Consider the following 53451-nt stretch of genomic DNA (forward strand, 5'->3'; position numbering starts at 1 on the left):
CGCCAGGCATGGATCAACGACCCCGCCAAACGACGCCAAACCGAACAACAGATTTCATAGCATCACATTCGTTTCATTTGACTTGACAGGCACCGGGCCGAACTCACGCGGCATCTCCCGCCACTGGCTGCTCGTGCGGAACCGCCAAATCACCCCCTCGAACTGCTCCCGAAGCCGCTCCGGGTACGGCCCGTACTCGCCTATCGGCAGGAACGGCTCGATCAACTTCCACTGCTCGTCGGTGAGTTGCCTGCGTGTCACAATCGCCTTCCTACCGGATCCCCCTTCCCGAGGAACCCGGATCGGCAAGATTGATCACGACACCACACAGGCCCTAGTTAAAGGTGGTTTCAGAAAGACGGATCATCGGCAAAGCCTTCAGCGTGTGCGCGGATGTCAGCGGGCGTGTGCCTGTACTGCTGGAAGGGCGTGATGTCCTCGCCCCAGCTGGCGAGTGTGTCGATCGCGCGCTGCCGGTAAGGGGCGCTGCCGGCGGCGAGAGCCCACACGTCATCACGCAGGCCTTCAGCTTCGTGGGCGAGCTCTGGTGAGGCAAGCAACGGAAGTACAGCAGCTAGGGCGGCATCGCGGATCTTTAGCTCGTCGTCTGTGAGGAAGGGCTGAATGACGTCATAGAGGGTCGGTCGAAGGGCGCGGAACGCTTCAATGTCAGCTTCGTACCCGTCAGGTGACTCTTCGTTGGCGTCCGGGCTACAAGGCCGCCCGGAACCGGCCCCTCACCCGTGGTCAGAAGCTGTCCAACAAGCCACTGGCCGCGGTGCGTGCCCCGGTCGAGCACAGCTTCGCACACCTGAAGAACTGGCGCGTCCTGGGCAAGGTCCGCACGGATCCCAGGTGGGCGACCGCGCTGGTGCGGGCCCTGCTGGTCCTCACGAACAAGGAAGTTGCCCGATGACCGACGATCTTGTCGCTGGACTACCGCCCCGGACCTGGCCGAGCATCCCTATGCCTATGCACAGCAGCCCGTCCGACCTGCACTTTTCACGATGCACACTGCTCATTGCGGCGATACACAATGGACGCTTCACTCGGTGATCGTACTTTCCGCACCCTTGAGAGAGTCGCGTCGTTGTGGCACGCAGCCGGTCCTGGCCCGGGCCCCAGCTGCACAAACGGGCACCCGCCGGTTCGACCAACTGACCGATCAAGCCCTCGTCCGGCACCGCCACGGAGGGATCGGCAGCCACCATCGGCTGGCCCGCGGCGTCCGCCGAGGGCATCACATTATTCTTCAAATGCACCTCCTGCAAAGGGAAGTTACGCCGAAGTCCGTACAACTCGTCAGCTGCTCTTGTCCTGGTGCCTGTCCAGGCGGGCGCGGACTGCGTCGGCGTCGCGGTGCTGAAGGTCGTCCAGGATGTCGAGGCTTGCCCTCCAGGAGCGGCGGGCTGCGAGGGTGTCGCCGAGCGCGAGATAGGTGTCGCCGATGTGGGTGTGGATCTCGGCCTGGAGGAAGTAGTCGCCGATCGCCTGACGCAGGTGTAGGGACTCGAGGTACGGGGGGAGCGCCTCGTGGTACTCGCCCAGGTGATGGTGGATGAAGCCGATGCTGTCCAGGGTGGACGACTGGGCGGGCAGGTTTCCGCAGGCGCGGGACAGTTCCAGCGCCCGGCGACAGTACGGGAGCGCTTTCCGGGGTTCACCGCGGAGGGTGAGGTACCAGCCGATGCTGTTGAGGGCGGTGGCTTGTCCGGAGGGGTCGTCGACAGCCTCGAACAGCTCCAGCGCCAAGCGTGCCTCGGCGATGGCCTCGGCGTAGGCGTGTTCCTCGCCGTAGGCGATGGCGATGTCAATCTGGGTCCTGCCCTGGCGCGTGCGGGCGCCGACCTGGCCGAAGAGGTCGAAGGCGCGCCGCAGTTCGATATGGGCTTCGGGCTGGCGGCCCTGGGAGCGGTGTACCTGGCCGAGCCAGCGGTGGGCATGCGCCTGCCGGTCGAGTTCCCCGGTTCGCTCGGCGGCGGCCAGCGCTAATTCGCTGACCTGCTGCCACTGCTGCCACAGTCCCGACTTGAGCAGGTAGGAGACCTGCGTTCCGGCGAGCTGCCAGGCGTGATCGTCGAACCCCTCCTGCCGGGCCCGGGCGACGGTCTGGTCGAGCACCGTCTGCTCGTCCCGGTACCACCTCAGGGCCTGCTGACGGTCGGTCAGGACCTCGGGCGTCACCCCGACGGCCCGTTCCGCGAGGTCCAAAGGCGGCCAGGAGGCTTCGTCCGCGTAGGCGAGGGAACCCGCCCGGTACGCGGTGTGGAGATAGTGGTCGAGCATCCGCAGCGTCGACTCCGTCTGCACGCCGGTGGAGTCGTGCGCGTCGACCTGCTCGATGGCGTACGCGCGCAGCAGGTCGTGGAAGCTGTACCGCTCACGGCCCTGCCTGGTGACCAGATGGGCGCGGTGGAGGTCGTCCAGGAGGGTGCGGGTCCGGGGCAGCGGCAGACCCGCGAGGCTAGCCGCCGCGGCGGCACTGATATCCGGCCCGGGGTGCAGACCGAGCAGCCGGAACAGCCGGGCGGCCTCCGGGGCCAGGGCGCGGTAGGACCAGGAGAGCACGGCCCGGACATCGGCGTAGCCGTCGCCGGCCGCGAGCAGGTCCAGACGGGCGCGGGTGTCGCGCAGCTCGTCCGCCCAGACGCTCAACGGGATGCCGGGGTGGTCGCCGGCGCGTGCGGCAGCGATGTTCAGGGCCAGCGGCAGCCGGGCGCACAGCTCGATCAGCTCGTCGGCCGCGTCCGGATGGCCCAGGACGGGCTCGGGGCCAAGCCGACGGCAGAGCAACTCGCCCGCCTCCTCACGGGAGAGCACGTCAAGGGGGAGCGGAACGGCGCCGTCCAGGGCGATCAGGCCGGAGAGCCGGTTTCTGCTGGTGACGAGCACCAGGCAGCGGTCCGAGCCCGGCAGCAGCGGGCGCACCTGCTCCGCCTCGCGGGCGTTGTCGAGAACGATCAGGGTACGGGTGCCGGCCAGTCGGCTGCGGTAGAGCGCGAGTTGTCCCTCCGAGTCGGGTGGGATGCGAGGGGCCGGTACGCCGAGGGCGTCCAGGAAGCCGCGCGCCACGCCGGCGGCGTCGACCGGGGCGGCAGCGGGGTCGAAGCCGCGCAGGTTAGCGAAGAGCTGGCCGTCGGGGAAGCGGTGGGCCACGCGGTGCGCGAAGTGCAGGGCCAACGAGGTCTTGCCCACCCCGGCGGTGCCGGCGATCGCCGAGATCACGACCGTGCCGCAACCGGGCATCTGATCGCCCAGCAGCGCGTCGAGCTCTTTGAGCTCGCGGGCGCGCCCGGTGAAGTGCCGTATCGCTGCAGGCAGTTGCTGCGGCACGGCCGACTCCGCAGGGACAGCCAGGTCGGGCACGCCGGCCGACGGCATAGCGCGCAACGCCTCGCGGGCCTGAGCGATGTGCTGCCACCGCGCCCGCCATTGCGCCTCCTCCGCCGGTGTCACGCCGCAGGCGCGGACGAGGGCGAGGCAGACCTCCAACCGCGGGAGTTCACGGCGACGCGGGTTGAGTGCGTCGGACAAAGTGCTGCGCGCGACGCCGCTGCGCCGCTGCAGTTCCTGCAGGGACGGCTGACCCGCCCGCACCTTCAGCGCCCGCAGGTCGTGAATGTAGCCGGCCACACTTTCCGCCGGCTCACACGCTCCTGGGCGTGGCTGTGCCTCCGTCATGCCGTTCCCCCTGTAAGACCCGCTGCCCAGCCGGGGCAACCGGATCCGTCCGGACCTGACCGAGAACATTGTCGCGCGGGTGTCAACATCCGCAGACTCATACAGACGAAGAGACCTCCGGCACAGCGCCGGAGACTGACGGGGAGGAAACGGACCTTGAAGATGAGCCACATAGCCCGCGCCGGCCTCGTCGCCGCCACGGTGCTCACTGGCATCGGGGTCGGCACCGGCACCGGCACCGGCACCAGCACCAGCACCAGCACCAGCACCAGCACCAGCACCAGCACGCAATGACGACCACCGAAGATTGTCACCGGCTGTCACAAGGCGGCCTGGGGAAATGGGGGATTCTGTGAAGAAGATCAGCCGGATAGCGCGCGCGGCCATGGTGGGGACGCTGGCGCTGGGCGGCGTCGTGGCAGGCACGAGCAACGCTTCGGCGGCGACCAGCAACTGGGGCTGCCGCTCCGAACACACCCAAGACGGCAGCTTCGCCTACGAGGGCTACGGTATCCACCTGGACTCATGCATCGAGGACCAGTTGGGCAACAACGGGAGTGGCTTCTACGCCCGCATTGCTGTCACGCTCGACCCTGGCAGCGGCCCCGACCACCCGGCCGTCTTCCCGTGCGCGCAGTTGTGGAAGTCGGACGGCCGCGGTGGCTGGTCCTATGTGCACGACTACCACTGCATGGGCTGGTACGGGCCTGGCACCAACGACGCCATCTGGATCAGCGACGACGGTCAGAACTACAACCCTGACACTGGCGGCGCGTACGTGGTGCGGGTGGGCTTCTGGGCCACTATCAACGGCAAGTACGGCTATTACGGCGACGTGGAGTCGCCGGTCGCCTCGGTGTGGTGACCGCGGAGGGCTTGTATCGGGATAGACGAGGGTTCCCTGGTATTCGCCCTGCCGGGAACCCTCGTGCGTCACGACGATCGCGGAAGGCGAGAAGCTACTGCGCAGCATGGGGACATTCCGGGCAGAGCAGATCGCAGCCCGGATCGCGCCGTACGCGCACACGGTCGCCGGCGTGGACCACGGCCCACCGGTTATCGCGCGGCCGACGCGCGGCCTGCTCGCAGACGGGCCGCTCGCGGGCGAGCTGAAGACGCTGCTGACCGGCGGCTGAATGGTGCCTCATCACCAGCTCGCTGGGCGCGGGGTTGCCCTCCAGCAGGTCGCCGCGCCCGGCCCGGGCGGCAACATCTCCTGCGCCAACCGTTGCGCCAACTCCTGCGTCATCTTCTGCGCGAGCCTCGCCGACGTCGCCGCATCTGTGCAGGTCACCCTCACCGTATGGGCGTGGTGGGACCCTTGACATCCCGGTTGCGGCGGGAGTCATACGCCTAATGACGCCGTAAGGGGGCGGTTCGTAATTTAATGTCCTTTTCTGTCTGAGGTGGGAGCAAGGCCGCTGGTGGAGGTTCCGTCGGCCATTGCTGGTTCGTAGTGGGCGCCGACGGAGAGCCGGGCCGCGCTGGCGCGGGCGTTGAGCATCTCCTTGGTGATGCTCAGGGTTGCGGGGTCTCGCCGGATGGCGGGTTTGACCCACTGGGTGACGGCCGCCTCCAGGTCGTGCCTGGGGACGACCTTGGGCAGGAGGGACATCTCCTGGGCCCGGTGGGCGTCGAAGGGTTCTGCTGTCAGCAGGGCTTCACGGACTGCGGCCTGGCCTGACTCTGCGTGGAGCCGGTCCAGGATCCCACCCCAGGCCGGCGGGACTCCCAGAACGTGCGGGTGCCGAAAACCCCATCCATGATCTGTGACCTGCAGATCCTCACGAACGGTCAGTGATCGTCGGATGGGTCGTGTCAGGCTGGTGGATCGTGCTGTTGCGACTGCCCTACCTCACCGTGTCAAGCGTGTTCGCCTTCATACGGCTGCTGCCGATGAGCGCTGCGGACAGGGACATCGAGATATCGACGCTGCGCCACCAGTTGGCTGTCCTGCAGAGGCAGATCAACAGGCCGCGCGTCACCCCGGCGGACCGCGCTTTCCTGGCCGCGCTTCTCCACCAGCTCCCCAGACCCAAACTGCGGCAGCTGCACCTGATCGTCTCCCCGGACACGGTCCTGCGGTGGCACCGTGACCTCACGCGCCGTCGTCACGCCGAAGCCTCTCGTCGCAAGCGGTCCGGCAGGCCGCCAGCCCGTCGCTCCATCCAGGCCCTTGTCCTGCGCTTGGCCCGCGAGAACAGCTCCTGGGGGTATCGGCGCATCCACGGCGAACTCGCCGTGCTCGGCATCAAGGTCGCACCATCCACGGTCTGGGAGATCCTGCGGGCGCACCGGATCGAGCCAGCGCCCGAACGCAACCGTCAGACCTGGGCCGCATTCCTGCGCGGCCAGGCCCACGCGATCCTGGCCTGCGACTTCTTCACCGCCACCACCCTCAACGGTGCGACGCTGTACGTCTTCGCCGTCATCGAGCACGCAAACCGCCCCATCCGCATCCTCGGCGCGACCGCCCACCCCACTGCGGACTGGGTCACCCAGACCGCAAGGAACGTGGTCATGGACCTCCAGGATGCCGGCGCCACCGTCCGATACCTGATCAGGGACCGCGACAGCAAGTTCACCGGCGCGTTCGATGCCGTCTTTGAGGCCGAGGGCATCGAGATCGTCACCACCGGCATCCGCGTTCCCCGCATGAACTCGATCATGGAGCGCTGGGTGCAGACCTGCCGGCACGAGCTCCTCGACCGCACCTTGATCTTGAACCAGGCCCACCTGCTCCACGCGCTCGGCGAGTTCGAGTCGATCTACAACCAGCATCGGCCTCACCGCACCCTGCACAGCGCAGCTCCCCTTCGGCCGCTCCGCGAACCGATCACCGAACCGGACCGGCTCGACCACCTCGACATCCGTCGACGCAACCGACTCGGCGGCCTCTTCCACGAGTACGCACACGCGGCCTGACCAGCTCGGACGTAATAATCGGCACCCGCAGGCGGTGTCGATCCACGCGCCGGAGAGACGACGACGTCCTCCAGGACGAGGCCGGCCGCGTCGGCGAGCGCGGCCAGGTCCACGGTGCGGCCGTCGACCAGCGGGCGCAGCACCGTCTCCGCCGCGGGGGCGAAGTCGTACACGGCGACGGCGGCGGACAGCGTCACCGCGTCCTCGCCGACGTCATCGCCCCTGGGCACGGCACTGCCCCGTCCGGGGCTCCCCACCACGCGTTGAGTCACGGATGGAACCGCCACCGGCCTTCGGAAATGACATCCACCTTGCCGTCCCTGACGCGAACGGCCGTCTCGTCGTCGATGAAGTAGATCGGGAAGTCCGCCCGCGCAGCGATGCGATCAGCCCAGGCGTCGTCCCGCTCGGGGAAATCCGGCGAGTACAGGTGGGGCTTGAGATACCAGTCGAAGAGGCCGAACGGCGGCTCCACGGTCGTCGCGCCGAGCACGTGGAGGTCCGTGGTGTCCCCGATGACGTCGGCGGAGTGTCCGGTGAGATTACGGCTGAAGATCATTGATCCGGCGCTGACCCCCACATAGACCCGGTTCTCCAGCGCCTCCAGGAAGCCGTCGGCCAGGCCGTTGCCGGTGATGCTGCGCGCGAGGTGGTAGTGGCTGCCGCCCTCGACATAGATGACGTCGGCGTGGAGCAGCCGGTCGAGCACCATCTGCCGGAGCAGGCCGTTCAGCTCCAGGACGTCGAACTCCCGCCAGCCGAGGCCGTGCAGCCGGTTCATGTCCGCGACGACCCACCCATGGTCCCCGGGCTCGGCGACGGACGCCGTGGGAACGAACACGACGTTCGCCGATCCGAACGGCTTACCCAGCATGTCCCGCAGCGCATCCCGCAGCGTCTCGTTGCGCAGGCCACTCGCCGTCAACAGAAAGTTCATCGGGCGAGCCAAGCACGGCTGACGGGCGCGCGCAACGAACCCAGGATCCACCAATACCGTCATGGCATGGCCGCATCAGGAACAGGCACTGAAGCCGTTATGCGCGACGCCGACCACCGGTGAGCCGGCGCAGGAGCGACGGGGGTTCAAGGCCACGTTCGACGGACAGCAGATAGGCGGCCGGGGACGCGGCAAGGAGGGCCTGGCGCTGTTGGTTGGCAGCGCGCCGCAGGCCAATGACGGCGAACGCTGCGCCGAGGGCCGCGCCGATCACGGGCTCACCGGCAAGAACGCCACCAGCGACAGTGCCAGCGGCGGCGGGGAGTTCGAACTTGAGGTTCGCCGCACTGAACGCAGTCTCGACGCCCAGCCCCTTCAAAGCTCTGCGGAGGTCTTCCAGCGGAAGAGCGAAGCGGCGGTCCACCTCCATCTAGACGTAGCCGTCGCGAGCCTCGGGCAGGATCACCTCGGCCAGCTCGGCCCGGAGGCTCGCGACCGTTTCAGTAATCGCCGCGCTGAAGGCCTCGAACTCCGATCGGTGCCGGCTGCGCAGCTCCACGATCTTTCGGACCGGTACATCCGTGAGGTCCGCAGGAACCATGATCCGGATGGCCAGCATGCCCACCGCACCGGCGGGATCCTGCGCTGGTTCTGGGGCCGGGTCGAGCAGGGCAGCCGCGATGCGGTCCCCGTCCCAGCCGTCCGATGCGAGACGAGCTGCCGGCTGGTCGGTGGTGGGGGCGAACCGTCCCTGCCGGGCCAGCTCTTCGACGAAGACGCACTTGTACACCCAGGCCGACTCGGTATGCATGGCCCGTACCGCTTCAGATTGGCTTCACAGCCTGTGAGCTGTGGCTTTGCCGGACGATCAGCTGGCTCGGTGGTACTCATTGATCAGTCCGACGACGGCTTGCCGGCGTTCGATCCGGGCTGGTGGCAGTGGGATGACGTTGGCATCGTCCAGCGGCGCGAGTTGGCCCCGGCCTTGATGCGGCAAGAAAATCAACGGCCGAAAGCGCCACCTGGTCGTCGACACCCGCGGCCTGCCCCTCATGGTCATGGTCACCCCCGCCGACCTGCATGACGCCGCCGCGGCAAAGGAGGTGCTGTTCCGTCTGCCCCTGATGCACCCCGAGATCACGATCGTGTGGGCCGACTCCGCTTACGCCGGGAAGCTCGTCGACTGGGCGAAACAGCACCTCAACCTCACGATCAAGCCGGTCAGCCGTCCCAAGGACGCCTCCGGCTTCGTCGTGCTGCCCCGCCGCTGGGTCGTCGAGGTCGCTCGCCTGGATGATGCACGCCCGCCGCCACGCGAGGGACTACGAACGGCTCATCCAACACTCCGAAACCTTAATCACCTGGGCGGCCATCACCCTCATGACCCGCCGTCTCGCGCGGAAAGGCGCCACCCCCAGCCGGCCGAGGAAACCGCCCGCTGTCGACGGCTGGCCGGCGAAGGTCAGCTGGACGAAAGAAGCCTCAGCCCATCCACTTGGGCAGGGCAACGTCAAGCCTGACCATGCGCCATCAGGGCTGCATGAGGCAACACGAGTACACCGCCCGGACCGGCAAACTCCGCGCACAACGCCTCAAAGTGGTTTTTGATCTCGGCAATGACCATCGGGGCCTGACTCGTCACGATCTGGCCGATCGTCGCCACTCCGGCGGCCGGTCCGCTCCACCACTCCTCAAGCGTCGTCTGGTGGTCCCAGGTCAAGGTGTCGCAGACGACGTCCGTCAGACCCGCCTCGCCGAGCAACGCGGCGAAGCCCTGTTCAGTACGGAGGAAGTCGTCTTCGGGAGCAAGAGCCGGCAGGTGAGCTGGACGGGTGACGCCTGCCGCCTGGACAGCCCTACCCAACAGGGCCCGCCCGGCGGCGTCGGGAACCGCCCAGATGGTGACGGCGATCCGCCCGCCCGGCCGCGTCACCCGTCGCAACTCCCTCAGGGCTGCCCGAGGCCGTCCGACATGATTGAGAACGAAGTTGCCGACCACGGCATCGAACTCGTCGTCGGCGAACGGCAGGCGCGGCAGAGCGGCAAGCCGCACGTCAGCTTCCGGAGCCGCCAGCGCGGCCCGGGCGACCATGCCGGGTTCGGCATCCACCGCCGTCACCTTCGCTCCCCGCTCACATGCAACTGCGGCGGCGCTGCCAGTGCCCGTCCCGACATCGAGGACCCGCACACCCTCCCTGGCACCGGCAGCGTCGAGGAGCCCAGGCACCGGATACGCACAGAGTTTGGCAAAACTCGCAGCATAGGCATCGGCCTGCCCCGCCCACGCCCGCCGCTCGGACTCATCAAACACCGTCTGCACTACTCGTCCCCTCCCCGGAACAACCACCGCCGCGATCACGACCCGGCGGACCTGACGCTAACCCATCGCTGATCAACTGCGACCGGGGTTCAGAAACACGCACTCAGTGCGAGTTCCAGGTTGAGGAGCCGGCCCGCGGCTCAACTCCGGTCTTCCTCGCCCTCGATGTGGGGACGGACGTCGGTCCAGAGCGTCCGCAGTACCGTCTTGGCCTGTGCGACGAGGCCAAGGACCGTCTCCTGACTCATGTTCCGTTCCCGGCCCCCCACGACCAACGCGGCGAGCAGTGTGGCGGCGTTCTCGACATGCCCCGGCCCCAGCGGACGTCCTTCCGACATGCAGTCCAGCCATTGCCGGAGCAGGTCGAGGTCATAGGAGATCCGGTCCAGCAGGTCCAGGATCTGGGTGACCCGGCCGGTGACGTCGTTCACGCTGGTGCGGTGCCGTACCGATCCGTTCGCGTGCATCTCTCGCTGGAGGGCCGCTTCGACCAGGATGCCGGCGAAAATCGGTGACGCTCCAGTCCGGGCCGATCTTCCAGCCGGGGGCTGGCGGTCTCCGCGGTCGCGGACCGTCACCTGGGCGAACAGGACCGCGCGTCCTGCGTCGAGGTCCAGGCCGTCCTCCACGGCGGTCAGCACAGCCTCGTCTGCGGACCGCAGCAGGGCATCGAGTTCGGCGTCGCTGTCGAAGCGGGTCATCGCCCGCCTCCGTCGTTCACGCTGGGCAGGATCGTCTTGAGCCGGCCGCGGCCGCGGCTCAGGTTCTGCCGTACGGCTTCGTGGGTCATGTCGGGGGCATCGCTGATCTCGCTGGTCGCGAATCCGTCCAAGTGCCAGGCGAGGAACGCGCGTTGCAGGGGCGGCAGGGCGGCGTGGGCGCGGGTCTCTTCCTCTTTGAGTTCCACTGAGCGCAGGGAGCAGACGCCGCCCGGCACCCCGCCCCGCCGCAGACCGATTTCCCTTGACGAACTGCATAGGGGCCCCAGCAAGCGGGCGTGGTCGCCCAGGACCCGGTGGAGGTCGCCGGCATCGGCCGTGACGAACTCGAATGGCATGCTCCGATCCTCGCAGACGCCGATGGCCACCGGGCCGCGCTGGTCAGCCCCTGCGGCGGCGGGCGAACAGCACCGCTCCGACGCCGAGCACGGCGAGGGCCCCGGCGGCCGCGGCGAGGGGGACGGTGGCGTTCGAGGTGCCGGTCTCGGCCATCTCCCCGTCGGTGTCCGACGGCGCGGCGGGCGGAGCGGACGTGGTGGCGGGCGGCGACGTCGGGGCGGCCGTTGCCAAGTCCGTCGGTGAAGGCGTCGAGGCCGGCGTGGTGGCGCTCGGCGTCGGCTTCGCGGTGGTGGGCTCCGGGGTCGGGCTGGTGGCTGTCCGCTGGATCCGGAAGGTGTCGTTGCCGTGGCTACGCCCGCGCAGGCGACTTCCTTGCCGGTGTCCGGGAAGCGGTAGACGTCCGCGAAGGCGCCCGTGAAGGCGAACTCGGAGCCCCCGAGCGTCTTCGGCACGTCCTTGACGACGCGCACGCGCAGCTCGTACGTCCTCGTCTCGCCGGGCTTCAACGGAGGCGCGTCGATCCTGCCGGAGCCGTCCAGCGGCTGCCACCCGCCGTCCGCGGTCCGTGCCTCCACCTTCACGAAGTCGCTCATGTCGGCCAGCTCCGGGTCCTCGGTCTGGAGCCAGGGGTAGGCACTCGCCACGACCGCCGGCAGGTCCCGCTTGCCGACGTTCGTCACGGAGCCCCGGGCCGGCTGCCAGTCGCCGCCCGCCATCAGCACGGTGGCTGCCACGTCGACCGAGACCGTCACCTCGTCTTGCTCGTAGTCGCCGTAGGCGGTCGACACGTCGGTGCAGTTGGGCAGGGACCCAGGGTCCTCCGCCGTCCGGGCTGCGGGCGAGCCGGCGAGCAGGGCGACGGAGGCGGCGGCCGCGATCACGGCCGGACGGAACTTCATGGCGCTTCTACTCCGAGCAGCTCGGTCTGGAGCCCGTCGATGAGCGGCCCGGCGGGCTGCTGTACCGGTGCGAAGGCGCGGACTTCGTCCTGTTCCAGTCGACGGGAGCCTCGCCCGGCACCTTCACGCAGATGGCCTTCGAGGTCGACGGCATCGAGACAGTCGTGTCGGAGCTCAAGCGGCGCGGCGTGGTGTTCGAGGAGGTCGACGTGCCCGGGTTCCGGACGAGGGAGGGGATCGCGGAGATCGACGGGAACTACCCGAGCAAGGGCGCACGGGGTGAACGCGGCGCCTGGTTCCGTGACAGCGCGGGGAACATGCTGGGCGTCGGCGAGCCGGTCGTCTGAGGAGAGCACCCGATCGGTGTCCGGGTCGCCCTCCACGACAAAGGGGGCGAAGAATCTCCCTGCTTCAGCAGGGAGAGCAGGTCAAAGCTTCACCTCGTCCGCCCCGCGCGAAGGATGGCGGCCGCTGCGCGGCCCGGACGCGGTCGAGCTGGACGGTGATGAGGGTGGTGGCGAGGATGTGTCGTTGTCGTCAGTCCGCCGGTCGTGTCTTCAGTGCCCCGTGCGGTCGGGGGTGGCGGCCTCGCGTACGGCCTCGGCGATGGCCGGGAAGTCCTTCTTGAGGATCGCACCGTGGTTGCTGGCGACCTTCGCGGCGATCTGGATGTTCGGGTTGTGGGCGGTGACCGCGTCGAGGCTGGTGCGTATCCGTTCCTGTTCATCACCGCGGCTTCCGAAGGACGTTCCCGAAGCGATCACATACCGCACCGGGACGGTGATGCTGTCCAGCACGGGGCCCAGCTCGCGCTCGCGGGAGAGCCTGCCGAGCTCGATGTTGCTGTCCGCCTGCTGTTCGGCGGTCATCCGCGGGGCCAGGCCCGTCGGTCGCAGCAGCGGCAGGAACCAGCTCATGCGCCTGAACAGCTTCCGGATCCGCTGCTCCATGGCCTCGTCGAGCCAGTCGTAGGGGAACGCGCCGTCGACCAGGACCGCGCCCAGGGCGCGCTCCGGATTCAGGCCGGCCCAGTGTGCCCCGACGGCCGCCCCGTAGGACCAGCCCACCACCAGCGCCCGGTCCACACTCCTGGCCGCGAGAACGGCATCGACGTCCCGGACGGCTGCCTCGAAGGAGTAGTCCGCCGAACGCTTCGATCTGCCGCGGGCCCGCTCGTCGTAGGTGATGTGCCGCCACCCCGGCCCCAGTTCGTCGATGACGCGCCGCCAGTACCCCTGAGTGGCGAACTGGCCATTGAGGTAGACCACAGGGATCCCGGGACCGCCGGTGTCGGTGACGGCCAGGGCCGTATCGTCGACCGGCACCATGCCGGTCCACTTCGAACTGGTCGAGGAAGTGCTGTTCTTCGTCATGTGTTCCCCCTGGTCGCGTGAGAGCGTCTTGTGTGCCTTCTCCAGGCCCTGGACGTGGATCGCGGGCCACTCAGGACGGACCGGCCGCGTCCTCGGCGACGACCGACAGGATGTCGATCGCGGTGGGCGCGGCCGGACGGTCCTGGTCCTGCTCCTTGCTCTGTTCCTTGCTCTGTTCCTTGCTGTGTTCCTTGCTGTGTTCCTTGCTCTGTTCCTTCAGAGGCTGCGGGCGGTGATGTCGCCGCGGGAGGTGGTGGCGCGGATGTCGAGTTCGGCGGTGCCATCGTTCTTGAGGGCGTTGCTGACCCGGCCGTGACCGGTGCCGGCGTCCAGGGCGGCCGAGACGCCGGCGGCGGCGCCGACCGAAATGTCGCCGGACTGGGTGCGGAGCACGACCGTGCCGCGCAGGGCCTCGGTGATCCGGATGTCGCCCCTTGCGGTGCTGATCTCCGCGGAGCCGCCCAGCCGGCCGATCTCGACGTCGCCGTCGATCGCGGTGAGGCGGACGCTCGAGGCCTCGTCGATCTTGATCTGGCGGTACGCGCCTTCGAAGGCGACGTCGCCGAGGCGTCCGACGCCGCGGAGCTCGGCACTGGCGGTCTTGGCCTCGATGCGGGAGCCGGCGGGCAGTTGGACGGTGACCTCCAGAGATCCGGAGGGGCCGAGAAGCCGGCTGTCGGGGGTCGAGGCCGTGATCCGCAGGACGCCGTCGGCGTAGGCGACGGTGGTCCGCTCAGCGGTCTTGGTGTCGCGGCTCTTGGAGGGGTCGGCGGGCAGGACCTCGACAGTGGTGTCGGCGCGGTCCGCAGCGATGAACTGGACACGTCCGGCGGGGATGTCCAGGACGGCGGAGATCGGGGCGGGGGTGTCGAACTTCTGCATCATGCTCTCCCGTGCTCACTCGTTGTTTCCGACACCGGAAAAGCTACGTTGCGTTCGTGTTTTGAGCAACTAGTTCGTTGCGTCTAGCTTGCATCGTCGCAGGTAGAAGTCCATTTTTCGTTGCAACGGATATGAATCTAACGCAATGACAGGCGCTCTGGTCGTTGCATTGGATGTGGGTGAACGCTACGCTGGCGGCATCAAGAAGGCACGAAAGGAGATCGCGATGCCGGGAGGCAGACTCACCCAGCAGGAGCGTCAGCAGATCGCGCTGGGGCTGGCCGACGGCCTCGCCTACGCGGAGATCGCCCGACGCCTCGACCGTCCGACCTCGACGATCACGCGTGAGGTGATGCGCAACGGCGGCCCCACCGCCTACCGCGCCGACCTGGCCCACCGCGCCACCGAACGCCGCGCCCACCGGCGCAGGCCCGCCTCCTCCCGAGGGCCGGAGTCGGTTCCCCTGCCGCACGGACGCGACGCCGAGGCCGTGGCCGAGTACGAGGAGACGTTCACCACCCTTTTCATGCAACAGGGCCTGCCCAAGATGACATCCCGGGTGCTGACCTGCCTGTTCACCACCGACGCGGGCAGCCTCACCGCGTCCGAACTCGTCCAGCGCCTCCAGGTCAGCCCCGCCTCCGTCTCCAAAGCGATCGCGGCCCTCGAAAGCCTGGGCCTCGTCCGCCGCGAACGTGACGAACGCCGCCGCGAGCGCTACGTCGTCGACGACGACATCTGGTACCAGTCGACGATCGCCAGCGCCCGCGGCATCGCCCAGGTCGCCCAGACTGCACGGCAGGGCGTCGCCATCCTCGGCCCCCACACCCCGGCCGCCGCCCGCCTGGAGAACATCGCCCGCTTCAGCGACTTCATCAGCGAAAGCATCCTCCGCGCCGCGGAGCAGGTCCGCGAAGTCCTCCACACCAAAACCGAAACAACCTCGAACGACACCGCCCGACCAAGTCCGGACCACGGATAGACAGCCGTCCCGGTCGGTCTCCTCCGTGTCGACCGCCAAGGCGAGCGAGCCGAGGACGGCGTCCCCGGCCGCACGGACGGTGAGCGCCTTTCCGGCGGGCAGGTCGACGACGGTGGCACGGTCCCTCCCTTGCCGCAGAGGAAGACGTCACGGCCGTCCGGCCGCCGATGCTCCAGCAGTTGCCCATCAGGACCGATGGATGCTCAGCGCCGGTTTTCGTTCCGATCCCTCAACCCCCGGTCCGCTCACGGCGACGGCATCCGCCCACGGCCCTGGTCGCTCTCACCGACAACCGCTGTACCGATGGTCCCCAAGGCTGGTGATGAACCGAACGGGCCGGACTAGGTTCGTGGGCAAGGGCCTTGAGAGGTGAGGGCTGCCAACCGCAGTTCACCCCAGGGCATGAAGTCGAGCACGATCGCATCGAATTCACACCCGACCGCAGGGAAATCCTCTGGCCGCGGGTGTTCCGGGCCATCGGTGAGGTTCACGAAGTCGATGAAGGCCAGAGCATCGAAGGCGGGAACGATCACAGAGACCTCCACGCCAAAACGTCCTCGATGCCCTGTCACTCGGCAGCGAACCGTCTGGCGCGGACTGAGCCCGCTGCGGGTCCACTGGTGGTCGTTGCCGGACACAGCCGGTCAGCCTAGTACTCCGGTCCGATTCTGTGAGCTGCAAGGCTGAGGGTGTGGTGAGTCGTCGACCGTAGCTGTCCCGTGCCGATCAGACTTGGGCATCTGCCACCGAACGCTGACCGCCCGGCCAGGGTGATGCCGCGTTCCGCAGCATCTCATCGAGCGGGCACAGGGGCGTCACAGACCAGGCCCGCGTGACAGGCGTCCCGATAGGAGGACTCGTAGACGCGTTCACCGGCAGCCTTCGCGCCGATCATGATCCCGCAGATGGCGACGGACATCACGAGCTGGGTGATGGCGACCGCACGTATCCGGCGGACTCCGGCCACGACAGCGGCGGCCAGGGCGGCGGCCGGCACGAACGCGGCCTTCTGCAGGTAGGGGCCCGGCGGGGCGCCGTAGTTCTGCGGGTCCCACGACCAGTAGGACGAAGCCCAGGACAGCCAGACCAGGGCAAGGGCTGCCAGCTCGACAGCAGCCAAGGCCGCGGCCACGCCCCGGCCAGTACGTTCGGTATCTGCACTCACCCAGCGACAGTCGCCCCGGCAGGCGCGCGGTGTCATGAGTACCCGTACTCAGACCCACCCCATGGCGCCCACGAGCACTGGTCAGCGCTCGGCGGCGAGGGAGCGGAACGTGGCCCGCAGGGGTGCCGGGGTCGGAGCTGTCGGCGTCGAAGAGGTATTGCGTGTCGGGCAGGACGGCCAACGCGAAGCGTGGGCTCTTGGTGTCGAAGTGGGACCGGCCGCCGCTGTGGGCTGCCGGGCCGGCGTGTGCCGGGGTCGCCTCAAGTGCGGTCGCCACCACGCCGACCGCGGGTACGGCGAGCGCGGCCTGCAGCAGTGCGCGTCTGTCCAGCCGGTTCTGGTGCCCTGCTGTGCTCAGAGGGCTCTACGTTCTTGATCGGGTTGGCCGAGCCAGCGGCAACCTCCACCGCCCGAGCAACTACCACCGAAGGCTTCAGCGCGTCTTCTACACCTCCGCACTCGTCAGCGTCCGCTGCGACTCGAACTCGCGGAAGTTCTACGAACGCAAACGGGCCGAGGGCAAAACACGTCCAAGCCGTGCTCGCCCTCGCCCGTCGACGCGTCAACGTCATCTGGGCCCTGGTCCGTGACCGACGGTGCTACGAGGTCGCACCCCCAGCGATCACAGCCGCTTGACGACAACATTAGGAAGCGTTAAGTCCGTTTCCGATATTCCGCGTGCTGGTTGTTCGAGGAGCCCATGGTGGACGGGTCGTCCCAGGCGTGAGCGGGTGACGTTGGTCGAGGGGCTCGTCGGCGGGCAGCCGAGGTACTCGTGCAGATCCACGGATGCGGAACACCTTCTCGGGGTGAGGCCCCGCCCCAGGGCATCTCGCCATCGGCTCGCCCCTCACGGCAGCGGGCGGACTTCGCCGTCGCGGGCGAGGACCTTGGCCTCCACCTCGAACTCGGCGGACGTGAACTGCCGCGGTGGACGAGAGCGGGGGCGAGGAACCCGTCGGCCACGGAAGGGGACGGTGCCGTGCAGGGCGGAGTCGCTGCCGAGCGCGGTCACGCCTCTACAGTTGCTGTGTCATACGTCGACCTGCTCGAAGATGTGCGGGTACGACACGATGTCGTCGGGGAACTCGGCAGCCATGCGCTGGAACTCCGGGCTGCCGAACGCCGTGGCGAGAGCCTCGGTCGACTCCCAGACCGCGACGTTCATCAGAAGTTGACTGCCCGCCGTTCCCTTGTGCATCTGCAGGGAGACGAATCCCGGCTGAGCCTTCATGAACTCCGCCTGCCTCCGGAAGAGGGGCAGGAACGCCTCAGTCCTCTCCTTCGGAACGAAGAAGGTGTTGGCCAGGACGATGGGCCCGGTCTTCTCCTTGAACTGCGCGAACATCGGCGTAATCGGGTCCAGGCTCTGCAGCTTGGCCATCTTCGGGTACTTCCTCTCGCTATCGGTTGTTCCACGGCACCGAGGCCGGCCACCGCCGTACTGAATCCGGCGACGCTCACGACGCTCGCTTGTCCGTACGGGTACTGCTTTCTGGGGACCGTTCCATCGTCCCGGCGTAAGCGGGCCGTGAAGTCAGCCGCAGTTCCCGTTCCGATGGGCAACTTCGGTCGGACCGCGCGACGCCGTGTCATACGTGGGGATGACACCGGACCCTGAGGGCGCGGGCTCGCGGCCGACACGGGCGGAGGTGAAATTCCGTGAATCCGCGGGAGCACCGCCCCGCATGTGGAAGGGCCTCCGGCAAGTGCGGACAGCAACTGTCGCGGGCTGATGCACCCTCAGAGGACGTCAAGTCCGTTTCTGGTAGCGGCCTCGTCCGGGTTGAGTGAGGAAGCCTTGACGGGTGAGGCGTCCGAGGCGGCTGCGGGTGACGTTCATGGCCGGATTGTCGGTGGGCATGCCGAGAAGTTCGTGTAGTTCACGGACCCGGAATGCCTGGTCGGGGTGCTGGTTGAAGGCGTTCATGATGGCCTGGTACGCAGTGGTCGGCTCGGGCGGATCGAGCTCGCCTCCTCGTCGGTCGGCGCGAGTTCGGCGATGACCTTCCGGGCGGTGGCCAACTCCGTGAGAGTGCTTCGGTCTCGGCGAGTGCTCCGGTCAAGTCCTCTGTCTGACTGCGGAGTTCATCAGCATGGACAACGGCTTCGTCGTGGCGGGCCTGGAGATCGGTCAGGAACTCAGTGATGTTCACGCGGCCGCCCGGAGGGTGTCGCGCCAGGCCGGGACGGGTGTGGTGAGGCGACGGGACATGTTCGCGGTGGAGGCCCAGTAGACGCGTGAGGCGGAGTTCTCGGGCCGGTGGTCGTACTCGCGGGCCAGGCGCCGGTGCAGCATCAGGGTGCCGTTGACCTGCTCGACCACCCACCGCTTCCGCTGCGGGACGAAGCCTTGCCCTGCAGACTTGACGACCTCTCAGTGCCCTCCAGATGAGGAACGTTGGGTTCGCAAGGCACAGTCCTCAGCGGCCGTGGCCGCGTGGTGGTAGGTAGCTGAACGCCGAATTCTGTTCGCCGCACGTTCGGCTTCCGTCGCCGCGGTGCGAGACGGGGTGCGCCGTCGGAAGAACAGCTCGCGTGCGTCGTCCCGGCCAGCTCGCCCGCCGCCCCTCCCCCTCCCTCGGTCCGCTGCGTGGCCGATCCGGCCGCCGTCGGCTGGAGGTCTCTTGTCCCAGGCCCGGGCCGGGCTGTGCACGACGCCGTATTCGCGGGTGAAGCGGTCGGCCTCCGCGGCGGAGCGGGTCATCTGGCGCAGCCACAACTCATACGCCATGGACACCATCTGTTCCTGCGTCAGATATGGCCGCCACCGCTCGCATGATCCTGCGTTCACACGGTGCCGAACGGACCTCCTCCGCCAGCTCAGCGGCCGGGGGGCGGCGGCGGGAGCAGCCGTGGGTAAGAGTGTCGTGACCCTACAGCGTGAAGCGGCCGCCCATCGCATGGGCTACCCCGCCGGAGCCGACAGCTCCGCCCCGCCCTCCCCCGGGCCGGCTCCATCAGGCCCCGGTTCTGCGGGCCGTTGACGTGTCGCTGGTCCGGCGGGAGGAACTCGGCGTCCTGTCGTCAGGCCGCTCGGCGGGTCAGCCGTGGTCCTCCTCGTGCTGGTGCGCCGCGACCAGGGCCTCCTCGGACAGCGGCAGCACCTGTTTGCCGTCGGCGTGCCCGCACCGGCGCGGGCGCTTCTGGTCCTCCAGGATCACTCCCGACGCCCCGATCCGCTCCAGTCCCTCGACGACATGGCAGGCGACTTCGGGGTCGACGTATCCGTCGTCGATGTCCACCAGCAGGTGGTGCCGCGGGAAGGCGCCCCGCAGCCGCTGGACGAACGCCACCATGTCCGGCCAGGCGATGAAGCCGATGTCCGGCAGCCCGTAGTAGGAGGCCGCGAAGCCGAAGCCGGAGACGAACATCCCGTCGTAGTGCTCGGCCGCGATCGACGCCGAGCACATGTCATACACGCCGATCAGCGGAGTGGTGGCCGGCCCGGCGATCTGGTGTGTTAACTGCACCATCGTCTCTGATCATGGAGCGAGATGATCTACGCCTGCAAGGAAGTGTGTGTTGCAAGACCTGCACCGCCAGCTGATCGAGGGGCGGGCCGATGTGCCCCGTGTCGGCTCGGTCGTATAACTGGAATCCATACCGCTGTACGCCGTTCTGGACGGTGACGGAACCGTCGTCGCCCCCATCGTTCCGTACCTCCGGGGTCTGACCCTGGACGACAACCGGCCGTTGACTGTCAGGAGTTACGCGTACGATCTCCAGCGCTGGTTCCGGTTGTTGTGGTTCCTCGGCGTCCCGTGGGACCGGGCGACGGAGGCGGAAGATTCTGCGCTGGTGGGATGGCTCCGGGTGGCTCAGAATCCGCAGCGCCGCCGCTGGAAGGCGAACGCTCCGAAGCCGGGCTCGGTGAACCCTCACCTGACGGCACGCCATCGGCTCCGGGCGAAGTTCGATCTGGCCTGCGCTCTGACCACGCAGGGCATCGCCCTGGAGCACCTGACCCCCTCGGCCCTGCTGCACTACTCGCTGGAGAACAAGCGTCTGGGCCTCGCCCACGGCGCGAACAAGGACAACACCCGGTTCGCGGCCCTGGGTGTCTGGGACATCCTGCACAGGATGGGGCACTTCCCTCCAGGGACGGCCCCGACCCTGCGGACATTAACGGCTCGACATCGAACTCGTTCCCGTGCCGGAGGCGAAGGCACGACCACAGTTCCTGCGGGGCGACTTCGAGGCCGCCGCGCTGTTGGCGATGAAGGAGGTCGAACTTCGCGTCCGGACGATGGCCGGCCTCCCGAACTCCCTCACGGGCACGGCCCTCATGCAGCAGGCGTTCCGACCCGGCAAGGGAGATCAGGAAGCGGGGCCACTGGTCGACACCACGGCCGATGGGGGTGAGGCAGTCGGCACGATGGAGCTATTCAAGGGCGCCATCGGCCTGTTCAAGAACCCGCCGAGCCACCGACGGGTCGACTACACCGACCCAACCGAAGCAGCCGAGGTTCTCCTACTGGCAGACCTGCTCATGCGTCTACTCAACAAGATCGAGGAGTCTTAAGGTCTCAGAAGCTGTCCGAACCGGTCATCTGTGACGTTCCGTGACTGGTGGACCGGTCGGTGGGCCGGGTATCGCGGTCGATAGGGGCCGGAACTCGGGGCCATCGTCGCCGAACTGCCAGTGTCGGGTCAACGAGCGGTGAGGACGTGCGCCCACGGCTCATCGATGTCGGCCAGACCCAGCACGGCGACCACGTTGTCGAGCATTCCGGCGCCGAACCAGCGCCGCACGGCCTCGTCGTCGCCCAGCAACTGCCGAACGGTGTCAACCTGCTTGGCGTAGCACCGGCGCACGGCCTGCTCCACCAGCGGCTCGCCGACGGCGCAGTTCGCGTGCATGAGGAAACGCAGGATGTTCCGGTCCGCGACGAGCGCGGCGTAGGCGCCCCGCGCCGCGTCCAACGCCTCCTCGGGCGCCGGCCCGGCCCCACCCGACGCCGGCGAGTGAGCGACCAGCGTGTCGGTCATGACGACAGACACGTGGTCGACCACCGCCGCGAACAGCGCTTCCTTGTTCGGGTACAGGCGATAGAGATACGGCTGAGAGACGCCGACCCACTCTGCGATCTCGTGCGTCGTCGTACCGTAAAAACCCTTTTGCGCGAAGCAGTCGACCGCGGCGGCCACGATGGCCCGACGTCGTTCGTCGCTCTTCGTGCTCGTTCCGGCGGCAGGCATGGGCGTCAGTCAAACACGGCTCCCCTCAGCCTCCAAAAGCCACGCTGCGGTCAGAGCCGGACGGCACGTCGTGGGGCGTGAGCGCCTCGATCGCCACCAGCGGGTTCCAGTAGTCCAGGTAGTGGGTGATGAGCGCGTCGTCATCGGTCCGGACGACGGAGATGCACGTCTGCTCGTACGGCTTGCCGGTCGGCAGCGCAGTGCCCTTCGAGCGGAATTCGGCGACCACGAGACTCGGATCGACCGTGTCGTGGAACACCAGGTCGCCGAACTCGACGTCAAAGGTCTCGGGGAACCCCCTCATGTGGGCGAGCAGGGCGTCTCGTCCCGTGACCTGCTTCGGCACGCCGTCCGGGGCGTACGGGAACTCGAGCACCGCGTCCGGGGCGAACAGCTTCACCCACTCCTCGGTGTGTCCGGCAGCGGTGAGGCGCAGGTGCTCGGCCACGGTGTGCTGGGCAGCGGCGCGGCGATTGGCGTCGTCTTCCTTGGCTGTCATCTTCACTCCTACGTTAGTGGTCGACCTATAACTTACCTCACTTGATCCACCTCATCCATCTCCGGGGCGGTCGGGCCACTGCCATGCCGAGGGTCTTCACGAGGAGAGCCGCCGTGGCGCCAGCCGTTGCGGGTAGTCGTGCGGGAGGTAACGCCAGGGGATCCCGGTTCGGTTCACGTACAGGACGGCGTCCAGAAAACGCCCACTCGGCGGCGGGCGGCGGCACGGGGCTATGGGAACCCGTCACGCAACGTCACAGATCACCGGTTCCGACAGCTTCTCACTTGACTTGGTGCAGAGAAGCTCCCTCAGCTTCTTCCCGTAGGTCAACGTCCGGTTCCTCTCGTGGGGTTGAACACGTCGCGCGGAGAGGGCCGTCGCAACACGACCGCCCTTTGCCAAGGCAAGAGGATCCCCATATCGATCCTCGGCTCTCTCCTTGGGTGGGCTTTACTCACCTCAATGGCGCAAGCGGTTCACCGGAGAAACGTCACTGATCCTCCGTCCGGGCCGCCCGGTTGATCCCAGCGCGCGGACGGGTGCGGAAGCCGGGGTTCGCGCAGGCGGCCGGGGCGCGGCCGAGGGCGGTGCACAAGACCCGGCCGGTGCCCTGTTCGCGGCACCAGAGCGGCGGGGGCGGCGCCCGTGCCGCCACCGGAGCTCGGCGACTCTCCGGCGGCACTGTCGTCCGGCTGCTCGGGAAGTCTCCTGGCGGCGCCGCGGTCTGCGGTCCCGGCAGTCAAAAAAGCAGCCCCGCCTCCGGGATACCGGAGGCGGGGCTGTGCGGAGCGCCGGGCAGGCCTTGCACCTGCATCTCCCCGCAGGAAGCGGGGCGTCTTTCCTTGGACCACCAACGCGAGGCTCACCGCCGGAAGTTCGGGCGGCTCGCTCAAGATCAATGATAGCGCAGTCCCAGCGTCCCGGATCACACGGCGGCGCAGGAACCGGACCGGCTGCCGGAACAGCGTCCGATTCCCCGGGTGTTCAGGTCAGCGGAATGGTGACTTCGTCCTCGACCGGCGGGTCGAGTTCCTGCGCGCGGTTCCCGGTGGCCGCGAAGCAGCGCAGCCGGACCGCCTCCGGGGTGACGTCCAGGCGCAGGAAGCACTTGAAGAACGGCGGGCTGTAGGTCGCCGAGCTCGGTGAGAAGAGCTGGGTGTAGATCTTCCGCACGGGCAGGCGGAAGCGCGAGGTGCGCTCAGGCCGGCCGCCCGCGCCCAGCAGGTTCGCGATCAGACGGGTGCGCCGGGTGACGCGGGCGGGCGGGCCCTGGGTGCGGGTCGGCGGGATGCCGAGGCGCTCGGCGACGACGGCTGTCGCCTCGGCCTCGGTGAGGGTGAACAGGCGGCGCAGGCGGAGCCGGTGTCCGTAGAGCCTGCTGTAGAAGGCGAGGGAGTCGCCGCGCAGCGGGTAGCAGCGGAACTCCTGCTCGGTGACGCCCGCGACGGAGACACGGGGGATGGTGTGGGTGGCGTGCATGAAGGCTCCGCCGCCGCCCGACACCACGTACTGGATGGTGCGGCCGTCCACCTGCACCGGGTAGCGCTGGTAGTTGTGGATGTCGCCGCCTATGGCCGCGAGGTAGTGGTGGTCCGGGTCGCGGACGAGGTCGTCGACGGTGCCGCCGCCTTCGATGGGGCACGGGTGGTGTTCGCCGTCCACGTACAGGGGCGAGCCGGTGACGAGGATCTTGGGGAGAGGTCCCTTGGACACCTCGCGCAGCCATGCGCCCTGCTCGGCGTCGATGGTTCCCAGCAGTCCCGTGTCGATGCCTATGATCCGCACCGGCCCGGCGTCGATGGCCCAGTACGGGCCCGGCTGGACGGCCTGTTGGGCTGGTGAGGAGCGCAACCTCCGCGCCTCGGTGAGGCGTTGTCCGTCGGCCGCGGGCGGCCGGTGCCACAGCAGCGACCGCAGCCAGGCCCGTGAGAGGGGGCGCGGCGCGGGCTGCGGGGCGAGTGGCGGGGCGTCGTCGCAGAAGACGCGCATGAAGCCGCCGAGGTCTTCGTACCAGTCGTGGTTGCCGGGTATCGCGTATATGGGTGCCGGGTAGTCCTGGTACGGGCGGAAGAACTTCGTGCCGTAGTCGTCCGCTCTGCCGACGGGGTAGATCACGTCGCTGGCGATGACCGCGAATTTCGTGTCCTGACTGGCTTTCAGGAAGCCGGGGACGACGGCGTATTGGGGATCGTCTCCCTCGCCGGTGTCTCCGATGACCATGAAGGAGAACCGGTCTGGGTCGTCGCGCCGGATCACCTTGGCGGCGGGGGCTCCGGCGGCCGTCCGCTGTGCCACCCAGCGGCTGCGGGTGTGGCCCGTGGGGTCCCCGAACCAGGAAGCCAGTATGCCGTTGCGTGCGGCCCACAGGGTCTTCGGGTTGAGCCATGAGAGCTTCTCGACCCGGTGCGGCATGAGGTGCTTGTACTCGCCGTGTTCCAGAGTGCCCCAGCCGGCGCCTTCGGCGGTATCGCGTGAAGAGTCAGACACCGGTGAACCGTAGCAACGATCTAGGTGTATTGACCCGCAGGGTTGTTGACGCGGGTGATTGGTGGGTGGCCGTCGAGTGCGGTGTGACAGCGGTGGTGGTTGTAGGTGTGCAGGAAGTCTGCCAGGGCTGTGGTGCGTTCGGTGTTGCTGGTGCAGGGCCGCAGGTAGGCCCATTCGTCGAGCAGGGTGCGGTTGAAGCGTTCGACCTTGCCGTTGGTCTGTGGCCGGTAGGGGCGGGTCAGCTTGCCGGTGGCGCCGAGGTCGGCCAGGGCCTGCTGCCGGGCGAAGCTCTTGCGGTAGGGCCAGGCGTTGTCGGTGAGCACCCGCTCGATGCGGTCGATACCCGCGGCGGCGTAGAACGCCGCGGCCCGGCGCAGGAAGCCGGCGCAGGTGGCGGCCTTCCAACTCCGCGCTCTACACCATCGTCCTGGCCCGCTTGCGCCGGGACGCCCGCACCCGCGACTACGTGGAGCGTCGTGTTGCCCAGGGCAAGACCCGCCGTGAAGCCATTCGCTGCCTCAAACGCTACGTCGCACGAGAGATCATGACGATGTGCGACCCGTTCCAGGTGAACGATCGGTACGTTGCGCGGGGTTCCGTCCTTGGCGACGTGGGTCAGGCGGGTCACGTCACGGGCCAGCAGCTCCTGTCTGATCGGGCGGTTCAGAACCTTGATGATCTCGTTCGGCTGCATGGTTCGGTTCCTCCTTCTCAGCGCAGTTGCTCGGCCAGTCCGACGATGATGCCCTCCGGGCCGCGGATGTAGCAGAGCAGATAGCTGTCCTCGAACCGGGCGATCTCGCCGACGAGTTCGGCGCCGTGAGGGCGCAGGCGGGCAACAGTGTCCTTGATGTCGTCGACGGCGAACATGACGCGGTGCGTGCCCAGAATGTTGTGCGGCCGGTTGCGCGGCCCGGCGCTGATCACCGCGGGGCTGCGGTACTTCGCCAGCTCGAGCCGGCTGTGACCGTCCGGGGTCCGGACCATCGCGATGTCACAGCGGACGCCGTCGAGTCCGGTGCACTGGTCGGCGAAGAGGCCCTCGACCTCCGCCCTGCCCTCCAGCTCCATACCGAGTTCCACGAAGAACGCGATGGCGGCATCCATGTCCTCGACGACGATGCCGACGTTGTCCATCCGCTGAATCGCCATGCTGGTTTCTCCTTCTTCCTCGTGCGGCCGGTGGTGGCCGCTGATGTCCCTGGGACGGAGCCGGTGGCACGTTCTCGACATCCTCAGACCGCCGAACTCCGAAAAATCTGGATCGCGCCTCAGCACCGCTGCAGCAGACCCGCGAGCCAGGCGCCGCCACCGAGGATGAGTGCGGCGCAGGTGGCCGTTCCCATGAAGACGATCAGCCGCAGCGTGCCGTCCCCGCTTTTCAATGCTTCCTCGACGATTCGCAGCGTGCGCGCTTGAGCATTGCGCCTCCCCAATTGATTCACGGTGCCGGGTCGCCCTTGGCGGGTGGAGTTCCCCGTGCCGCTCGCCCTCGCCGCACCCGTCCGGGCCCCGCCGCGCGGCGCCGGCGCGAGCTGGGGGGCCGCGCTGACCCCCGGCGGGCCCGAGCATCCGTGGACGGGAATGCAGGGGGCGGGCGTTGGCGAGTCCCTGGTGCGGCCTGTACTCGTTGTAGAACCTCTCGAACTCGCGTAGCGCGTGGAGCAGGTGATGCTCGTTTAGATCAGGGTGCGGTCCAACAGCTCGCGCCGGCAGGTCTGCACCCACCGTTGCGTGATCGAGTTCATGCGAGGCATCCGTGCTCCGCTGAGTACTGCCTCGATCCCCGCATCGTTGAGGACTGCGTCGAACAGGGCGGGAAACTTCCCGTCCCGGTCCCGGATCAGCAACCTGGCCCGGCAGCCGGCGTCTTCGAGGTCCATGACAAGGTTCTTCGCGGCTTGCGTCACCCACCTGGCGGTGGGGTGCGCGGTGGCGCCGAGGATCCGGATCCGGCGGCTGGCGTGCTCGATCACCGCGAACACATACATGCGTGCCCCGGACAAGGTGATCGTTTCCAGGAAGTCACACACCAGCAGGGCGTCGGCCTGGGAGCGCAGGAAGTCCGCCCACGTGCTCGTAGCACGCTCGGGTGCCGGATCGATCCCGGCTTCCTGGAGGATCTGTCAGACGGTGGAGGCTGCCACCTTGGCTCCCAGAACGACAGCGATCCTCGCCCTGCGCCATCAGATCACGGTGCTGGAGCGCCAACTCGGTGGCGAGAGGGTTCGGTTCTCTCCAGGCGATCGCTCGTTCCTGGCAGCGTTGCTGCACCGCCTGCCCTCGGAGGTGCTGCGCAGGATTCGGCTGGTGGTACGTCCGGACACGGTGCTGCGCTGGCACCGCGATCTGGTCGCGCGCCGCCACGCTGCGCGCTCCCGGCCCAAGCGGGCGGGGAGGCCGCGGACCGTGCGCTCCGTCCGGCTGTGCTTGTCCCGATCACTCATGGGCAGCAGGCGCAGCACGGCGAACGCATTCGCCACGGTCAGGTAAGCCAGTCGCAGCAGCACGACCGGCCATCCTGCCGGGGTGATCGCCGGCCGCGCGAGAGTACCGATCCGAGCATCCGCGCTCGAGACCCCGCGCATCCACCTGAGCTGATGAGGTTTTCGGCAAGGGCAGCGTCGGCCGCGGGAGAGCCGAGCGGTGATGTTGGACGACATCCCCGATGCGCAGGTCGCGGCGCAGGCGGCGCCTGATCCCGGCGGCTCCCAGTACGGGCTTGGCGTCGCCCGCCCCGGGTCCCGGATGCCCGTTCCTACGGGTCAGACCCGGCGCCCGTCGCCTCGGCCACCGTCGCCCTGCTCGTGCCATTCGCCCCCTCCGACGTGCTGTGATGAGCCTCACCGCAAACATGAGGGCCCCCTCGAGTACGCTGGGCGACGTCGAACATGAGGGACCCCTCCGGATGATCCTCACCGTTCGGCACCCGGCCGGTCCGGATTCCCCGGATCACGGACAGGACGGCCGCCCAGTCAACGGAATCGCGGCACATCACAAGGAGATGACCATGAACAAGTGGGTCAAGCGCGTCTCGACCGCTGTCGCTTCTACGGCGCTGGCAGGCGGAGCCCTTCTCGGAGTCAGCGGCACGGCCTCGGCGGCGGCCTCGGCGCCCGGGCAGCACACGCAGACCGCGATCACCGCCTTCGCCACCAGCGGCGACCGCGCGAAGGGATACCAGAGCGCTCACCACGAGGCACAGGACGACAGCTGGGGCGCACCCCGCGGCTGGTACACGAACGGCGACCGCCAGGGCTACTACGGTGAAGAGCGCTGGAACGGTAGCCACCTGTACGCCTGGGACGGGTACCGCTGGGACGAGGCGACGACGTGGCACCGCGTCAGCGCCGAGCGCTGGTACCTGGACCAGGTCGCGTGGTACGCGGACCAGCGCTGATGCGGCCGGCCAGCACGGTCGGTTTGACCGGCCGCAACGACGTGGCTTTGGGTTGTGCCGTTGCGACTCGTCAAACCGACCGCTCGCCGAGCCGGCATCGAGCGCGAGCCGGTGAAATCGCCTCCCGGCTGAACAGGGACAACACGCGGGATCCGTGTGTGCTGCTCCCGTCCACCGGCGCTTCCGGTCGCGCCGGCGGTACCGCCGCCCCCGTGCCTCGAAGCACACGGGGAGCGATCGCAGTGCCGGGCGAGCGGGGACGTGGAGGTGAGGGACAGTGAGATCGGTCAGAACCGTGGCACACGAGCTGCCCGTGCGGCTCGTCTTGTCGCACGACCTGTCGGTGTCGATACGTGCAGCACTGCAGTACGACGCGGATGATCCTTATGCCGTGCGTGCCGTCTTCCACACCCCGGACCAGAGCGGAACGGTCGAGTGGTTCCTCAGTCGCGACATGCTGGCTCAGGCTCTGAGCGAGCACACCGGGCACGGAGACGTGCACATGTGGCCGACCAGTGACTCGGGACGCGATGCGGTGTGCATGGTTCTTCGTTCGCCTGCGGGATCGGCCCTGCTCGAGTTCCCCGCGCAGGGCGTGGAATCCTTCCTGCGCGAAACATGGTCCGCGGTGCCGCCGGGGGCCGAATCCAGCCGGCTCGACCTGGACGCCGAACTGGCACAGCTGCTGGCGGAAAACTGAACGCCTCCCCCTGGATGGTGACGCCCCTCGTGGGACTGAGGGCCCGGATGCCGACCGCGGCACCGGGCCCGCCGCATGTCCCGCTGTATGCCCTGTTGCCCGACGTCGTCAGCCGCGGCTCATGCCTCCTCGCGGCACTCGCGGCACTCCTCTTCGGGGCACTCGAGAGCGGTGAGGGTCTGCTCGACCTGCTGGGGGGTCAGCGGGGGCTCGGGCAGCTCGTGGGCACACTCGGCGCGGAAGGCGTCGAGCAGCAGGTGCAGGTGGCGGCGCCAGGCGTTGGGGGCGACGGCACGGGTGGCCTGGATGATCCCCACTTGGGACCAGACCACGAAAGCGATGTCGTCCGGAGTGACATCGTCACGCAGGACACCCTGCTCCTGAGCGTTGCGGAAGATCTGAGCAAGCCGTTCCTTCGTGCGCTCGAACATTCCCCTGCCGAGCGCATGGATCGGCAGGCGGGCCGAGACCAGGTCGTTGAAGGCGCGGTCACAGGCCTGCAGTTCACAGAGCTTTTCCAGGTAGGAGCAGAACCCCTCCCAGGCGTCGTCCATGGCTGCGGCCTCTTCGGCTGCGGCGAGCAGATCCGTGAACTTCGCGGTGAAGAGCTCTTCGACCAGGTCGAGCCGGCGCGGGAAGTGCCGGTAGACCGTGCCGATCGCGACACCCGCCTCGCGGGCAACACCCTCCAGGGAAGCGTCCAGCCCCTGCTCGGCGAAAGCCTTGCGGGCAGCGGCCACGATCGCGTCCCTGTTGCGCTGCGCGTCGCGGCGCAGCGGTTTGACCGGCGCCTGGGGCGCGGACAGGACGTGCTGGTGACTCATGCATCCAGACTAACATGAGGGGCCCCTCAAATTAGGTTGTGATCTTGCCCATGGTGCGGACGGAACGTCATCCTTGCCGGAAACTCGACACACCACCGCCAGTGATGCCCGTTGTGCAAGCCCGTCGCTTCAGCGACGGGTAGTTGGCCTACGGGCCCGAGGGGCGGGGTTCCCCCTCGGTATCGCCGTTCCCTGCGCTCGTCAGAATCGCGCTCGCGACAACATCGAAGAGGTGATCGGCGCGTGGCGCGAGCGAGGGTTGGTCGCTGAGCCACGCGAGTGCCGCTACCAGCGCGAACAGATCGGTGCCGTCCATGTCGGTCCGCGCTGCGCCCGCGGCCTGGGCACGGGTGAGGAGCCGCGCGCCGGCTGCGCGCAAGGTGACGCACGAAGCGTGGAGTGCGGACTCGGTGTCCTCGATGGCGGCTGCCATCAGCACGGTCACGCCCCGGTACTCGGTAGTCCACGCGACGCAGTCGCGTAGCCACGAAACGAGAGCATCTTCGGGCGAGCTCGACGTCTCGAGCCCGCCTGCCCTTGCCGTCATCTCGTCGAAGCTCGTGCGGAGCAAGGCCTCGAGCAGCGCCTCGCGCGTCGGAAAGTGACGCAGCAGCGTCGCGAGCCCGACGTCGGCCCTGCGCGCGATGTCGCGCAGTGACACGTCGACGCCTTGCTCGGTGATGGCGGTGCCCGCGACGGCGAGCACGTGGTCGCGGTTCTTCCTGGCGTCGGCCCGCATCTGCCCCTCTTGACTATCCGGCTTGACTATCCGGCTTGACTATCCGGATCAGTGGTCCATATATTCGGATCACTGGTCCAGTTATGTGGATCGCTGATCCGAATAAGCCTATCCCGCAGCGCGGGCAGGAGAAAACGATGCCGACACACACGATGAGGGCGGTCCGGGTACATCAGCACGGCGGCCCTGAGGTTCTGCGTCACGACGAGGTGCCGGTTCCCGAGCCGGGGCCGGGTGAGGTGCTCGTTCGCGTTCACGCGGTCGGCGTCAACCCTCCGGACTGGTACCTGCGCGACGGGCTGACGAACCTGCCTCCGGAGACGAGGCCGAAGTTCAGCCTGCCCGTGATCCCGGGGACGGACGTGTCGGGCGTCGTCGAGGCCGTCGCCGCGGATGTGGACGGCCTCGACGTAGGTGATGAAGTCTTCGGTCTCCTCCGCTTCCCCAGCTTCGACGGCAGCGCGTATGCCGAGTACGTGGCCGCGCCCGCGTCGGACCTCGCACGCAAGCCGGCCGGCATCGATCACGTGCACGCCGCCGGGGTGCCCATGGCCGGGCTGACGGCGTGGCAGTTCCTGATCGAGCTCGGACACGATCATCCCTCGCCCTTCCAGGCGGCGCGGCATCGCCCGACGGCACTCGACGCCGGCACGACGGTGCTCGTCAACGGCGCGGCGGGCGGCGTGGGGCACTTCGCACTACAGCTGGCGAAATGGAAGGGGGCACGGGTGATCGCGGTGGCATCGGGCGCGCATGAACCGTTCCTGCGCGAGCTCGGCGCCGACCGGTTCATCGACTACACCAAGAGCCGTCCCGAGGAACTCGTGCACGACGTCGACCTCGTTCTCGACACCGTCGGCGGCCCCGGCAGCAGCCGCTTCCTGCGCACGCTCAGGCGCGGCGGCTCCCTGTTCCCCGTGTTCTTCGGCGACTTCGACGACGAAGAGACCGCGAAGCTGGGCGTCACGGTCTCGGGCACCCAGGTCCGCTCGAACGGCGCGCAGCTCGCCGGACTGGGACGCCTGCTCGACGCGGGCACGGTCCGCGTCGCGATCGACAGCACGTTCGCTCTCGCGGATGCCCGAGCGGCGCACGAACGCGCCGCCCGAGGGCACATCCAGGGCAAGATCGTGCTTACGGTCGCTTAGTGCTCGGCTCCGGAAATCCTTCGGGGATTGATCAGGCTGCCGGTGTGACGGAGGATTCTCCTTGTCGGTCGGCGGGTGTGTGCCGGTCGAGTCGGGCCAGCAGATCGTCCAGGTCGGAGGTGGTGAACCTCCACTGGAACGGCTGTGCCGTGGCGTTGTAGCGGTCTTCGAACCCTCGGAGTCGTTCCCGGACCTCGGCGAGGTCTGTGAAGTCGTTGGGCGAGACGACCTTGCGCTGCACGATGGAGAAGAAGATCTCGATCTGGTTCAGCCAGGAGGCGTGGACCGGGGTGTGGACCAGGACGGCGTTCGGGAACCGGGCGGCCATGCGGTCGATGGACCTGCGGCTGCGGTGCGAGGAGCCGTTGTCGACGATCCAGAAGACGCGTTTCGCGCTGGCGTAGGGCTCCTGCGTCATGACCTGTTCGACCAGGGCCATGAACGGCACGATGCCGGTGGTCGGCTCGCAGCGGCCGTGGATCTCGGCCCGGTGGACGTCGTAGGCGGCCAAGTAGGCCAGGGCGCCGCCGCGTCCGTACTCGTGGTTGACGCGCATCGCCCGGTTCTGTCCGGGGGCCAGAGTCGGGTGGCAGCGGCAGCGGGCCTGGATCGAGGTCTTCTCGTCGCTGGACAGGACGTACTCGTCCTCGCCGAGTGGGACGCCTTCGAAGGTGCGGGCGTACAGGTCTAGGACCCGCTGGGCCCTGGCGCGGAAGTCCGGGTCGCGGATGAAGATCCAGGACCGGTACTGCCAGGGCTTGAGCGCGTCCTCGCGTAACCAGCGGCGCACCGTGGACGCGGAGATGCTGTCGGTGATCCCGCGCGCGGTCAGCTCGGTGGCCAGTTCCGGACACGACCAGCGCGACAGCGGTATGCCGGTCTCGGCCGGCAGTTGGCAGGCCAGGGCCTTGGCCTCGACGACCTGCACGGGGGTGAAACGGGCCGGGCGCCCCGAGCGTTTGCGGTCGGCCAGGGCCGGCAGCCCGCCGTCGGCGAACCGACCGCGCCAGGTGCGCACGCTGTCCACATGCAGCCGGGTCTCGGCAGCTATCCGGGCGTTGCCCCGGCCGCGCGACGCGAGCAGGACGACTGTGGCGCGCTGCCTGGCCCGGTGCTGAGTCTTGTGGCCGTAGGCCATCTTCTTCAGCCGGTGGCGCTCGGCGGCGGTCAGGGTAAGGCACACGGCGCGGCCCAGGGACATGGGAGGCAACGGCCAATCTCGGGAGAGTCATTCGGGTGATCGACACCCTCTCCGATCTCCTTGGCTGTGTCTCACGCTGATCTGATGAGCCAGCTGGCCAGGATTCCAAGAGCGGCGACTGCCCCGGGGGTCAGGATCCCGAGAAGAGCATCTGCGCATGCGCGGGCTGCCCGGTATGCAGTCGAGGGCTCGTTGAGGCCAAGCCCGACGGCCGCATGCCGAGAGATCTTCACGGTTCCCAGTGAGCCTGAGATCCCCGAACTGTGAACCACCGCCTGCCCTATGGGACCCATGAGTACCTCCTTGTCCACAAGGAGGACGACGCCTCGGCAGTCCTTGATCCAGAACTGGTCCAACCAGCCGGCCTTGCTGGGGACACGAACTCGACGTATCTGCGTCAGCTTGCTCAGATCGACCGTGCGGTCGCCCGTGACAGTCCGAGCAGTCACAAGCTGCCAACCAGGGCCGTGACGCACCGAGCGAAACGTCGTGTACAGGAGCGGAAATCCCAGCGCCAAAGCCAACCCCGCGAACATGGCGGGCACCCACGCACCGGAGCGCATTACCCCGAATCGCTCCAAGAGCGCAGGTACAACGATGGCGCCCCCTACGACCCCGCCGAGAACTGCAGAACCCCCGTGTAGGCGACGACGGGCTGTCTCGGCCGGAACCGCCGCCCGTGGCGCCTTCTCCACAACGATGCCCGCGCCAGCGGCGCGGGCCGCAGAGCGGTACTTCTTCCGCTTCTTCGACACCAGCGGAGCGTACCTGCAGCACTCTGAGGCGTGACCCCTGCGCCGAGTCCAACCTCACCGAGACGTCAGACCTGTGATCAGCCGCCCATTGAGACGATGCCGGTTGAGCCCTGACAGCTGCCCGGCACCGCTTGGACTCGAACGTCAACCCCCGAAGGATTTCCGGAGCCGACCACTTAGGAACGAACGAGCCGTTTCACAGACGCGTCCGGCGCTCGCCCCCGGGGCACTGGTGGCCGTCGAGACGCCGACGCGGAGGCCTTGGGAGCCGTTCGGCGACCAGGTTGGCCGCGATGCTCACAGCGGCGGACCGAGCCGACCGAGCGGACCCGTTCGGCCGGCTCGGTTCGCCGCAGGAGATCGCCGAGACGGTCGCATTCCGAGCGCGGACCGATGGTCGACCGCACCGAGACACGGCCGTCCGTGGCCTGATTCAGTCGAGCTTCTCACCGAGTTCATCCGAGGATGCCCCGTCCTTCAGGGCGGGGAGCGTCCGTCGAGCTGGTCGACGACCCGCTTACGGGCACTCGCCAGATGAACGGGGTAAGCGGCCCGAAGACACTTCAGCCCCTCCGGGGTCAAAGAGGCCACGTTGCCCCGCCCGTCGCCTTCGTGTCGCCGCTTGGTCACCTGGCCCCGGGCCTGGAGCGTGTCCACGATCCGGGTGATCCGACTTGCCGGCAGGGCGCTGGCCGCGGCGAGATCCGTCATCCGCAAAGTAGTCGGCGCGGCCACGACTTGGCGGCTCTTGTCCGGGGCGCTCCGAAGTCCGACCCCGACCAGCCGGCAGCTTCCTGCCTGACGGCGCGCGGGCCAGGACCGGACTCGACCGCTCGGTCGGCGGGGGTCAGTGCTGGGCGAACTGGACGCGCGTCGGCTGCACGGCGTCCGGCCAAAGGGCGATCCCGTTGAGTACCAGTGGTTCTCCGTAGATGTCGGTGATCCTGATCGCACCCCCGCACCCGCTGCCCTGGTCGGAGAGGAAGTAGTTGTAGTCGGCACGGGGCAGCTGGTGCCAGCCGCCGCCGGTGCGGACCTCCAGCCGCGCCACCGGATTCCGGTGGCCGATCACCTGGATGGCGCACCACCAGCGGCTGGACCCGGTCTTGTACCGGATCGAGACCGTGCCGGACGTGCTGGGGCTCAGCAGGCTCCAGGTGACCGGGATGCGGCCGAGCCAGGGAGCGGCGAGTTCGGCGAAGGCCTGTGCGCTGAGGTCGAGTTGCCCCGGTGCGCAGGGCAGCGGGCATTCGTTGGCGATCCGGCCGCGACGGCGGCCACCGCCGCCGAGTTCGGCGAGGCCGGTGCGGAGCTTGCCATCGTGTACCTGCCCCGCCCTACACCCCCACCGTGCTGGAACCACTGGCAAAAGCGCTGGGTCAGCTGGCCTGAGCCCAGGAACGGTGCCGCCCTCAGCCCGGCCGAAGAAGACACGCGGCATCAGCCCGTGCGGGTCCTTGGGGAGCAGTACGGCCCTCAGTCCTTGCCAACCTCGGCCTGTGGCGTCGAGGTGGAGGGTGAGGACTGCTTGGACGAGCGCGGTGATGCGGGTGGTGCTGCATCGGAGCTTGCGCAAGAGCCGCCAGGCCTTGAGGGTGGCCATGGGCTCAGCGCAGGAGCGCCCAGACCAGCAGCCCAGGGCAGACGGCGAGGTCGACCGCCGCTCCGACGAGAAACAGCGGAAGGCTCATCAGCAGCCCCGCGCCGAGAGACAACGGGTACGACGGTCCGTGCAGTTCGCCCTGCTCGGGGCTTTGCCCGGTGACGTACCACATGCGCCGACGAGGCAGGGGCTGCACAGTGCCGTTCGGGGCTGCGCGCCGTCGCGTCACCTGGTGGCCCTGGCCGGTGGTGTAGCCGTACTCGTGCTGCCAGCCGTTCCCCGAAGTGGACTCTTCCGGGGACATGGTCCTCGTGTAGTGCGCCGTCACCAGGCGCCCCATACGAATCAGCACCCACAGACTGGCCGAGGTTTTCCATATGACGAAGCCGAACATGAAAGGAAGACTGCCGATTAGGGCCACAAGGACCAGGCCGGTCAGCGCCAGCCACCACTGGCCGAGCGCGGCCGGCACTGCGAGGCAGAGGGCGAAGGCTCCCAGCGCGCCCCGCAACAGGAGCTGTTGGGTGGTGTACCTGTCACGCAAGCGGGGTTTGGCAGCGGAGTCGGCGTCCTGTCGGGCCACCGCCACGGCTGCGTCCGCGGGCGTGGTGGGCGCAGGAGCCAGGGGTGCTGAGGGTGAGCCGTCCTGGGTTGTGCCGGTTGAACGCACGGGCGGGCGGCCGGTTCGGATCGGCGGCTTTCCCTCTTTGAGGCGCACGGCATCGGCGGCGCAGACGGGCACCAACCGTGTTGTCCCGCCGTCCGGGGCCCAGGACACCTTCCGGACCGACCGCCCATGGCGCGGATCAAAGAAGCACAGCGGAAACCGCTCGGGAACCGGGACGCCGGTCAAACGGGCGTCCAGCCGGTCCAGTGCACGCTCCCCCTCGTCCAGGGCCCGCATCGCGGCCTGGGCGTCCCGGCGCGCCCTACGGCCCGCCAGTTCGTAGGCATCCAGGGCCTCGGCGTAGTCCGCTGTCATCCCCTGGGTCACACCGGAGTTGTTCGGGCTGAAGGGATGTACCGCCAGCCGTTCGCCGAAGCGGGTGAGGTCCGCCTCGAGTCTGTCCCTCTCCTCGGTGCGCCGCCCTCGTCCGCGCCGCCCCCACCAGTCCCCCGCGCTGCGCCCCATCCTGGCATTCTGCCTCTGACAGCCCCTGCCGACCATGCCTGCGGCAGACTGCCCCCACCTCGAACCAGGTTGGAAAGGGCTCGCTGCCTCCACGCCACGCACCCGGTGCTTGTGTAGCGCCGATCACCCGACCGGCGGAGACCGCCGACTTCGGGCGTGCCTCCTCACGCCGACGATGAGGCTGCCTGTGCGGCGCGCAGTGCGGTGGCTGTTACGGCCGGGTCGTAGTCGGGGGCGACACCGTCGATCAGCAGAATGTCGCCGTCGATGTGCCGGGTGCGCAGAGGAAGCAGTTCCTGGTATGCGGAGGAGTCGTACCAGGCGCGGGCGTCGGCGAGGGAGGGGAAGGCGATGAGGACGAGCGCGTCCGGCCAGGTGCCCTCGCGCACGTCACGTTCCGGGGCTCCGTGGACGAGGAACCGTCCGCCGAACGGGTCCAGGGTTGCCTGGATGCGTTCGATGTAGATCAGGACATTCTCGGGCAGATGGGTGAGCGGCCGGAGGTTGCCGATGGCGTAGGCAGGCATGCGGGCTCTCCTGTTCGTGACGGAGCGCGGAGGACGGCAGCCGCGCCGGAATTCTCGCGGTCCTGTCATGCATCGGCCGCGTTGTACGGCAGCATTGCCGAGCCGCGCGGTCCTGGTCGATTACCCGGGAGGTAAGGGGCACCGGCTGCGGCAGGCACAGCCGCTGCGGCTGTGCAGCGGCTGGCGCAATGAGGTGGGCCGGCTCCCCCGCGAGCCGTTGCCGGACCGGGCGGGGAGTTGGCTGAGTACGGCATCCGCGTGCCCCTCGACGTACTGCAGGCTGCGGCTGTAACCGGCCTGCGAGGTCGTCTGGTACTCCTTCCGCGTACCGTCGCTGCGTCCGCTCTCGTTGACCCAGACGTTGCCGCTGCCGGCCGCGTTGTAGACCGGCAGCAAGGTGACGCCCGTGCCGGTGGCCGAACTCCCGTAGAACTCCAGCGGGTTGTCGGCGATCACGTACCGGGTGTGGCTCCGCCGCCCCAGTACTCGAAGGTGAGCAGCCACTTGCCGTCCGTGGTGCGGACGACGTTCGCCATGCCCGGCCGCCCGCCGCCGATCTCCGTCTTGCCGCCTCCCATACTCTGGGTCAGTCCCGCGATGTCGACGACGGGGGCGCTCCACTGCGCACTGCGGCCGTCCCAGGTCCGGTGGGCGAGGATCTGGCCGTGCGAGTCGTTGGCGGGGTCGCGGGCTGGGACGCCGGTGGTCGCGTTGAAGCCGGTGTAGTCGTTCTCGTCGGAGTATTGACTTGCTCCCCCTGCTGAAGCAGGGAGATTCTGGCCTTCCTCACCGGGTGCTGTGCCGCTGCGCGGCACGAACCCCGGCGTGGATTCCGTGGCTTCCTGCTTCTTCGCGCTGTGCCGGAACGAGTCCCGGTCTTACCTGCGCTCGACAGGCTGTCGCCGCCAGTCCGGCGGCCTGTTTGACGTTCTTGGCGGCGTTGTGGTCCCGGTCGTGGACCGTGCCGCAGTGCGTGCACGTCCAGGTGCGCACGTGCAGGGGTTTGGGCCCGTCCTTGACTCCACAGACCGAGCACACCTGACTGGTGGGCTCGAACCGGCCAACCTTCACAAAGACGCGCCCGTACCGCTGCGCCTTGTACTCCAGCATCGCGAGGAACTGCGCCCATCCGGCGTCGTGCACGGATTTGCCGAGCCGGGTGCGGGCAAGGCTCTTCACCGCCAGGTCCTCCACCGCGACCGCTTGGTTTTCGCGGATCAGCTGGGTGGAGAGCTGGTGGTGGAACTCGCGGCGGGCATCGGCGACCTGCGCGTGCGCGCGGGCCACCTTCAAGCGGGCCTTCCCCCGGTTCTTCGACCTCTTCTGCTTGCGGGACAACTCCCGCTGCGCCTTCTTCAGCTTCTTCTCCGCCCGGCGCAGAAACCGCGGGCTGTCGATTTTCGTCCCGTCCGACAGGACCGCGAAATGGGTCAGGCCCAAGTCGATCCCCACAGACGGCAGACCGCCGGCCTCCGGCATCCGCGCCAGGTCGGCGTCCGGGTCGGTCTCCACGACGAAGGAGGCGAAGAACCGCCCCGCTGCGTCCCGGATCACCGTCACGCTCGTCGGGACCGACGGGAGCCTGCGTGACCAGCGCACCTTCACCTCGCCGATCTTCGGCAGGAGCAGCCGCCCCGCCTCGGTGATCTTCCAGCGGGCGTTCGCGGTGAATCTGATCGCCTGCCGGGCATCCCGCTTCGACCTGAAGCGCGGCGCCCCCACCCGTACCCCCGAGCGGGCTCCCTTCAGCATGATCTAGCGCGGAACCCCGGGCGTTCACGCCCGGGAGGAAGCGCTTCTTAACACTGCTCTGACCCGCACCGGCGCACGGGTCTGCACTGTTGACCTCAGCCGGGACGTTTCTGGTTCTCGGTGTACTCCTTGATGACAGTGAGCGGGGCGCCCCCGCACGAGGCGGCGAAGTAGGACGGCGACCAGAAGTGGTCACCCCACAGGTACTTGCGGATGTGGCCGGGGAACTCCTGCCGCAGGCGCCGGGCGGAGACACCCTTGAGGGAGCCTACGAGCCGGGAGATGGCGACCTTGGGCGGGTAGTGCACGAGCAGGTGGACGTGATCGCGTTCGCCGTTGAACTCCCGCAGTTCCGCGCCGAAGTCGGTACACACGTCGCGCATGACCTCTTCGCAGCGCCGAAGGATCTCGTCGGTGAACGGTCCGCGCCGATACTTAGGGGTGAAGACCAAGTGCGCGTGCAGGGTGTAGACGACGCTACGGCCCCTGCGAATATCGGGGTTTGGTTCCCAGCGTGGTGACATAGATCAATGTTACGATCACGCTCATGAAGATCGTGACGCAGGTCAAGCTCATGCCGGACGCCGCGCAGGCATCCGCGCTTGAGCACACCCTGGGCACGGTCAACGACGCCGCGAACTGGGTGTCGGAGGTGGCGTTCGAGCACGGCGTGCCGCGTGAGTACGAGCTGCGCAATCACACCTACGCCGAACTCAAAGCCCGTGGGCTGGGAGCGCAGGCCGCGCAACACGTCATCAAGAAGGTGCGCGACTCATACACCACGCTCAAGGCCAACATCCGGGCCGGGAATCTCGGCAAGGACGGTTCCAAGCGTCGCCGCAAGGCTGAGTCCAAGCCGATCACCTTTCGCCCCGAGGCCGCCCAGCCGTATGACGACCGGTGCCTGAGCTGGCAGTACGACCAGCGGACCGTGTCCATCTGGACCGTGGACGGCCGGGTCAAGAACATCCGCTTCGTCTGCTCCGCCGACGCGCTCAAGATGCTCCAGGCGCACCGGCAGGGCGAATCCGACCTGATCGAGCGCGACGGCGTGTTCTACCTCGTCGCCATCTGTGACGTGCCCGAGGCCGAGCAGTACGAGCCGGACGGCTTCATCGGGGTGGACCTGGGCATCGAGAACATCGCCACCACCTCTGCCGGCTACCTCGCCGCCGGGCGGGGGCTCAACCGGTACCGCAAACGACAGCTTGCCCTGCGGGCCAAGCTCCAGAAGAAGCGCACCAACAGCGCCAAGCGGCGGCTCAAGGCCCGTGCCCGCAAAGAGGCGCGGCACGCCGCCAACCAGAACCACATCATCTCCAAGACGATCGTGACCGAGGCTGAACGCACCGGGCGCGGCCTGTCCCTCGAAGAACTCAAGGGCATCCGCAACCGGGTACGGCTCCGCAAGCCCCAACGGGTCGCACTCCACTCCTGGGCCTTCGCCCAGCTGGGAGACTTCATCGTCTACAAGGCCAAGCGGGCCGGTGTGCCCCTGGTCTTCGTTGATCCCGCGTACACGTCGCAGACGTGCGCCGAGTGCGGCCACGTCGACAAGCGCAACCGTGTCGACCAGGAGCTTTTCATCTGCCGGGGGTGCGGGGTCGTTGCCCACGCCGACCGGAATGCTTCCCACAACATCGCCACCCGTGGCGGGAGCGTGTGGAATGCGGGGCGTGAGTCACGCGTCCCTGCCACCCCATAACGGGGTGTCTGAACGGAGGAGTTCACCCCAGCAGCCAGTTGGGCACTACCTCCAAGCCCGGTCCTTTAGGGCCGGGGCAAGTTGACGCACGGTTCGCTGCCGAGCTGGTAGAGGATGCCGCCCGTCGGGTTGTACGCCTGTGCGCTGGCCATGGGTATCGCCAGTATCGCGGCTGCCGCGGCGAACGTACCCAGTGCCTTTGCCGCTCTTCTTCCTTGCACGGTTACTCCTTCGGCTTCGGGGAGACGAGTACGCGTACGTCCCACGGGCCGAGATCGAGCGCCGTGCCCGCGGGAATCGACGTGTCGTTCAGGGCGTCGGCGAGGTTCACCGGAACGTGGACGCTCGCGGGCTCCCAGCTCCAGTTGTGGACGATGTGCACGCGGCGGCCGTCGGGCGCCGTGCCGGTGGTCGTCGTGACGGACTGCGGCAGCTCGCCCCAGCCGCTGCGGGCGGCCGGTGCCGTCCAGGCGGCCAGTGACCGGGCGAGGTCGCGGCCGGGCACGGTGCCGACGTACGTGACGCGGCCTTCGCCGTGGCGGCGGGTGGTGACGGCGGGCCAGCGGCCGAAGTGCGGGTGCTCGTATGTGGCGAGGACGTCGGCGTCGGTGACGGTGAGGCCGTCTGCCCAGGCCGTCGCCGTGGCGTTCTCCGGCAGGGTCAGCGCACTCCCCGGCACTGCCCGGACCGGGAGGGCACACGTCAGGTTGCTGAACTCGTCGTACGACACGCCCGCCGCGTCGGCCAGGCGCGCCGGAGCCGTCTCGTGCCGGGCCCGGGCCTCGTGGTCGGCGTAGCCCGTGCGGGGGCCCAGGACCAGGTGGCCGCCGGCGTGGGCGTAGGCGGCGAGCCAGTCGAGGGTGGTGTCGTCGGCGAGGTACAGGGCGGGGACGACGAGGACGGGGTGGCGGCGGACCGCCTCCTGGGGCGTCAGGCCCTCCCTCTGCCCGCGCGGGTCGTGCAGCTGGCGGGCGTGGACGATGCGGACCTGGCGTCCGGCGTCGAAGGCGCCGCGGTAGAAGGGGTCGAGGATGCGGTGGTAGGCGGCCGGGTCCGGTTCGCCGTCGGGGGTCGCGAGGGGCGGGTGCTTCTGCATCAGCCACTTGCTGGGGGTGGAGTAGACGATCGTGATGTCGCAGTCCGGCTCAAGACCTGCCACGAGGGGGCCGGCGGTCTCGAACTCCGCTCCCAGGCGGGCCAGTTCCGCGTACGTGCGGCCTGGTCGGCCGCTGTGCGGCAGGACGCCGCCCCAGTAGGTTTCCGCGCCGAAGCGCAGGGTCTGCCACTGCCAGTACTCGATCATGCGGGCCCCGCGGCCGACGAGGGCCCAGGCGGCCTGGCGCCACTGGCCGTCGTAGGCGGGGCGGTTGTCCCATGCGTAGCCGATGGAGGAGGCGTTGGTCTCGGTGACCAGGAACGGTTCCTGCCGGGAGGAGAACATCCAGTCGGCGGTCTGGTACAGCGACCAGACGCCGGTGGTCTTCCACTTCTGCTCGTGGTCGTCCGGGGTGGGGTCGGGCAGGAGCAGGCCGTCCTGCATGGCGTAGTAGGGGTTGCCGGTGGCGATGTCGAGGCGGTCGGTGAGCTCGTCGTCCTCCACGGCGGGGCGGGTGTAGGAGATGCAGGTGGTGACGAACTGCTCGGGGCGGGCGTACTCGCGGACGATGTCGGCCTGCCAGCCGATGAACTCGGTGCACTGGCGGGCCTGGAACTCCCGCCAGGCGACGTCGTACTGCGGCTGCACGTTGCCGTCCGGGGTCCACAGGTCGGCCCAGGTGGACAGGCGGTGGGACCAGTAGACCAGGCCCCATTCGCGGTTGAGGGTCTCGATGTCGCCGTACTTGGCGCGCAGGTGGTCGGTGAAGCGCTGGAAGACGCCGTGGTTGTGGAAGAGCTCCAGGCCCGGTTCGTTGTCGACCTGGAAGCCGATGACGGCCGGGTGGCCGGCGTACCGGGCGACGGTCTTGCGGATGATCCGCTCGGCGTGGAACCGGAAGGCGGGGTGGGTGAAGTCGACCTCCTGCCGGGCGCCCCAGCCGATGCGCTCGCCGGTGCGCCGCTCGCCGGTGATCTCCGGGTACTGGCGGGCCAGCCACGGCGGTACGGCGTACGTGGGGGTGCCGAGGATGACGGAGATGCCGCGTTCGTGGGCGCCGTCCAACACCGGCTGGAGCCAGTCGAGTTCGAAACGGCCGTTGTCCGGTTCCCAGGTGGACCAGACCGACTCGCCGACCCGGATGACGGTGAAGTGCGCGTCGGCCATGAGGTCGAGGTCGGTCTTGAGCTGTTCGTCGGGCCGTACGTCCGGGCCGTAGGCGGGGTGGTACTCGTGGTAGTAGGCAGCGCCGAACAGCACGCGGGCGGGCAGATCCGCCATGGACAAGCCTCCGTGGAGTAGGGGGTGTTGAGGGTGCTACTGCTTGACGCCGCCGGTGGCCAGGCCGCTCTGCCAGTACCGCTGGAGCATCAGGAAGGCCAGGACGAGCGGGATGATGGAGATCAGGGAGCCGGTCACGACGAGGGCGAGCATGTCGCTGCTGGCTCCGGCGCCGCCGTTCTGCGCCTGGTCGGCCCAGCGGGAGAGTCCGACGGTGATGGGGTACAGGTCCGGGTCGTTGAGCATGATCAGCGGCAGGAAGTAGTTGTTCCAGGTGGCGACGAGGGTGAAGAGGATGACGGTCACCAGTCCGGGTGCCAGCAGCCGCAGCGCGATGGTGAGGAAGATCCGGAGTTCTCCGGCGCCGTCCATGCGGGCGGCCTCGATGAGGCTGTCGGGGACGGCGTCCTCGGTGTAGATCCGCATGAGGTAGAGGCCGAAGGGGCTGATGAGGGAGGGCAGGATGACCGCCCAGGGGGTGTTGACCAGGCCCGCCTTGGCGAAGAGCAGGTAGGTGGGGATCGCCAGCGCGGTGGTCGGGATCATGATGGCGCCCAGGACGAGGTTGAAGGCGGCGCCGTGGCCGCGGAAGCGGTACTTGGCGAACCCGTATCCGGCCGCTGCCGCGAGCAGCGCGGCGCCGAGTGCGCTGGCCCCGGCGTACAGGACCGTGTTGAGGAGCCAGCGGCCGTAGACGCCGTCGTCCTGGGTGAAGGTGGCCTTGATGTTCGACAGCAGTTGCGGGGTGTGCGAGAACCACAGGCCGAAGCTGTTGAACAGGTCCTGGGTGCTCTTGGTGGAGGCGATGAGCAGCCAGAACAGTGGCAGCAGGAAGTACGCCAGGACGGCCAGCATGGCGATGGTGAGCGGGGTGCTGCGGCGGTGGGCCGGCGGCCGTCGTCGCGGGCGGGCCTCGGCGGGCAGCCGCTTCGCCGTCGAGGTGGCGGAGGCTGCGGGCGTCAATGGGGGTCGCCCCTGTTCGAGCGAAGCCGAGAACTTGGGGGAGGTCATGCGGTCCTCCTGCGGTTCGCGGTGAGCAGGAAGGCGTACGACACGGTCACGATGACCAGGCCGAGGATGAAGGACACCGTGGCCGCGTAGTTGGTCTGCTGGCTGATGAAGGCGACGGAGTAGGCGTAGAGGTTGGCGGTGTAGGAGCTGTCGATGACGTCCGGGGCGACCTTCATCAGCAGGTTCGGTTCGTTGAACAGCTGGAAGCTGCCGATCACCGAGAACAGCAGGGTGAGGGTCAGTGCCGGGCGCAGGGCGGGGAGTTTGATGGACCAGGCGATCCGCCAGGCGCCGGCGCCGTCCATGGCGGCCGCCTCGTACAGCTCGGCGGGGATGGTGCGCAGGGCCGCGTACAGGATGATCATGTTGTAGCCGACGAACTCCCAGGTCACGATGTTCGCGAGGCTGCCGAGCATCCAGCTGCCGCTGAGGAAGTGCGGGGCCGGCAGGTGGAGATGGCGGCTGATCTGGGCGAAGGGGCCGAAGTCGGGGCCGTAGAGGTAGCCCCACATGAGGGTGGCGATCACGCTGGGGACGGCGTACGGGACGAAGATGCCGAGGCGGATCACGCGGGCGAGCCGCAGCAGGCCGCTGTCCAGGGCGAGCGCGAAGCACAGGGCCAGCAGCAGCATCACGGGGACCTGGATGACGAAGAACAGGGCGACGCGGCCGATGCCCTTGAGGAGTTGGGGGTCTTTGAGGGCGGTGACGTAGTTGTCCAGGCCGACGAACGTCGAGCCGCCGATGAGCTTCTCCTGGAACAGGCTCAGGTAGGCGGCGTAGCCGAGCGGGGCGAGGAAGAGGAGCAGGAACAGCACCATGAACGGGGTGATGAACAGGGCGCCTGCGGTGCCGTGGCGCCGGCGGGGTGGGGACTTCGTGCGGTTCGTGCGGGCGGCCGGTGTGGTGGTGGCCATCGTCTCAGCCTCCCTTGACCGTGAAGCCCTGGCTCTTGGCGAAGGTCGTGATGCGCGACTGCCAGGAACCGAGCGCGCGGACGGTGTCCGTCTTGTCGGCGAGGGACTTGCCGACGGTCTCGGTCCAGTCCGTGGCGACCCGGTCGAGGAACGGCGGCCACTGGAAGGAGGGGTTGACCTGGGTGCTGATGTCCGCGAAGACCTGGTTGACCTTCTGGCCGCCGTAGAAGGCGGGCGTGTCCCCGAGGAAACTCGCGTCGGCGAGCAGGGCCTTGGTCGCCGGGAAGAAGAACTGTTCGGTGGCGAACATCTTGGCGCTGGCGGGGTCGCTGTTGAGGAACTGCGCGAACACCGCCGCCTGGACGGGGTTCTTGGTGGAGCGGATGACCGCGGTGGTGGAGCCGCCCCAGTTGCCCGCGCTGGGCTTGGCGGCGTCCCACTGCGGCAGCGGGGCCGCGCGCCACTTGCCGGCGGTGGCCTTGGCGGAGCCGGACAGGAAGGCCGGGCCCCAGGCGCCGGTGAGCCAGGTGGCGTACTTGCCCTTGTTGAGGGCGGCGTACCAGGAGTCGGTGAAGTCCGGCTCGACGCCGATCACGCCCTCCTTGGCGAGGGTGCCCCAGTACTGGCCGAGTTTTTGGGAGACCGTGTCGTCGACGCTGACGGTGATGTCGCTCTTGCCGGCGGTCACGTACGGCTTGGCGCCCGCCTGCCAGAGCAGGCCGTGCCAGGCGGCGACCTGGTTGGCGGCGAGGTTGGTGAGGTAGATGTCGGGGTCGGCCTTGTGGAGTTTGCGCGCGGCGGCGGCGAACTCGTCCCAGGTGGCGGGGACTTCGATGCCGTGCTGGTCGAAGATGTCCTTGCGGTAGAGCATGCCCATCGGGCCGGTGTCCTGCGGGATGGCCCAGATCTCGCCGCCGCTGCCGGAGACCTGGCCCCAGGTCCAGTCGACGAACGTGGACTTGAGCGCGGAGGCGCCGTAGGGGCGGAGGTCCAGCAGGCTGTCGGTGATGGTGAACGTCGGGATGGCCTGGTACTCGATCTGCACCATGTCCGGGGCTCCGCTGCCCGCCTTGAGCGCGGTGCGCAGCTTGGTGTACTCCGGTGTGCCCTGACCGGCGTTGACGACCTTGACCTTGACGGCCGGGTACTTCTTCTCGAAGAGCGCGACCTCCTTGTCGATGTTCGGGACCCAGGTCCAGAACGTCAGCTGGGTCGGGGTCTTCATGGCCTTGTCGATGTCGGCCTGGCCGACCGGCTTGGCGGAGGAACCGGCGGTGGAGCCGCCGTCGCCGCCGCAGGCGGACAGCGTGGCGGCCAGCGACAGCGCGCCCGTGGCGGCGAGGAAGCCCCGACGGCTCAGGGATGACGGGAAGGAGCTGGAGAAGGGTCCGGACATGGTGAACTCCCGCAGAAGGGTGTTGGGGACCGGCACACCGGGCGACGGCGTGCTGAAGCTGGTTTCAGGTGGTGTCAGGCGCTGTGTGGCGTGACGGGCGGGGCCGGGAGGGCGGGCCTGTCAGGGGTCGCGCCGGGGAGGGCGCGAGCGGCAACGGCGGCCCGTGCGGGTCCTGATCGAGGCCCGGGCAGCGGCTGTGAGTACTGCGGTGAAGCTGAGCTGGAACGAACCGGGTGGAGAGAACGCCGGAAGCGATGGGGTGGCTCTGGTGTGGGCGGGCCTCCGTCGGTGAGGGGGACTCAGGTGCGCGGGGAGCGTGCGGCCCGCGTGCGGCCCGGCCCCTTGCGGGGCGGCGGGGGTGCGGAGGAGGAGCGGACGACGAGTTCGACCGGTGGGTCGGTCATCGGCAGCGGGGGTGCCTGCGGGTTCTCGATGGCGTGCACAAGGAGCTTCAGGCCGTCCTGCGCCATGGCGTCGAACGGCTGACGCACCGTGGTCAGCGGCGGGGTCACGTAGGCGGCGACCGGGATGTCGTCGAAGCCGACCACGCTGACGTCCTGCGGCACGCGTCGGCCGGCTTCCGTCAGCGCGCGGATCAGGCCGATGGCCATGTCGTCGTTGGCGGCGAACACCGCGGTCACACCGGGGTCGGCGAGAAGTTCACGGCCGGCCGCGTAGCCGGAGGCGGCCGACCAGTCGCCCTCGGCGACCGGCGGCTCAGCCCGGCCGTGCGCGGCGAGTGCCTCGCGCCATCCGTCGAGACGGTCCCGGGCCGAGTACCAGCGCTGTGGACCCGCCAGGTGGTGGACGGTGGCGTGGCCCAGCTCCAGCAGGTGTTCGGTGGCCGCCCGTGCCATCTGGCTGGAGACGATGCCGGCCGTCACCACGTTGGAGGCGGTGATGGGCGGGGGTGCGCCGAGGACGAGGACCGGCACGTCGACCCGTGCGGAGAGATCCGCGCCGTCCGCCTCGTCGATCGGCTCGGAGATGACGATGCCGTCCACGCCCTGGTCCAGGAGCGAGTCCACGGCCCCGGCGATGCCCGCCCTCTCGCCTTCCATGGTGTTGACCACGCGCAGTGCGTAGCCGGTGTCCCGCACGGCACGCTCGATGCCCATGAGCAGCGAGGCCGGACCGTACAGGGCTGTGCCGAGCGTCACCACACCGATGGACCGGGTGCGTCCGGAGGCCAGGGCGCGGGCCGCGTTGTTCGAGCGGTAGCCGAGTTCCTCGGCCGCCGCCAGGACGCGGCGGCGCACGTCGTCGGAGACGTACGGCTCGTCGTTCATGACCCGGGACACCGTCTTCTGCGACACGCCCGCCAGGCGCGCCACATCCACACTGCGCGGCGCGGCTCCCGCGCCGCGTCCTGCCCCTGGTGTCATGGTGTCTCCCGATCTTCGGCAGCCGAATCGTGGTCCCAGCCCGATGTGACTGCGCTGTCATGACTGCGCAGTCATATCTACGCAACGGGGCGGGGCGCGTCAAGACTTCGCGCAACATCAGTCTTGCCCCTGGAATACGTGACAGGAGAACTCGGGACTTGACGGACGACGGCAGCTCCCCTGCGGGCGTACGGCACATCAGGGGCCCGAAGCCGGGGCGGGCCGGGTGCGGGCTAGCCTGGCAGCTCCGGGCTGGATCATCACCGGGCACCTGACCGCCCGATGCCGGCGGAGCACCCCCGCCGCTGTCCGTCCGGGACAGACAAGAACGGAGCAGCCGACGTGAGCGACGCCCAAGCCAGCACTCAGGAAGCAGCCGCGGCACCGGCGGCCGATCTGCCCGAGCGGATACGACGGCACCGGCGCCACACACTGGAGCTGCTCACCGTCTGCGCCCTCGGTCTTGTCCCGTGGACGGTCCTGCTGGCGATGACGCTGCCGTCCGTGTACGAGGTCCGCCAGTGGCGCGCGACGTGGGTCGGATTCGACGCCCTGCTCATGGTCGCGATGGCGGCCACGGCGCTCCTCGGCTGGCTGCGGCACCGCGCTGTGATCGTGTCGGCGACCGCGACGGCGGTGCTGTTGATCTGCGACGCGTGGTTCGACGTGTCGCTCGCTTTCGGCACCTCGGGGGTGTGGCTGTCGGCGGTGCTCGCGGCCTGTGTCGAACTGCCGCTGGCCCTCTATCTCATCCGCCGGGTGATGGGGATGATCTCGCTGGCGCAGTGGCCCGCCCCCCGGGCCGCCACCGGCAGCAGCAGGCAGCCTGCCCGCCCGGACGCCTGAACTCGTCCTGCCTTCCTGCGGAGGAGACGGCATGAGCTGGCAAGTCCTGCCCTGACACATATCCCGTCAAGGCCTGAGCTCCGCCCCGGGGCTCACCAGCAGTCCTGGACCGGGTTGGTTTCGGTGTAAAGCGCGGCGTCCTTCATGAATCCCAGCTGTCCGCTGTCAGCGACCGTCATTGGCCACCGGGTCGGGTGCGGTCCGCCTGCAGGCTGGCAGGCCTGGCCGTCTTTCTTGCATTGAAGTGCTCTCCCGGCTGAAGCCGGGAGATTCCCACCTACCTTGCGGTGGTGGGCTTGACGCGTTTCCGCGCCTGACGACTGCACCTTCCGGCAGCCGGGATCGCCACATGGCCGATCCGGTACAAGTGCAGGATGTTCCGGGCCGCGTTCCAGTCAGCGTTCGCCTCGAAGCCGCAGCCGGAGTTCTTGCACACGAACGTGGCCTGGCCCTCCCGGCTGCCGGGCGTGGTGAAGCCGCAGGCCGAGCAGCGCAGAGAGGTGCCGGGGGCGGGAACCTTGTGGAGGGTGCCACCGCGATGGGCGAGCTTGTACGTCAGCATCGTGCCCATGCGGCCCCATGCCTCTTGGCCGATGGAACGGTTCAGGCCGGCCTTCTGCGCGACGTTCTTCCCCGGCTCCTCGATGGTGCCCCGGGCGGACTTGACCATGTTCGTGATGTTGAGCTGTTCGACCACCACCGTGGTGTGCTGCTCGGCGATGCGGGTGGTGGTCTTGTGCTGCCAGTCAACGGCTCGGCGCGTGGCTGTTGCGCGGAGCTGCTTGATCTGGTCGTAGGTGTTGCGCAGGCGGTTCGAACTGGGCTCGCGCTTCTTACGGAAGCTTTTGCGGTGCGCTGCGCGCTGCTCCAGGAACCGGAGCCTGGCCTTCTCCTCGCGATTGAGCCACCTGTCGCGGTCGGCAGTTTTGTCCGGGAGGCGGGCGGGGCGGGCGTGGTCGAAGTGGTTGCCGTCGGAGAGGGCCAGGGGCAGGTTCACTCCGGTGTCGATGCCGACCTCGGCCCCCTGGTGAGGTTCCGGTTCGACTTCGAGGATCTGGACGCGGAAGGCGATGTGCCAGCCCAGCGCACCCTCCACCAGCCGTGCGCCGGTGATCCGGCTGTCCTTGGCGGCGCGCTTGCCCACAGGCAGATCCTTGGTCCAGCGGAAGCGGACCCGGCCCACCTTGGGGAGGTTGACCATGCCCCAGCGGCGGTGCACGCGGACGATATTCAGGTCCCGGCCCTGCGGGATGTCCACCGACATGACGGAGCGGATGCGGGACTTGAAGTGGGGCGCGTCGGCGCGGCCGTCCCAGCAGTTCTTCCACGCCTGGAAGTACGCCTTCAGTACCGCCTGGGCGGCCTGCGCGGGAAGGACGGCGAGCCGGTCGAGGTCCTTGCGGGCCTGGCGGATCGCAGCGTCCGCCCGCACCAGGGAGCGCTTGTGTTTCGGCAACATCGTCCACCAGTCGTGGAGCAGGTTCCACATGGTGCGGGACGCGTGCGCCTGGTCGTCGATGACCCGGACCTGGGCAGGGGTCAGCGCGAGCCGGGCACGGTGCCCGAACTGCCGCTTCCCCCATACGCATTCCGTAGTCACGCGATCACCATGTCTTTTGATCTGTCTCACCGCGGTGGAATCCAAATCCCGATGTATGCACCGGCCGTCATGTCGTCAACAACCTTCACGTTCACTTGGTGTTCGTCACCGAACACCGGCGCGGGATCTTCACCGACGCCATGCTCACCAGGTGCGAGGAAGCCGTGCGGGAGCTGTGCGCGGACTTCGACGCTGAACTGAAGGAGTGCAACGGCGAACAGGACCATGTGCACCTTCTCGTGCACTATCCGCCCCAGTTGCACTCAAGGTGCAGCTCTCCAAGCTGATCAACAGCCTCAAGGGCGTCTCGGCTCGCAGGCTCCGCCAGGAGTACAGCAGCGAGTACGAACCGTTCGGTCGCATACCGAGAATGCACCCACCCCACACACGCCCGCACCCTGGGCACGCTGCCGGGACGTGTCCCGGCTTCACCACCGCCGCCCGTACGGTCACGACGCCGCCCGGCGCGAGCGCGCCGTGGCCCGTCCGTCTACCGGCGCTGTCGCCACCGGTTCGGGTCCTCTTCCAGGGCCGCCCGGTCCCAGCCGCCGTGTTCCGCGGCAGCCTCGTAGGTCGTGTGCAGGAAGCCGGCCAGCGCCCGGTCCGGGTCGGCCGCAGTGCGCACCGCCTCGTACGGCAGAAGGAACTGGCCGAAGTCAGGGTTGTAGAACGCGCCGGCCGGGGTGACCGGGTGGCCGGCGAAGCCGCCCGGCTCGGGGTAGGCATACGAGTAGAAGGCTCCCTCCTCACCGCCGCCGGGCCAGAAACCACAGCTGCTCAACTCGCGGGAGTAGCCCTCCACCATCACCCAGTCACCGCAGTTCGGGGCCCCGCCGGGATGCGGCGGCGCCGCCCGTCCCGAGAACCTCGTGCAGGCCAGGTCCATGGCGCCCCAGAAGAAGTGCACCGGGCTCACCTTGCCGGCGAAGTACGAGCGGAACTCCCCCAGCACCCGGTTGGCCTGCAGCAACTGCCGCCAGAAGAGCTGCGCGGCCTTCGGGTCGTAGGAAGTGTGCCGGTCGTCTTCATCGAAGGGGATCGCCGGGTCCACCTCGTTGGGAGACGCCTGGATCTTTGTCTCGATTCCCAGCTCGCTCAGGGCCTGCATCGTCTCGCGGTAGAAGTCGGCCACCGGCCTCGGCTCCAGGGCCACGCTGCGGCCGGCGCCGTCGCTGCTGCGGATACGCAGCTGATGGTCGAGGAAGTCGAACTCGATGTCGAAGACCCCTGAGCGGCAGGGGATCGCCGACGTGGTGAGGCCGCGCGGGCTGACATAGAAGGTGACCTGCCACCAGTGATTGACCAGGGGCGCGTGGGCCAGCCGGATCTTGCCGACGATCTGGGTCCACATGTGCAGTGTGTCCCGGGTCTCGGTCCAGTCGGCGACGCGCAGCCGCGGCCACACCGTCCGCGACGCCCCATCGGAGATTGCGGCCACAGCACACTCCTCCCAGGACAGCCGGCCGATACCGACCACGCTGCCCTCGGCCGAAGAATCAGGCAAGTCGGCAGGCAACCCGGCGCGCCTCACCGGCAACGGGACCGGGACGCTTGCATGCTCCACGAACAGCCGTGTGTCCGCATCGCAAGAAGTGATCCAGCGGCTCGGTCCCGCCAGCGGTGAGGGCCCTTCGGGGCCGATCGGAAGGAGCTTTCCTCTTGAATGTCGACCAGTCGGTGCTGGTTCTCGGGGCGACGGGGGGACAGGGCGGCGCCGTCGTCAGCGCGTTGCTGTCCCGCGGCGCCGCCGTCCGTGGCCTGGTCCGCAACCCTCGATCCGCTTCGGCCCGGGGTCTGGCCGCCCGCAACGTCGAGGTGGTGGGCGGAGATCTCATGGACCGCGAGTCCCTGGCCTCAGCCATGCGGGGCGTGGCCGGTGTGTTCGCGATGACCACGCCCTTCGAGTCAGGACCGGCCGCCGAGATCGCACAGGGCCGGACCATTCTCGCCGCCGCCCGTCATGCTCGGGTGCCACACCTGGTCTTCAGTTCCGTGGCAGGTGCCGACCAGGACACCGGTGTACCGCACTTCGAGACCAAGGCTGTCATCGAGCGGGAACTGGCGGCAGGCGAGGTGCCCTACACGATCCTGGGGCCCACCTACTTCTTCGACAACGCCCTCGGCGGCGAGGACCGGATCCGCCAGGGGGTGCTCGATCTGCCTCTGCCGCCGGACCGTCCGCTGCAGCAACTGGCACGCCCCGATCTGGGCGAGTTCACCGCCGCCGTCTTCGCCGCGCCCGACGCGTTTGCCGGACAGCGCATCGAGCTCGCCGGTGACGCCCCCACGCCCGATGACATGGCAGCCGCGTTGAGCGCGGCACTCGGTGGGACCGTTCGCCACAACGAAGTGCAGCTCGACGAGATCGACAACGACGACATGCGAGCGATGTGGGCGTTCCTGCGTGGCCCCGGCTACCGCGTCGACCTGCCGGCGCTGCACGCCGCCCATCCAAAGCTGCGCTGGACGTCGTTCGCCGGCTGGGCCGAAAACACCTTCTCAACGGCACCGTGACATGCTGCCTTGTCCGCGGGTCCCAGGAATGGCCGGCATCAGCTACCGCGTGGCGACAGCGCGGTACTGTTTCCCCTCGCTGACGCACCGCTCGACGGCACTGCGGCGGCGGATCCACGGCCTGCCCGAGGCGTGCGGCCGGGTGCGCCCGGGAAGCCCGCCGTGTTGGAGGTGCGCGGTTCCGGGCGCGCACAGCGGGCCTCCCGGCCGCACCGTTCTCCTGCCCCGCTCCCCCGCCACCCGCGCATCGGCGTCGGCATTTTCACGCAAGAGTCACATGAGTGCGGGGCGGCCCCAGACCTCAAGGCCTGGGGCCGCCCGCACTGCGGGGTGGGACTGCCGCTCCCTACCAGCGGTACCAACGGCCACGGCCGCCGCCGGTTCCGGCGGAACGCATGACGAAACCGAGCAGCCACACAGCCAGCACGATCACGGCCACGATCCACAGAGCCTTCAGCGCGAAACCGGCACCGAAGAGAACCAGGGCAAGCAGAAGAACGAGAAGCAGGGGAACCATAGTTATCAACCTCCGAAGCAGCGTGTTCCCTGGCAACACCCCGCCATGCACCCGGATTTTATGTGTTTCTTATCCTTCGGTGCGGGAATACGGTAGCGCCCCGGCACGTCACCCGTCCGGCAGGCGGCCCTGCGGGTCAGGCCGCGAAGCCGATGGTGGTGACGTATTCGTACTGGCCCCGCTGGGAACCGAGGTCCACGACGGCCTCGTTGATCCAGGCGTCGCCGAGGGCCTGGCCGTCGTCGGCGGCCCAGGCCTCGGCGATGCGGTCCCGGTGACGGACGCTGAGGGTGCGGAACTCGACGACGCGGTGGTGGGGCCTGGCGACCTGGGACTGGTTGAGCGGGTGGAACTCCACGCGGGTCCCGCGGCCTTCGCGGTTGAGACGGCCGGGCAGGTAACACGCGACATTGTGCCGGCGCACCTGCAGGTACGCGCTCCCGATGTTCTGCAGGTTCTTCCTGGACGGACTCCGCCTGCCGCCCAGCCAGGCCTTCAGCGTCCGGTCGGTGACCGTCAGGCCGGCCTCCCGGGCCGCGGCGCGGGCACGCTCCGTGCGGGTGAGGGTAGTGGAGCCGGGCGAGGAGGCCGCGCCGGGCGGTGACCGGGGTGGCCACGAACCCTGCGAGCGCGTCGAGTTGCGGGCCACGGCCCCGTGGCCCCTGATGCCGCGAGCACCGAATTTGCCGAAATCATTGTTCCTTGCCAGCATTTCGTCTCCTCGCTTTCCCCGCAACCGACTTGACGGAACCTCACGGCCCCGAATTTCAGGGTGAGCCACGAATACAGGATCGGGGGCCGGCCGTGGGCTTTGGCGAATTCCGGCAGCAGTGGCCCGCAATGCTTTTTTCCATCGTCCGGTGTTCGCCCAGGCCTAGCCTCGAACTTTCGTGTTGGTCCGCCGACGGAGTTGCCGGGCCAATAGAAAGCTGCTGGTCAGCCGGGATTCGGGAGTTGGGCGAGCCGGTCGAGGGCGGCGGTGATGTGGCTGG

General features: G+C 68.6%; 56 protein-coding genes and 15 pseudogenes (1 of these 71 only partly in view). 20 read left to right on the forward strand and 51 right to left on the reverse strand.

The features are described from left to right. Positions 1-93 precede the first annotated feature (93 nt). Positions 94-261: pseudogene (locus ABZ656_RS12940) on the reverse strand (transposase); the annotation flags it as partial. 89 nt (positions 262-350) lie between these two features. Then, positions 351-560 (reverse strand): hypothetical protein, encoded by a 210-nt coding sequence (locus ABZ656_RS12945; RefSeq protein WP_360267368.1) that lies wholly within the window; start codon positions 558-560, stop codon positions 351-353. A 128-nt stretch (positions 561-688) separates the two neighbouring features. On the opposite strand from ABZ656_RS12945, the gene ABZ656_RS12950 reads away from it, so the two are divergent. After that, complete coding sequence (locus ABZ656_RS12950; RefSeq protein ID WP_360267371.1) at positions 689-916, forward strand: transposase family protein; 228 nt, start codon at positions 689-691, stop codon at positions 914-916. Positions 917-1302: 386 nt separating this feature from the next. On the opposite strand, the gene ABZ656_RS12955 is transcribed toward ABZ656_RS12950, so the two are convergent. Next, positions 1303-3633, reverse strand: a complete 2331-nt coding sequence (locus ABZ656_RS12955) for a tetratricopeptide repeat protein (protein ID WP_101403557.1) — start codon at positions 3631-3633, stop codon at positions 1303-1305. A 210-nt stretch (positions 3634-3843) separates the two neighbouring features. Here ABZ656_RS12955 and ABZ656_RS12960 point away from each other — a divergent pair, with 210 nt between their 5' ends. From ABZ656_RS12960 to ABZ656_RS12975, 4 genes are all read left to right on the forward strand, one after another. Further along, positions 3844-3975 (forward strand): hypothetical protein, encoded by a 132-nt coding sequence (locus ABZ656_RS12960; RefSeq protein WP_360267375.1) that lies wholly within the window; start codon positions 3844-3846, stop codon positions 3973-3975. Positions 3976-4021: 46 nt separating this feature from the next. Further along, positions 4022-4546, forward strand: coding sequence for a hypothetical protein (locus ABZ656_RS12965; RefSeq protein ID WP_360267378.1), 525 nt, complete (start codon positions 4022-4024; stop codon positions 4544-4546). A gap of 106 nt (positions 4547-4652) precedes the next feature. Further along, on the forward strand, positions 4653-4817 hold the full coding sequence (locus tag ABZ656_RS12970; RefSeq protein WP_360267381.1) for a hypothetical protein: 165 nt from the start codon (positions 4653-4655) through the stop codon (positions 4815-4817). Then, positions 4818-5006: a hypothetical protein gene (locus ABZ656_RS12975; RefSeq protein WP_101403555.1), complete on the forward strand. Its 189-nt coding sequence runs from the start codon at positions 4818-4820 to the stop codon at positions 5004-5006. It begins immediately after the preceding gene. A gap of 59 nt (positions 5007-5065) precedes the next feature. Here ABZ656_RS12975 and ABZ656_RS12980 read toward each other — a convergent pair whose 3' ends face one another. After that, on the reverse strand, positions 5066-5503 hold the full coding sequence (locus tag ABZ656_RS12980; RefSeq protein ID WP_360267494.1) for an enoyl-CoA hydratase-related protein: 438 nt from the start codon (positions 5501-5503) through the stop codon (positions 5066-5068). 11 nt (positions 5504-5514) lie between these two features. Here ABZ656_RS12980 and ABZ656_RS12985 point away from each other — a divergent pair, with 11 nt between their 5' ends. Further along, on the forward strand, positions 5515-6606 hold the full coding sequence (locus ABZ656_RS12985) for an integrase core domain-containing protein (protein WP_360267497.1): 1092 nt from the start codon (positions 5515-5517) through the stop codon (positions 6604-6606). A 268-nt stretch (positions 6607-6874) separates the two neighbouring features. Here ABZ656_RS12985 and ABZ656_RS12990 read toward each other — a convergent pair whose 3' ends face one another. Beyond that, positions 6875-7543, reverse strand: coding sequence for a Type 1 glutamine amidotransferase-like domain-containing protein (locus ABZ656_RS12990; RefSeq protein ID WP_360267384.1), 669 nt, complete (start codon positions 7541-7543; stop codon positions 6875-6877). 97 nt (positions 7544-7640) lie between these two features. Continuing rightward, positions 7641-8354 (reverse strand): annotated as a pseudogene (locus tag ABZ656_RS12995) (DUF6236 family protein). 181 nt (positions 8355-8535) lie between these two features. On the opposite strand from ABZ656_RS12995, the pseudogene ABZ656_RS13000 reads away from it, so the two are divergent. Beyond that, positions 8536-8938: pseudogene (locus tag ABZ656_RS13000) on the forward strand (transposase); the annotation flags it as partial. Positions 8939-9053: 115 nt separating this feature from the next. On the opposite strand, the gene ABZ656_RS13005 reads toward ABZ656_RS13000, so the two are convergent. The 4 genes from ABZ656_RS13005 to ABZ656_RS13020 all read right to left on the reverse strand — a co-directional run bounded on the left by ABZ656_RS13005 (position 9054) and on the right by ABZ656_RS13020 (position 11152). Then, a complete protein-coding gene (locus ABZ656_RS13005; RefSeq protein ID WP_360267387.1) occupies positions 9054-9863 on the reverse strand; it encodes a class I SAM-dependent methyltransferase in 810 nt (269 codons plus the stop codon). A 140-nt stretch (positions 9864-10003) separates the two neighbouring features. Beyond that, the gene (locus tag ABZ656_RS13010; RefSeq protein ID WP_360267390.1) at positions 10004-10564 is read right to left on the reverse strand and encodes a hypothetical protein; all 561 of its coding nucleotides are present in this window, start codon (positions 10562-10564) and stop codon (positions 10004-10006) included. Next, the gene (locus ABZ656_RS13015) at positions 10561-10920 is read right to left on the reverse strand and encodes a hypothetical protein (RefSeq protein WP_360267393.1); all 360 of its coding nucleotides are present in this window, start codon (positions 10918-10920) and stop codon (positions 10561-10563) included. Before ABZ656_RS13015 ends, ABZ656_RS13010 begins: the two co-directional genes overlap by 4 nt. A 43-nt stretch (positions 10921-10963) precedes the next feature. Further along, positions 10964-11152 carry an LAETG motif-containing sortase-dependent surface protein gene (locus tag ABZ656_RS13020; RefSeq protein ID WP_360267396.1) on the reverse strand — a complete coding sequence of 63 codons (189 nt, stop codon included), beginning with the start codon at positions 11150-11152 and terminating at the stop codon, positions 10964-10966. A 183-nt stretch (positions 11153-11335) separates the two neighbouring features. Between ABZ656_RS13020 and ABZ656_RS13025 the strand changes: the two genes are divergently transcribed. Both ABZ656_RS13025 and ABZ656_RS13030 read left to right on the forward strand, forming a co-directional pair. Beyond that, positions 11336-11554, forward strand: a complete 219-nt coding sequence (locus tag ABZ656_RS13025; protein ID WP_360267501.1) for a hypothetical protein — start codon at positions 11336-11338, stop codon at positions 11552-11554. Positions 11555-11822: 268 nt separating this feature from the next. Next, positions 11823-12167, forward strand: a pseudogene (locus ABZ656_RS13030) (VOC family protein); the annotation flags it as partial. A 210-nt stretch (positions 12168-12377) separates the two neighbouring features. On the opposite strand, the gene ABZ656_RS13035 reads toward ABZ656_RS13030, so the two are convergent. Next, positions 12378-13193: an alpha/beta hydrolase gene (locus tag ABZ656_RS13035; protein WP_360267399.1), complete on the reverse strand. Its 816-nt coding sequence runs from the start codon at positions 13191-13193 to the stop codon at positions 12378-12380. A 216-nt stretch (positions 13194-13409) separates the two neighbouring features. After that, the gene (locus ABZ656_RS13040) at positions 13410-14075 is read right to left on the reverse strand and encodes a DUF4097 family beta strand repeat-containing protein (protein WP_101404160.1); all 666 of its coding nucleotides are present in this window, start codon (positions 14073-14075) and stop codon (positions 13410-13412) included. A gap of 226 nt (positions 14076-14301) precedes the next feature. Here ABZ656_RS13040 and ABZ656_RS13045 point away from each other — a divergent pair, with 226 nt between their 5' ends. Further along, positions 14302-15057, forward strand: a complete 756-nt coding sequence (locus ABZ656_RS13045; protein ID WP_360267402.1) for a helix-turn-helix domain-containing protein — start codon at positions 14302-14304, stop codon at positions 15055-15057. 341 nt (positions 15058-15398) lie between these two features. Here ABZ656_RS13045 and ABZ656_RS13050 read toward each other — a convergent pair whose 3' ends face one another. Then, a complete protein-coding gene (locus ABZ656_RS13050; RefSeq protein ID WP_129592241.1) occupies positions 15399-15695 on the reverse strand; it encodes a hypothetical protein in 297 nt (98 codons plus the stop codon). 155 nt (positions 15696-15850) lie between these two features. Beyond that, complete coding sequence (locus ABZ656_RS13055) at positions 15851-16222, reverse strand: DUF6234 family protein (RefSeq protein ID WP_143677291.1); 372 nt, start codon at positions 16220-16222, stop codon at positions 15851-15853. Positions 16223-16422: 200 nt separating this feature from the next. On the opposite strand from ABZ656_RS13055, the pseudogene ABZ656_RS13060 reads away from it, so the two are divergent. Then, a pseudogene (locus ABZ656_RS13060) lies at positions 16423-16858 on the forward strand (transposase). Positions 16859-17072: 214 nt separating this feature from the next. Here the strand turns inward: ABZ656_RS13060 and ABZ656_RS13065 are convergent. The 6 genes and pseudogenes from ABZ656_RS13065 to ABZ656_RS13090 all read right to left on the reverse strand — a co-directional run. After that, positions 17073-17237 (reverse strand): hypothetical protein, encoded by a 165-nt coding sequence (locus ABZ656_RS13065; RefSeq protein WP_360267406.1) that lies wholly within the window; start codon positions 17235-17237, stop codon positions 17073-17075. An 18-nt stretch (positions 17238-17255) separates the two neighbouring features. After that, a complete protein-coding gene (locus tag ABZ656_RS13070; RefSeq protein ID WP_075029910.1) occupies positions 17256-17606 on the reverse strand; it encodes an antibiotic biosynthesis monooxygenase family protein in 351 nt (116 codons plus the stop codon). A gap of 369 nt (positions 17607-17975) precedes the next feature. Next, positions 17976-18152, reverse strand: coding sequence for a hypothetical protein (locus tag ABZ656_RS13075; RefSeq protein WP_360267409.1), 177 nt, complete (start codon positions 18150-18152; stop codon positions 17976-17978). 222 nt (positions 18153-18374) lie between these two features. Continuing rightward, positions 18375-18581 (reverse strand): annotated as a pseudogene (locus ABZ656_RS13080) (IS5/IS1182 family transposase); the annotation flags it as partial. Between the two features lie 18 nt (positions 18582-18599). Continuing rightward, on the reverse strand, positions 18600-19127 hold the full coding sequence (locus ABZ656_RS13085) for a DUF6417 family protein (RefSeq protein WP_360267412.1): 528 nt from the start codon (positions 19125-19127) through the stop codon (positions 18600-18602). A 190-nt stretch (positions 19128-19317) separates the two neighbouring features. Next, positions 19318-19698, reverse strand: a pseudogene (locus ABZ656_RS13090) (isocitrate lyase/phosphoenolpyruvate mutase family protein); the annotation flags it as partial. 677 nt (positions 19699-20375) lie between these two features. On the opposite strand from ABZ656_RS13090, the gene ABZ656_RS13095 reads away from it, so the two are divergent. Then, positions 20376-20747 (forward strand): TIGR02391 family protein, encoded by a 372-nt coding sequence (locus ABZ656_RS13095; protein WP_360267415.1) that lies wholly within the window; start codon positions 20376-20378, stop codon positions 20745-20747. A gap of 128 nt (positions 20748-20875) precedes the next feature. On the opposite strand, the gene ABZ656_RS13100 is transcribed toward ABZ656_RS13095, so the two are convergent. The 8 genes and pseudogenes from ABZ656_RS13100 to ABZ656_RS13135 all read right to left on the reverse strand — a co-directional run bounded on the left by ABZ656_RS13100 (position 20876) and on the right by ABZ656_RS13135 (position 26416). After that, on the reverse strand, positions 20876-21424 hold the full coding sequence (locus tag ABZ656_RS13100) for a TetR/AcrR family transcriptional regulator (RefSeq protein ID WP_101403545.1): 549 nt from the start codon (positions 21422-21424) through the stop codon (positions 20876-20878). Between the two features lie 25 nt (positions 21425-21449). Then, entirely contained in the window at positions 21450-21923 is a 474-nt protein-coding gene (locus tag ABZ656_RS13105) for a nuclear transport factor 2 family protein (protein ID WP_360267418.1), read from the reverse strand. 129 nt (positions 21924-22052) lie between these two features. Then, positions 22053-22157 (reverse strand): annotated as a pseudogene (locus ABZ656_RS13110) (transposase); the annotation flags it as partial. A gap of 750 nt (positions 22158-22907) precedes the next feature. Further along, the gene (locus ABZ656_RS13115) at positions 22908-24410 is read right to left on the reverse strand and encodes a metallophosphoesterase (protein ID WP_360267421.1); all 1503 of its coding nucleotides are present in this window, start codon (positions 24408-24410) and stop codon (positions 22908-22910) included. A gap of 20 nt (positions 24411-24430) precedes the next feature. Continuing rightward, positions 24431-24802 (reverse strand): annotated as a pseudogene (locus ABZ656_RS13120) (integrase core domain-containing protein); the annotation flags it as partial. A 319-nt stretch (positions 24803-25121) separates the two neighbouring features. Further along, the gene (locus ABZ656_RS13125; RefSeq protein ID WP_101404157.1) at positions 25122-25562 is read right to left on the reverse strand and encodes a VOC family protein; all 441 of its coding nucleotides are present in this window, start codon (positions 25560-25562) and stop codon (positions 25122-25124) included. Positions 25563-25681: 119 nt separating this feature from the next. Continuing rightward, positions 25682-25855, reverse strand: coding sequence for a hypothetical protein (locus ABZ656_RS13130; RefSeq protein WP_180362336.1), 174 nt, complete (start codon positions 25853-25855; stop codon positions 25682-25684). Between the two features lie 234 nt (positions 25856-26089). Further along, positions 26090-26416: a hypothetical protein gene (locus tag ABZ656_RS13135; protein WP_360267426.1), complete on the reverse strand. Its 327-nt coding sequence runs from the start codon at positions 26414-26416 to the stop codon at positions 26090-26092. A 142-nt stretch (positions 26417-26558) separates the two neighbouring features. Here ABZ656_RS13135 and ABZ656_RS13140 point away from each other — a divergent pair, with 142 nt between their 5' ends. The 3 genes from ABZ656_RS13140 to ABZ656_RS13150 all read left to right on the forward strand — a co-directional run bounded on the left by ABZ656_RS13140 (position 26559) and on the right by ABZ656_RS13150 (position 28510). Then, positions 26559-26903: a hypothetical protein gene (locus ABZ656_RS13140; protein WP_360267429.1), complete on the forward strand. Its 345-nt coding sequence runs from the start codon at positions 26559-26561 to the stop codon at positions 26901-26903. Positions 26904-27420: 517 nt separating this feature from the next. Further along, a complete protein-coding gene (locus tag ABZ656_RS13145; protein ID WP_360267432.1) occupies positions 27421-27810 on the forward strand; it encodes a hypothetical protein in 390 nt (129 codons plus the stop codon). A 295-nt stretch (positions 27811-28105) separates the two neighbouring features. Next, positions 28106-28510 (forward strand): SsgA family sporulation/cell division regulator, encoded by a 405-nt coding sequence (locus ABZ656_RS13150; protein WP_360267435.1) that lies wholly within the window; start codon positions 28106-28108, stop codon positions 28508-28510. A 119-nt stretch (positions 28511-28629) separates the two neighbouring features. Here ABZ656_RS13150 and ABZ656_RS13155 read toward each other — a convergent pair whose 3' ends face one another. Both ABZ656_RS13155 and ABZ656_RS13160 read right to left on the reverse strand, forming a co-directional pair. Then, positions 28630-29334: a helix-turn-helix domain-containing protein gene (locus ABZ656_RS13155; RefSeq protein ID WP_360267438.1), complete on the reverse strand. Its 705-nt coding sequence runs from the start codon at positions 29332-29334 to the stop codon at positions 28630-28632. 148 nt (positions 29335-29482) lie between these two features. Next, positions 29483-30073 (reverse strand): TetR/AcrR family transcriptional regulator, encoded by a 591-nt coding sequence (locus ABZ656_RS13160; protein ID WP_101403540.1) that lies wholly within the window; start codon positions 30071-30073, stop codon positions 29483-29485. A 137-nt stretch (positions 30074-30210) separates the two neighbouring features. On the opposite strand from ABZ656_RS13160, the gene ABZ656_RS13165 reads away from it, so the two are divergent. Beyond that, the gene (locus ABZ656_RS13165; protein WP_180362335.1) at positions 30211-31221 is read left to right on the forward strand and encodes an NADP-dependent oxidoreductase; all 1011 of its coding nucleotides are present in this window, start codon (positions 30211-30213) and stop codon (positions 31219-31221) included. A gap of 31 nt (positions 31222-31252) precedes the next feature. Here ABZ656_RS13165 and ABZ656_RS13170 read toward each other — a convergent pair whose 3' ends face one another. The 10 genes and pseudogenes from ABZ656_RS13170 to tnpA (ABZ656_RS13215) all read right to left on the reverse strand — a co-directional run bounded on the left by ABZ656_RS13170 (position 31253) and on the right by tnpA (ABZ656_RS13215) (position 38715). Then, positions 31253-32422, reverse strand: a complete 1170-nt coding sequence (locus ABZ656_RS13170) for an IS630 family transposase (RefSeq protein ID WP_360267442.1) — start codon at positions 32420-32422, stop codon at positions 31253-31255. A gap of 71 nt (positions 32423-32493) precedes the next feature. After that, positions 32494-33177, reverse strand: a complete 684-nt coding sequence (locus ABZ656_RS13175) for a hypothetical protein (protein WP_360267445.1) — start codon at positions 33175-33177, stop codon at positions 32494-32496. A 477-nt stretch (positions 33178-33654) separates the two neighbouring features. Next, positions 33655-33888, reverse strand: coding sequence for a MarR family winged helix-turn-helix transcriptional regulator (locus ABZ656_RS13180; protein ID WP_218978041.1), 234 nt, complete (start codon positions 33886-33888; stop codon positions 33655-33657). 136 nt (positions 33889-34024) lie between these two features. After that, a pseudogene (locus ABZ656_RS13185) lies at positions 34025-34441 on the reverse strand (expansin EXLX1 family cellulose-binding protein); the annotation flags it as partial. A gap of 243 nt (positions 34442-34684) precedes the next feature. Continuing rightward, positions 34685-34780, reverse strand: a pseudogene (locus tag ABZ656_RS13190) (IS5/IS1182 family transposase); the annotation flags it as partial. Between the two features lie 4 nt (positions 34781-34784). Continuing rightward, a complete protein-coding gene (locus ABZ656_RS13195; RefSeq protein WP_360267448.1) occupies positions 34785-35912 on the reverse strand; it encodes a hypothetical protein in 1128 nt (375 codons plus the stop codon). Between the two features lie 164 nt (positions 35913-36076). After that, positions 36077-36439, reverse strand: a complete 363-nt coding sequence (locus ABZ656_RS13200) for a DUF1330 domain-containing protein (protein ID WP_101403538.1) — start codon at positions 36437-36439, stop codon at positions 36077-36079. Positions 36440-36700: 261 nt separating this feature from the next. Further along, positions 36701-37182, reverse strand: a pseudogene (locus ABZ656_RS13205) (hypothetical protein); the annotation flags it as partial. 43 nt (positions 37183-37225) lie between these two features. Next, a complete protein-coding gene (locus tag ABZ656_RS13210; protein ID WP_360267451.1) occupies positions 37226-38191 on the reverse strand; it encodes an RNA-guided endonuclease TnpB family protein in 966 nt (321 codons plus the stop codon). A gap of 95 nt (positions 38192-38286) precedes the next feature. Next, the gene (tnpA, locus tag ABZ656_RS13215) at positions 38287-38715 is read right to left on the reverse strand and encodes an IS200/IS605 family transposase (RefSeq protein WP_360267454.1); all 429 of its coding nucleotides are present in this window, start codon (positions 38713-38715) and stop codon (positions 38287-38289) included. A gap of 23 nt (positions 38716-38738) precedes the next feature. On the opposite strand from tnpA (ABZ656_RS13215), the gene ABZ656_RS13220 reads away from it, so the two are divergent. Further along, positions 38739-39896 carry a transposase gene (locus ABZ656_RS13220; RefSeq protein WP_360267457.1) on the forward strand — a complete coding sequence of 386 codons (1158 nt, stop codon included), beginning with the start codon at positions 38739-38741 and terminating at the stop codon, positions 39894-39896. Between the two features lie 65 nt (positions 39897-39961). On the opposite strand, the gene ABZ656_RS13225 is transcribed toward ABZ656_RS13220, so the two are convergent. The 6 genes from ABZ656_RS13225 to ABZ656_RS13250 all read right to left on the reverse strand — a co-directional run bounded on the left by ABZ656_RS13225 (position 39962) and on the right by ABZ656_RS13250 (position 46982). Continuing rightward, positions 39962-40117, reverse strand: a complete 156-nt coding sequence (locus ABZ656_RS13225) for a hypothetical protein (RefSeq protein ID WP_360267460.1) — start codon at positions 40115-40117, stop codon at positions 39962-39964. A gap of 2 nt (positions 40118-40119) precedes the next feature. Next, positions 40120-42273, reverse strand: coding sequence for a beta-galactosidase (locus ABZ656_RS13230; RefSeq protein ID WP_360267463.1), 2154 nt, complete (start codon positions 42271-42273; stop codon positions 40120-40122). Between the two features lie 36 nt (positions 42274-42309). Next, positions 42310-43284 carry a carbohydrate ABC transporter permease gene (locus ABZ656_RS13235; protein WP_360267466.1) on the reverse strand — a complete coding sequence of 325 codons (975 nt, stop codon included), beginning with the start codon at positions 43282-43284 and terminating at the stop codon, positions 42310-42312. Next, on the reverse strand, positions 43281-44201 hold the full coding sequence (locus ABZ656_RS13240; protein ID WP_101403535.1) for a sugar ABC transporter permease: 921 nt from the start codon (positions 44199-44201) through the stop codon (positions 43281-43283). The genes ABZ656_RS13235 and ABZ656_RS13240 overlap by 4 nt, the downstream gene beginning before the upstream one ends. A 4-nt stretch (positions 44202-44205) precedes the next feature. After that, a complete protein-coding gene (locus ABZ656_RS13245; RefSeq protein WP_360267470.1) occupies positions 44206-45597 on the reverse strand; it encodes an extracellular solute-binding protein in 1392 nt (463 codons plus the stop codon). Positions 45598-45896: 299 nt separating this feature from the next. After that, positions 45897-46982: a LacI family DNA-binding transcriptional regulator gene (locus ABZ656_RS13250; RefSeq protein ID WP_180362334.1), complete on the reverse strand. Its 1086-nt coding sequence runs from the start codon at positions 46980-46982 to the stop codon at positions 45897-45899. Between the two features lie 342 nt (positions 46983-47324). On the opposite strand from ABZ656_RS13250, the gene ABZ656_RS13255 reads away from it, so the two are divergent. Continuing rightward, positions 47325-47828: a hypothetical protein gene (locus ABZ656_RS13255; RefSeq protein WP_101403533.1), complete on the forward strand. Its 504-nt coding sequence runs from the start codon at positions 47325-47327 to the stop codon at positions 47826-47828. Between the two features lie 277 nt (positions 47829-48105). Here the strand turns inward: ABZ656_RS13255 and ABZ656_RS13260 are convergent, their stop codons facing one another. Beyond that, positions 48106-49428 carry an RNA-guided endonuclease TnpB family protein gene (locus ABZ656_RS13260; RefSeq protein ID WP_101403531.1) on the reverse strand — a complete coding sequence of 441 codons (1323 nt, stop codon included), beginning with the start codon at positions 49426-49428 and terminating at the stop codon, positions 48106-48108. A 95-nt stretch (positions 49429-49523) separates the two neighbouring features. Here ABZ656_RS13260 and tnpA (ABZ656_RS13265) point away from each other — a divergent pair. Then, a pseudogene (tnpA, locus tag ABZ656_RS13265) lies at positions 49524-49765 on the forward strand (IS200/IS605 family transposase); the annotation flags it as partial. A 153-nt stretch (positions 49766-49918) separates the two neighbouring features. On the opposite strand, the gene ABZ656_RS13270 reads toward tnpA (ABZ656_RS13265), so the two are convergent. Beyond that, positions 49919-50866, reverse strand: a complete 948-nt coding sequence (locus ABZ656_RS13270) for a DUF5996 family protein (protein WP_101403530.1) — start codon at positions 50864-50866, stop codon at positions 49919-49921. 221 nt (positions 50867-51087) lie between these two features. Here ABZ656_RS13270 and ABZ656_RS13275 point away from each other — a divergent pair, with 221 nt between their 5' ends. Beyond that, entirely contained in the window at positions 51088-51942 is an 855-nt protein-coding gene (locus ABZ656_RS13275) for an NmrA/HSCARG family protein (RefSeq protein WP_101403529.1), read from the forward strand. 346 nt (positions 51943-52288) lie between these two features. Here the strand turns inward: ABZ656_RS13275 and ABZ656_RS13280 are convergent, their stop codons facing one another. The 3 genes and pseudogenes from ABZ656_RS13280 to ABZ656_RS13290 all read right to left on the reverse strand — a co-directional run. Continuing rightward, positions 52289-52459, reverse strand: a complete 171-nt coding sequence (locus ABZ656_RS13280; RefSeq protein ID WP_037652668.1) for a hypothetical protein — start codon at positions 52457-52459, stop codon at positions 52289-52291. Positions 52460-52595: 136 nt separating this feature from the next. After that, positions 52596-53171: pseudogene (locus ABZ656_RS13285) on the reverse strand (transcriptional regulator). A 224-nt stretch (positions 53172-53395) separates the two neighbouring features. After that, positions 53396-53451: pseudogene (locus tag ABZ656_RS13290) on the reverse strand (IS1380 family transposase); it runs 1358 nt beyond the window's last position.

It is taken from the genome of Streptomyces sp. NPDC007095, from assembly GCF_040634475.1.
Taxonomy (GTDB): domain Bacteria; phylum Actinomycetota; class Actinomycetes; order Streptomycetales; family Streptomycetaceae; genus Streptomyces.

What these genes read in the sequence shown, in the direction of transcription:
- ABZ656_RS12960 (WP_360267375.1), top strand. Translation starts at nt 3,844, where the DNA reads ATGAGCCACATAGCCCGCGCCGGCCTCGTCGCCGCCACGGTGCTCACT.
- ABZ656_RS12965 (WP_360267378.1), top strand. Translation starts at nt 4,022, where the DNA reads ATGGGGGATTCTGTGAAGAAGATCAGCCGGATAGCGCGCGCGGCCATG.
- ABZ656_RS12970 (WP_360267381.1), top strand. Translation starts at nt 4,653, where the DNA reads ATGGGGACATTCCGGGCAGAGCAGATCGCAGCCCGGATCGCGCCGTAC.
- ABZ656_RS12975 (WP_101403555.1), top strand. Translation starts at nt 4,818, where the DNA reads ATGGTGCCTCATCACCAGCTCGCTGGGCGCGGGGTTGCCCTCCAGCAG.
- ABZ656_RS12990 (WP_360267384.1), bottom strand. Translation starts at nt 7,543, where the DNA reads ATGAACTTTCTGTTGACGGCGAGTGGCCTGCGCAACGAGACGCTGCGG.
- ABZ656_RS13010 (WP_360267390.1), bottom strand. Translation starts at nt 10,564, where the DNA reads ATGACCCGCTTCGACAGCGACGCCGAACTCGATGCCCTGCTGCGGTCC.
- ABZ656_RS13015 (WP_360267393.1), bottom strand. Translation starts at nt 10,920, where the DNA reads ATGCCATTCGAGTTCGTCACGGCCGATGCCGGCGACCTCCACCGGGTC.
- ABZ656_RS13035 (WP_360267399.1), bottom strand. Translation starts at nt 13,193, where the DNA reads ATGACGAAGAACAGCACTTCCTCGACCAGTTCGAAGTGGACCGGCATG.
- ABZ656_RS13040 (WP_101404160.1), bottom strand. Translation starts at nt 14,075, where the DNA reads ATGCAGAAGTTCGACACCCCCGCCCCGATCTCCGCCGTCCTGGACATC.
- ABZ656_RS13045 (WP_360267402.1), top strand. Translation starts at nt 14,302, where the DNA reads ATGCCGGGAGGCAGACTCACCCAGCAGGAGCGTCAGCAGATCGCGCTG.
- ABZ656_RS13070 (WP_075029910.1), bottom strand. Translation starts at nt 17,606, where the DNA reads ATGGCCAAGCTGCAGAGCCTGGACCCGATTACGCCGATGTTCGCGCAG.
- ABZ656_RS13075 (WP_360267409.1), bottom strand. Translation starts at nt 18,152, where the DNA reads ATGAACGCCTTCAACCAGCACCCCGACCAGGCATTCCGGGTCCGTGAA.
- ABZ656_RS13085 (WP_360267412.1), bottom strand. Translation starts at nt 19,127, where the DNA reads ATGCGATGGGCGGCCGCTTCACGCTGTAGGGTCACGACACTCTTACCC.
- ABZ656_RS13100 (WP_101403545.1), bottom strand. Translation starts at nt 21,424, where the DNA reads ATGCCTGCCGCCGGAACGAGCACGAAGAGCGACGAACGACGTCGGGCC.
- ABZ656_RS13105 (WP_360267418.1), bottom strand. Translation starts at nt 21,923, where the DNA reads ATGACAGCCAAGGAAGACGACGCCAATCGCCGCGCCGCTGCCCAGCAC.
- ABZ656_RS13125 (WP_101404157.1), bottom strand. Translation starts at nt 25,562, where the DNA reads ATGGCGATTCAGCGGATGGACAACGTCGGCATCGTCGTCGAGGACATG.
- ABZ656_RS13145 (WP_360267432.1), top strand. Translation starts at nt 27,421, where the DNA reads ATGAACAAGTGGGTCAAGCGCGTCTCGACCGCTGTCGCTTCTACGGCG.
- ABZ656_RS13155 (WP_360267438.1), bottom strand. Translation starts at nt 29,334, where the DNA reads ATGAGTCACCAGCACGTCCTGTCCGCGCCCCAGGCGCCGGTCAAACCG.
- ABZ656_RS13160 (WP_101403540.1), bottom strand. Translation starts at nt 30,073, where the DNA reads ATGCGGGCCGACGCCAGGAAGAACCGCGACCACGTGCTCGCCGTCGCG.
- ABZ656_RS13165 (WP_180362335.1), top strand. Translation starts at nt 30,211, where the DNA reads ATGCCGACACACACGATGAGGGCGGTCCGGGTACATCAGCACGGCGGC.
- ABZ656_RS13170 (WP_360267442.1), bottom strand. Translation starts at nt 32,422, where the DNA reads ATGTCCCTGGGCCGCGCCGTGTGCCTTACCCTGACCGCCGCCGAGCGC.
- ABZ656_RS13180 (WP_218978041.1), bottom strand. Translation starts at nt 33,888, where the DNA reads ATGACGGATCTCGCCGCGGCCAGCGCCCTGCCGGCAAGTCGGATCACC.
- ABZ656_RS13195 (WP_360267448.1), bottom strand. Translation starts at nt 35,912, where the DNA reads ATGGGGCGCAGCGCGGGGGACTGGTGGGGGCGGCGCGGACGAGGGCGG.
- ABZ656_RS13200 (WP_101403538.1), bottom strand. Translation starts at nt 36,439, where the DNA reads ATGCCTGCCTACGCCATCGGCAACCTCCGGCCGCTCACCCATCTGCCC.
- ABZ656_RS13210 (WP_360267451.1), bottom strand. Translation starts at nt 38,191, where the DNA reads ATGCTGAAGGGAGCCCGCTCGGGGGTACGGGTGGGGGCGCCGCGCTTC.
- tnpA (WP_360267454.1), bottom strand. Translation starts at nt 38,715, where the DNA reads ATGTCACCACGCTGGGAACCAAACCCCGATATTCGCAGGGGCCGTAGC.
- ABZ656_RS13220 (WP_360267457.1), top strand. Translation starts at nt 38,739, where the DNA reads ATGAAGATCGTGACGCAGGTCAAGCTCATGCCGGACGCCGCGCAGGCA.
- ABZ656_RS13230 (WP_360267463.1), bottom strand. Translation starts at nt 42,273, where the DNA reads ATGGCGGATCTGCCCGCCCGCGTGCTGTTCGGCGCTGCCTACTACCAC.
- ABZ656_RS13235 (WP_360267466.1), bottom strand. Translation starts at nt 43,284, where the DNA reads ATGACCTCCCCCAAGTTCTCGGCTTCGCTCGAACAGGGGCGACCCCCA.
- ABZ656_RS13240 (WP_101403535.1), bottom strand. Translation starts at nt 44,201, where the DNA reads ATGGCCACCACCACACCGGCCGCCCGCACGAACCGCACGAAGTCCCCA.
- ABZ656_RS13245 (WP_360267470.1), bottom strand. Translation starts at nt 45,597, where the DNA reads ATGTCCGGACCCTTCTCCAGCTCCTTCCCGTCATCCCTGAGCCGTCGG.
- ABZ656_RS13250 (WP_180362334.1), bottom strand. Translation starts at nt 46,982, where the DNA reads ATGACACCAGGGGCAGGACGCGGCGCGGGAGCCGCGCCGCGCAGTGTG.
- ABZ656_RS13280 (WP_037652668.1), bottom strand. Translation starts at nt 52,459, where the DNA reads ATGGTTCCCCTGCTTCTCGTTCTTCTGCTTGCCCTGGTTCTCTTCGGT.